Here is a 57,671-nt window from a genome sequence, read left to right as displayed (position 1 = left end):
GACTGTCGGGCTCCGGCGCGGTGCGCGGAATGCCGGCCACTTCCAGGCTGGCGAACATCGGCGGTTCGCCCTTCGGGCTGAAACGCACGCCCTTGGCCAGCGCGGCGTAGTCGAAGCTGCGGCCGAACATGCGGCGCGCGGCAATGGCCTCCACCTCGCCGCCGATGGCCAGCTCGCCGGATACCTGCTTCTGCTGGTTGGCGGCCAGCGCCTTGCCCAGGCGCGCGATGGCGACCTGCTCCTGGGTGCTCAGCCACATCCAGCCGTTGCTGCGCCGGGCATCCAGCGCCCGGCCCAGCTCCACGGCGCGTGCGTCGTAGGCCGGCTTGGACAGCTTGCGCTCGTGCAGCAGCGCGATCATCAGCGCGTCGTCGCGAACCGCGCTGCCGTAATCACCGAAGTACTGAGGACGCTCGCTGCTGGGCTTGGCGAAGCCGGCGGCAATGGCCGCGTCGCCGCGCTTGTGGTCACCCTGCAGTGACAGCGCGATGCCCAGGTGGACCAGCGACAGGCCGGTCAGCGACTTGCTGCGCTCGTTGTCGTACAGCGCACGCAGGGTACCCAGCGGCGCGCGGTTGACGCGTGCCAGCACGTAGCCCGAGTAGGCCTGGTTGGCGAACTTCAGGTTCTCGCGGCGCTCTTCGCCATAGAACTGGTTGCCGCCGGACAGCAGGTCCTCGCTGAGCCGGTTGAGCGCCTTCTGCAGCACACCGTCGGGCACGGCGAAGCCGGCGTCCTTGGCATCGAGCAGGAACTCGGCGACGTACGGGGTCAGCCACGGATTGACGTAACCATCGTCGCCCCACATCGAGAAGTTGCCGTTGGCCACCTGCATCGAGGCCAGCCTGCCGAACGCGCCTTCCATGCGCTCGCGGCGGGCCTTGGCATCCAGGCCATCGGCGCCGAGCATGGCCGAGGTGGCTTCATCCAGCATCAGCGCGGCGTAGCCCTTGCTGGTGGTCTGCTCGGCACAGCCATAGGGATACTTCAGGGCGCCGTCGAGTGCGCTGGCGAACGGGATCGGCGGCAGCGCGCTGACCAGCATGCGCGCGGTGACCGAATCGTCCATCAGGCCATCGGCCAGGCCGGCGCCCAGTTCCACGTCGGCCAGCGGGTCCAGCGTGCGGGTCTGCGCGCGCAGCACCTGTGGCCACGCGGCGCGCACCGGCAGGTCGTAGCGGCGGTCGACCTTGAAGCCGTTGCCGTCCACCCGCACCCGCACCTTGGCCACGGTATAGCCTTCGCGCGCGGTGAGCGGGAAGCTCAGCGTGCTCTTGGCATCGGCGTTGAGCTTGAGCGTGCGGCCGGGTTCGCCCAGGGTCAGCGGCCCGATGCCATCGACCTGCACCTTGAACTCGCCGGGCCTGCCGGTGAAGTTCTGCACGTCCAGGGTGACCGTGCTGCGGTCGCCCGGCGCCAGCACGCGCGGCATGCTGGCTTCGGCCAGGATCGGTGCGCGCACCACGGTTTCGATGTCGCGCTTGCCGTACTGGTCGTCGGAATAGACCAGCGCGGAAACGCGCAGGGTGCCGTTGAAGTCCGGCACCTTCAGCGCGATCCGGGCGATGCCCCTGGCGTCCAGCTTCACCGGGCCGGAGAACAGGTCCACGGTCTGCACCCGCGCGGTGGGGCGCTTGGCCTGCGGCAGCGCCGCCAGGGCCATGTCGCCGCCGAACTTGAGCTTGCCGCTGCTGCCGTCGAAGCTTTCGATCACGCGGCTGTAGATGTCATAGGCATCCACGCCCAGCCGACGCTGGGCGAAGAAATGCCCGGCCGCATCCGGCACCGGGAAGCGGGTGATGTTGAGGATGCCGACGTCCACGGCCGACACCGTCACGTGCGCCAGCTTGCCGGCCAGCTGCGGCGCGCTGACCGTGACCGGCAGCGTCTGCTCCGGTCGCATCTGCTTGGGCGCGGACAGGCCCACGGCAACGTTGCGCGCCTTGCGCTCCATCGGCACATGCACCACGCCGACCGCGCGGGCCGGGGTGATCTTGCTGGGTGCGCTGCCGCCGCGGAACACCAGCGCGGTGATGTAGACGTCGTGGCGTTCCCATTCGGCGGTGACCGGGATGTCGAAGGTGCTGCCGGGCTTGGCGTCGATCTCCTGCACGTACAGCATCTTGTCGCTCTCAACCATCAGCACGCCCTTGCCGGCGTGCGGCGGAGTGACCGTGACCCGCACCTTGTCGCCAGCCTTGTAGCCGGTCTTGTCCAGGGCCAGCTTGATCTTGTCCGGGCGTGCATCCAGGCCGCGGTTCTCGTCGTTCCAGCTCCAGCCGGCGTGGAAGGGGTAGCGGCTGGTCAGCCCGGTGGCCGGATCGAACACATCAAGCCGGTACTCGCCCCACTCCACCGGGAAGTCCACGCCCACTGCGGCGCTGCCGGCGTCGACCGTGCGGGATTCCTTGTTCTCGAAGCGGCGGCTGAAGTCGTAATCCCAGCGGTTGTCGTTGAAGGTCCAGTGGTAGTCGCGCAGTTCGCGCACCAGGGTGACCTTCAGGCCCTTGCCTGGCTGCGGCTTGCCGGCCGCGTCCACGCGCATCACTTCAAAGCGCGCGTTGCTGTTGGCGTCGGCGCCATCTTCCGGGTTGAACAACGGGCGCACGCCGACCAGCACCGGGGCCGGCCACAGCACCCGCTTCAGGGTACGGCTGACCGTGCGGCCGCCGGTTTCATACACGCTGCCCGACAGCACCACGGCCACCGGCGCGCTGGCCTTGACCTCGGCCGGCAGGGCCACGTCCTGCCGAAGCCTGCCGTCGGCCGGGAATTCGGTGTCGATCACGTCGCGCGCTTCGCGCGGCAGTTCGAGCGTCGGGTCGCCGAAGAAATAGCCCGGCAGCGATTCCACCGGAGACTGCTCGGCGGCCACGGCCAGGCGCGCGGTGAAGCGGTTGCCGTCGGCCGGGGCGCCGTACAGGTACGCGGCATCGGCCTGCAGCTTGAGCGGCTCGCCTGGCTTGAGGGTCTTCTGCGGGCTGTCCAGGTCCAGCTTCATGCGCTCGGGCAGGAACTCCTCGATGCGCAGGGTCATGCCCTGGATCGCTTCCTTGCTGGCCGGGTTGGTGCGGAATTCGACCTGCCAGCGACCCGTCGGCGCTTCGACCGGGATGGTCTGCTCGAAGCTCAGGTAGCCCTGGTCGCCGGGCTGCAGGCGGGTTTCGCGGAACGTCTTGCCGTCCGGCTGCTTCAGGCGCAGGAACACCGGTTGTGGCTTGACCGGCTTGCCGTCGTTGTCGCGCAGCAGCGCGGAGATGCGCACGGTTTCACCGGGGCGGTACAGATCGCGCCCCGACCAGGCGAACACATCGAACCAGGCGTTGTCGCGGCCGGCCACGGCGAACTCGCTCAGGTCCAGCGCCGGCTGGTTGAACGGCAGCATCGAGGTATCCGGGCCGCTGCTGGCGATCAGCACGTGGCCCGCATCCAGGGTGTACTTCAGCAGCGCATTGCCATTGCCGTCGGTCGCACCCTTGAGCACCACTTCGCCCTTGGCGTCGAGGATGCGCAGGTCGATCTTCTTCAACGCCGCGCCGCTCTGCAGCGAGGCGGTGTGCACGAACAGGGTGTCCTTGTAGGCGCGGGTGTGCAGGCCGATGTCGCTGACGGTGAAGAAGGCGGTATCGAACTCGCTGTCGAACGAGCCACTGCGCTTCATCACCGCGAAGTACAGGCCCGGTTCCTGCAGTTCCTTGATGTCCTGGGTGGGCAGGTAGGTGAGCACGCGCTCGTTCTGCTTGCCGCCCAGCACGAAGCGGTTGACGTACACCGGCTCGGCCAGCTGCGACATGGGGGTCTTGTCGCCGTATTCGCTGTCCAGCTCCCAGCTGCCACGGCGTCCGCCGCGCTGGTACTGGCTGAAGAAGCTTGGCAGCTGCTTCTCGCGCACGCGCAGGAACTCCACGTCCACTTCGCCCACGTTGACCGACACCACCGGCAGGCCGCGGCTGTCGCGCGCCGGCAGCACGCTGCCCTGCGAGGCAAAGCCGGCCACCGGCTTGAGCTCGCCGCTGAAGACCTTCTGGCGCAGTTCCTTGCCGATCCGGCTGCCGTCAGCGGCGAGCAGGTCCGGCGAGACGATCAGGGTGTACTCCCTGGCCGCCTCGACGAAGGGGTAGCGCAGGGTCCTGCCGTCGTCGGACAGGGTCCAGCTGCTGTCCTCGGTGCCGACCTTCTCACCGAAGCGGACCAGTGTGTCGAAATCCTGGGTGCCGACCAGCGGCCGCGAGAACTCCAGCGCGAGCGACAGGCCGTCGCTCTTCTGGTCGGGGAAGGCCCGGAGCAGGGTGAATCCGGTAACCGCTTCGGCCTTGGCGGTGATCGGCGCGCCCGACGCGGGGGGCAGCTGGCCGCTGTCGTTGCGCTTGCAGCCGCCGATGCCCAGTGCCAGGCCGGCGACGAGCGCCACGCCCAGGATTCCCTTCCAGCTCCACCGCCCGACCGTTGCCATATGTCGCTCCTTGAACAAGGGCTTCATTATGCACCTGGGCGTTACGGGCTGCCGGGACACGCATGGCGTGTCCCTACGGGATCCCGGGCATGCGCGCGGTGGCCGGGGCGCGCCGGTTCGTCAGATCGTCCCGGCCGGGACCCTTACCGCGCCTTCCATCAGCACCCGTGCGCTGCGACTCATCACCGCCTTGGTCACCACCCACTGGCCATCGACCTGCGCCGCCTCCGCACCGACACGCAGGGTTCCGGACGGATGACCGAAGGTCACCGCGCCGCGCTCGCCACCGCCGGCGGCCAGGTTCACCAGCGTGCCGGGAATGGCGGCCGCGGTCCCGATGGCAACCGCGGCAGTCCCCATCATGGCGTGGTGCAGCTTGCCCATCGACAGTGCGCGCGCATGCAGGTCGATCTCGCCCGCCGCGATCTGCCTGCCGCTGGACGACACGTAATCCTGTGCCGGGGCCACGAACGCCACCTTGGGCGTGTGCTGGCGGGTCGCGGCCTGGTCGATGCCGGCGATCAGGCCCATGCGCACCGCGCCATGCGCGCGGATCGCCTCGAAGCGGGCCAGCGCGGCCTTGTCCTCGTTGATCGCCGGCTGCAGTTCGGTGCCGGTGTATCCGAGGTCGGCCGCATTGAGGAAGATGGTCGGAATGCCGGCGGTGATCATCGTGGCCTGGAAGCTGCCGACGCCCGGCACCTCCAGCGTGTCGACCAGGTTGCCGGTGGGGAACATCGAGCCACCCTCGCCTTCATCGTCGGACGGGTCGATGAACTCCAGCGCGATCTCGGCCGCCGGGAACGTGACCCCGTCCAGCTCGAAGTCGCCGATCTCCTGCACCTGCCCCTCCGCCACCGGCACATGGGCCAGGATGGTCTTTCCAATGTTGGCCTGCCAGATCCGCACGATGCAGGTGCCGTTGTGCGGAATGCGGGCCGGGTCGATGAAACCGTTGCTGATCGCGAACGGCCCCACCGCGGTGCTGAGGTTGCCGCAGTTCCCGCTCCAATCCACGAACGCGGTATCGATGGACACCTGCCCGTACAGATAATCCACGTCGTGGTCGGGTACCGACGGTGCCGAGATGATCACGCACTTGCTGGTGCTGGAGGTCGCCCCGCCCATGCCGTCGGTGTGCTTGCCATACGGGTCGGGCGAACCGATCACGCGCATCAGCAGCGCGTCGCGCGCCGCGCCCGGCTCCTGCGCGGCGAGCGGAAGATCCTGCAGGCGGAAGAACACGCCCTTGCTGGTGCCACCGCGCATGTAGGTGGCGGGAATGCGGAGCTGGGGAAGAACGCTCATCCGGGGATCCTGTAATGGCAGTGCGGGGGAATCATGCGACCTGCGACGATTCCAGGAAGTCCTGCGCGAAGCGCTGCAGCACGCCACCGGCTTCGTAGATCGCCACTTCCTCGTCGCTGTCCAGGCGGCAGGTGACCGGCACCTCCACGCGCTCGCCATCGCGGCGATGGATGACCAGGGTCAGCTCGGCGCGCGGGGTGCGCGCGCCGACCACGTCGAAGGTCTCGGTGCCGTCGATGCCGACGCTGAGGCGGGTGGTGCCGGGCTTGAACTCCAGCGGCAGCACGCCCATGCCGATCAGGTTGGTGCGGTGGATGCGCTCGAAGCCTTCGGCGACGATGGCTTCCACGCCGGCCAGGCGCACGCCCTTGGCGGCCCAGTCGCGCGAGCTGCCCTGGCCGTAGTCGGCACCGGCGATGATGATCAGCGGCTGCTTGCGCGCCATGTAGGTTTCAATCGCCTCCCACATGCGCATGACCTTGCCTTCCGGTTCAACCCGGGCCAGCGAGCCCTGCTTCACCGTGCCGTCCTCGTTGCGCACCATTTCATTGAACAGCTTCGGGTTGGCGAAAGTGGCGCGCTGCGCGGTCAGGTGGTCGCCGCGATGGGTCGCATAGGAATTGAAGTCCTCCTCCGGCACGCCCATCCTCGCCAGGTATTCGCCGGCCGCGCTGGAGGCCAGGATCGCGTTGGACGGCGACAGGTGGTCGGTGGTGATGTTGTCGGGCAGCACCGCCAGCGCGCGCATCCCGGCCAGGCCGCGTTCCCCGGCCAGCGCGCCCTCCCAGTACGGGGGACGGCGGATGTAGGTGCTCTGCGGGCGCCAGTCGTACAGCGGGCTGACCTGCGAGCTGTACTCCACGCGCACGTTGAACATGGGGTTGTACACGCTGCGGAACTGCTCGGGCTTGACCGACGCCTTCACCACCGCGTCGATCTCGGCGTCGCTCGGCCAGATGTCCTTCAGCCGCACCTCATTGCCCGCCGCGTCCACGCCCAGCACGTCCTTCTCGATATCGAAGCGCACCGTGCCGGCGATGGCGTAGGCGATCACCAGTGGCGGCGAGGCGAGGAACGCCTGCTTCGCGTACGGGTGGATGCGGCCATCGAAGTTGCGGTTGCCCGACAGCACCGCGGTGGCGTAGAGGTCGCGGTCGATGATTTCCTGCTGGATGGCCGGGTCCAGCGCGCCGCTCATGCCGTTGCAGGTGGTGCAGGCGAACGCGACGATGCCGAAGCCAAGCTTTTCCAGCTCCGGCAGCAGCCCCGCTTCTTCCAGGTACAGCTGCACGGCCTTGGAGCCCGGCGCCAGCGACGACTTCACCCATGGCTTGCGCAGCAGGCCGAGCTCATTGGCCTTGCGCGCCAGCAGGCCGGCGGCGATCACGTTGCGCGGGTTGGACGTGTTGGTGCAGCTGGTGATGGCAGCGATGATCACCGCACCGTCCGGCATCAGCCCCTGTTCCTGCTCCAGCCTGCCGGACGCCAGCTTGGCTTCGTCGGCAATACCGCGCGCGGCCAGCTCGCTGGTGGCAACCCGCTTGTGCGGGTTGGAAGGGCCGGCCATGTTGCGCACCACGCTGGACAGGTCGAACTGCAGTACGCGCGGATACTGCGCGCTGGCCAGGTCGTCGGCCCACAGGCCGGTGGTGCGCGCGTAGGTTTCCACCAGCGCCAGCTGCGCTTCCTCGCGGCCGGTCAGGCGCAGGTAGTCGATGGTCTGCGAATCGATATGGAACATCGCCGCCGTGGCACCGTATTCGGGGCACATGTTGGAGATGGTGGCGCGGTCGCCGATGGTCAGCGCGGCGGCGCCTTCGCCGAAGAACTCCAGCCACGCACCGACCACGCGCTGCGCGCGCAGGAATTCGGTCAGCGCCAGCACCACGTCGGTGGCGGTGATGCCGGGCTGCGGCCGGCCGGTGAGCTCCACGCCCACGATGTCGGGCAGGCGCATCCAGGAGGCGCGTCCAAGCATGACGTTCTCGGCTTCGAGGCCGCCCACGCCGATCGCGATCACGCCCAGCGCGTCCACGTGCGGGGTGTGGCTGTCGGTCCCGACGCAGGTGTCCGGGAAGGCCACGCCGTCCTGCACGTAGATCACCGGCGACATCTTCTCCAGGTTGATCTGGTGCATGATGCCGTTGCCCGGCGGAATAACGTCCACGTTCTGGAACGCCTGCTTGGTCCAGTCGATGAAGTGGAAGCGGTCTTCGTTGCGACGGTCCTCGATGGCGCGGTTCTTCTCGAACGCCTGCGGGTCGTAGCCACCGCATTCCACGGCCAGCGAATGGTCCACGATCAGCTGCACCGGGACCACCGGATTGACCTTGGCCGGGTCGCCGCCGCCATCGGCGATCGCGTCGCGCAGGCCGGCCAGGTCGACCAGCGCGGTCTGGCCGAGGATGTCGTGGCAGACCACGCGCGCCGGGAACCAGGGGAAGTCCAGGTCCTGGCGGCGCTCGATCAGCTGCCGCAGCGAGGCCTGCAGGGTGGCCGGGTCACAGCGGCGCACCAGGTTTTCCGCCAGCACGCGCGACACATACGGCAGCGTGGCGTAGGCGCCGGGCTGGATCGCGTCGATCGCGGCCCGGGCATCGAAATAGTCCAGCGCGGTGCCGGGGAGGTGCTTGCGATACTGCATGTTCATGGTGGTCATTGGCTGGCGTGTGCTGCAGGTTGGCGGGCCGGGGACGGACTGCGTGGCCGGCCAACGGCCGGCGCTGCCGGGGGTGAGCCGTCGAGTCAGGGGGGCGGCACGCGGCCGCCCCCGCCGGGGCTCAGCGGCGTTCGTCGATCGGCACGAAGGCCTGGTCTTCCGGACCGGTGTAGTTGGCGCTGGGGCGGATGATCTTGCCGTCGATGCGCTGTTCGATGACGTGTGCGCTCCAGCCGGAGGTGCGGGCAATGACGAACAGCGGGGTGAACATCGCGGTCGGCACGCCCATCATGTGGTAACTCACCGCGCTGAACCAGTCCAGGTTCGGGAACATCTTCTTGATGTCCCACATCACCGATTCGAGGCGCTCGGCGATGTCGTACATCTTCAGGTTGCCCTGCTCTGCCGACAGCTCGCGGGCCACGTCCTTGATCACGCTGTTGCGCGGGTCGCTCACGGTATACACCGGGTGGCCGAACCCGATCACCACTTCCTTGCGTTCGACCCGGGCCTTGATGTCGGCCTCGGCGTCGTCCGGGGAGTCGTAGCGCTTCTGCACTTCAAACGCCACTTCGTTGGCGCCGCCGTGCTTGGGACCGCGCAGCGCGCCGATGCCACCGGTGATGCAGCTGTACATGTCGCTGCCGGTACCGGCAATCACCCGGCAGGTGAAGGTGGAGGCGTTGAATTCGTGTTCGGCGTACAGGATCAGCGAGGTGTGCATCGCCTTCACCCACGACTGCTGCGGCGGCACGCCGTGCAGCAGGTGCAGGAAGTGGCCGCCGATGGAATCGTCATCGGTTTCCACGTCGATCGCACGGCCGTTGTGGCTCCAGTGGTACCAGTACAGCAGCATCGAGCCCAGGCAGGCCATCAGCTTGTCGGCGATGTCGCGTGCGCCGGGGTGGTTGTGGTCGTCCTTCTCCGGCGACACGCAGCCGAGCACCGACACGCCGGTACGCATCACGTCCATCGGATGCGCCGACGGCGGCAGTTCCTCCAGCGCGGCCTTGACTGCGGCCGGAATGCCACGCAGCGACTTCAGCTTGGCCTTGTACGCGGCCAGTTCGGCGCGGTTGGGCAGCTTGCCGTGCACCAGCAGGTGGGCGATTTCCTCGAACTCGCTGGTGTTGGCCAGGTCCAGGATGTCATAGCCGCGGTAGTGCAGGTCGTTGCCGCTGCGGCCCACGGTGCACAGCGCGGTGTTGCCGGCGGCGGTACCCGACAGGGCGACGGACTTCTTCGGCTTGAAGCCGGGGGCGGTGGTTGCTTCGCTCATGATCCCTCCAGAAAACAATGGTGCGACGTTACTTCTTGGCGGCGAACAGCGCATCGAGCTGCTGCTCGAAGGCGTGGTAGCCGATACGGTCGTACAGTTCCTCGCGCGTCTGCATGGCGTCGACCACGTTCTTCTGGTGGCCATCGCGACGAATGGTCTCATATACGTTCTCGGCGGCCTTGTTGGCCGCGCGGAACGCCGACAGCGGGAACAGCTGGATCGCCACGCCGGCCGAGGCCAGTTCATCGCGGCTGAACAGCGGGGTCTTGCCGAATTCAGTGATGTTGGCCAGCACCGGTACCTTCACCGCATCGACGAAGCGGCGGTAGGTGTCCAGGTCGTAGGCGGCCTCTGCGAAGATGCCGTCCGCGCCGGCCTCGACGCAGGCGATGGCGCGTTCAATCGCCGCATCCACGCCGTCGACCTGGATGGCGTCGGTGCGCGCGATCAGGAAGAAGTCCGGATCGGTCTTCGCATCGGCGGCGGCCTTGACCCGGTCGACCATTTCGCCCTGGGTGACGATTTCCTTGCCGGGACGGTGCCCGCAGCGCTTGGCGCCGACCTGGTCTTCGATGTGGCAGGCGGCGGCGCCGGCCTTGATCAGCGACTTAACGGTGCGCGCGATGTTGAACGCGCTGGGGCCGAAGCCGGTGTCGATGTCGACCATGAGCGGCAGGTCGCACACGTCGGTGATCCGGCGCACGTCGACCAGCACGTCCTCCAGGGTATTGATGCCCAGGTCGGGCAGGCCCAGCGAGCCGGCCGCCACGCCACCGCCGGACAGGTAGATGGCGCGGTAGCCGGCGCGCTTGGCCAACAGCGCGTGATTGGCATTGATCGCGCCGATCACCTGCAGCGGCGACTCGGCGGCCAGCGCGGCGCGGAAGCGGGCGCCGGCGGAGGAAACAGCGGTGCTCATGGGCAGCATTCCATCAGGGTAGACCCTTGGACAGGCGCAATGACCGTGCCAAGCCTCAAGTCTTTGATTTTACTGATACGTCGCGCGCGGCAAAGTGTTTCATGTTGAAACATTGAAACAGATGTAACATGGATGAAACTGAAACACGGTCGCTTCCATGTCCCTGCGCGTACCCCCGTCCCGCCTGCCCGACCCCGACCGTGGCGCCCTGCCGGTGATTTGGACGGTCAGCGTGTCGCGCCTGACCGGCCTGCTGGGCGACGTCATCCCCGAGTTCGACCGCCGCGCCCGCATCGTGCCGATCAACCTGGGCTTTGAAGAAGCGGTGGATGTGATTGGCCAGCGCCTGCGCCGCGAGCACTGCGACGTGGTGATCGCCGGTGGTTCCAATGCCGCCTACCTGCGCAGCCGGCTGGAGGTGCCGCTGGTGCCGATCCAGGCCAACGGGTTCGACCTGATGGAAGCGCTGGCGCGGGCCCGCCGCATCGCGCCGAGGATCGGCCTGGTCACCCATGCCAGCGACGTCCCCAGTTTCAACAGCTTCCAGCACAGCTTCGGGCTGGACATCGAGCACCGCCGTTTCGTCACCCGCGAGGATGCGCGCGACTGCATCGCCGACCTGCGCGCCAACGGGATCGAGGTGATCGTCGGCACCGGCATGGCCATCGACCACGCCGAACGGGTCGGCCTGCCCGGGGTGCTGCTGTATTCGGCCGACTCGGTCCGGCAGGCGTTCGAACACGCGCTGGAACTCACCCAGACCCTGGCCCGGTCCGGCGCGACGCCGCCGCGGCGCCGCGCTGCCGGTGCGCGCCGCGTCCCGGCGCCGGCGCTGCTGGGCAACAGCACGTCCATGCAGCAGGTGCGCGAGCGCATCGGTCTGTACGCCCCGCATGACAGCACCGTGCTGGTCACCGGCGCCACCGGTACCGGCAAGGAGCTGGTCGCGCGCCAGCTGCATGCGGCCAGCGGCCGCGTCGGCCGCTTCGTGGCGCTGAACTGCGGCGCGATCAGCGAGTCGCTGCTGGAAGCGGAACTGTTCGGCTACACCGAAGGCGCCTTCACCGGCGCGCGGCGCGGCGGTCGGGTCGGCCTGGTCGAGGCCGCTGATGGCGGCACGCTGTTCCTGGATGAGATCGGCGAACTGCCATTGCCGCTGCAGACCCGCCTGCTGCGGGTGCTGGAGGAGCGCGAGGTGTTGCGCGTAGGCGCCACCGAACCCACGCCGGTCAACGTGCGCGTGGTCGCGGCCACCCTGCAGGCACTGGAATCGCTGGTGGAGACACAGCGCTTCCGCCGCGACCTCTATTACCGGCTGGCAGCGCTGCGCATCGCCCTGCCGTCCCTGCAGGAGCGGGCGCAGGATGTGCCGATGCTGCTGGAGCACTTCTTCCAGCAGCTCGGCCAGCGCCCATCACCGCTGGATGCGATCGCCACCGATCGCCTGTGCGCGTATGCCTGGCCGGGCAACGTGCGCGAGCTGCGCAACCTGGTCGACCGGCTGCGCATCCATTGGCCGCCGCAGGCCGGTGCATTGGGGCTGACGCAGCTGCAGCAGTGGCTGCCCGAGCTGCACCCCTCCGTACAAGCGGCGGCTGGCACCTCCGGTGTTCCCGCCCCTGTCGCCGCACGGCCTTCACCGGCCACGCTGCAGCAGTGGCTGGACGAACACCAGGGCAACCGCGAGCAGCTGGCGGCGCGGCTCGGCGTGTCGCGGACGACCCTTTGGCGATGGCTGCGCGTTACAGGCTAACGCCAGAACCGCGCGCCCGATATGGCCCCCGCACGCAAACAGGGCGTCATCCGACAGGGCACCGGGAATATTCCGAAAGCAGATCGCACATTTTCCGTTCTGGGACATGTTCATCATCGCGCCTGCTGCAAGCGCTGGAAGCGACAACAGGCGCAAGTGGCCGGAGGCCTTGCACAGGTGACGCCTATCGCGCGGAACGCGACATCACATCGTCCTGGACCGCAGATTTCCCGGCGTTCTGCTTCGCGGCACGCGTTTTCGCCCGCCTGGGTCGATAGACAGGACCGATAGCACCAATCGTGATCGGCCCACCGTAGGCGACGCTACGGGTTCATCAAGAAAAACCCCGAGTGAATTCTTCGTGCGTGCTGGAATGTGCAAGTGCGTACAGCGCCGGTAGGTTCCAGACCACACCGGCCAACGCTCCTGTGCCGGTGGGACGCCCGCTCACTGCCACCAGGAATTCCGCATGCCCCAAGCTATCGCCAGGCTCCTTCCCCGCTTCGTTCCCCGCTTCGTCCTCCGCACTGCCCAGCTGTTGCGCCGACCGCGCGACACTGCCATCCCGGTGAAGTCCCACATCCTGCCGCTGACCGGCATCAGCAACCACGCCACGCGTGCGCTGACCGCACCGGTGCAGGTGACGCGGATGCCGTCGGCCGCTGCCAACGCCGACCCGGCCGATGCCGCGCGTGCGCCCGGGCCCCACCCGGAGGCATTGGAGATCCTGAGCGGACAGGTCCACGCGCTGCTGGACGTGGCCCGCGGGACCTCGCCCACGTTCGACAAGGCGGTGGCTGCGATCACCCCGGAGCCGCGGCAACCGCTGACCGCGAAGCAGTGCACCCTGCTGCTGCGCGCGATCAAGTCCCTGCCCGGCCGCACGCCCGCGGCACTGCCGAAAGGCGAGACCCAGGAGCAGCGCGAGGCGACGCAGCGGGTGGAGCGCCAGCAGCTGCTGCGCAGCGCCCTGTACGACCTGACCCGCGCCACGCGCGCGGAAGCCATGCTGCACGAGCAGATCGCGCGCCACGCCGAGCGCGAACGCGGCAATGCGCTACCCGGATCGGAGCGCAGCAGCGGTACCGGCGGAATGCTGGGTGTGCGCGTCGGCCTGCCCGGCGCAGTCGATGCCGGGGCCGCCGGCGGCGTACGCCACGAAACCAGCACCGGCACCTTCGACGACCTGACCATCGGCACGGTGCGCAGCGCCACGGTGATGGCCGAGGCAAGCACGCAGGCACGCGTGGCGCCCGGCGTCGGCATCGGCGGCACGGTCAGTGGCTATGCCAGCCATGCCGACGCCGACATCTCGATGTCGATGCGCACCCGGGTGCTGCGCCTGGCCCACGCCTCGGTTGCGCGCCGGCTGGGCGGCAACGCGGTGCAGCGTGCGTTCAAGCGTCTCTCACCGACGCGCCGCGACCGCTATGACGAACGCACCAGCCGCGCGCTGGCCTGGCAGTCGTCGCCGGCGCTGTCGCTGCTGCTGGGCGAACGTGCTGCAGGCCGGCCTTTGGAATTCGGCAAGCGGCCGCTGCTGATCCGCGCCGGCATGAGCACGCATGGCGGTGCACTCGCGGGCACTGCCAGCTACGGCGTGGGCCAGCTGGGTGCCAGCGGTGCGCTCAGCCGGACCGAACTGCGCGCCGCGCTGCCGACCCGGCTGACCGAGCTCGACAGCGAGGGCGTAGCGGCCGGCCATGACCCCGAGATCCGCAAGGTGCTTGACGCGCGCGTGGCGCACCTGGTCGCCGGCGTCGACAAGAAGCGCTCCCCGGCGCTGCAGACGGTGCAGGCGCTGCTGCGCCAGCCCCGGCACCCGCAGGCGCTGGCGAAGCGGCTGGAGGCGGCCGCGCACGTCGGCGTGGCCTTCGACCACCTGCAGGCGCTGGCCGACCTGTCCCTGCGCGCGCCCGCCCAGGCCCAGGCGCCGCTGGCCTCGCTGGCACGCGACTGGGGCAGCGACAGCGGCGCGCGCGAGCCGGTGCTGATCAACATGCTCGACACCCTGGCCTGGCTGCAGTCGGCGCCGGAGCCGGACGCCGGGCCCGCGCATGCGCAGTGGGAACAGCTGCAGCGCACGGTCCAGGACCAGGCGCGGCGCATCCAGGACACTCCCCTGCCGCATGATCGCGAACGCGTGCACCATGCCACCCATGCATTCCGCGAACAGATCCAGCGCATCGCCACCACGCGCGGCACGCTGTCGCTGTCGGCCGCGCTGCCGTTGTTCGGTGCCGGCGCCGAGGTCTCGGTGGCCCGCCATGTCCGCCAGGATCCGGACCCGCTGCGCGACGGCACCTACCTGGAGCTGACCCTGTCCGCGCACCTCGGCCCGGCGCTGGGCACCATCCTGGATGAAGTGCAACGCCAGCTTCCCGAATGGGGCACCCTGCCGCTACGCGAGGCGCAGGCATTGATCGACCCACTGGCCGCCAGCGCCGACGTCACCGGCAACGTCCAGTGCCTGGTGCGCTTCTTCCGGCCCAGCTTCCAGACCGATCCGGAGTTCCCCGCGTCGGCGCGGGGCAACCACCTGCATGCGGTGCGCCTGGCCACCGGCGGTACCCGGAGCCTGGGCGTGACCGTACCGCTGCCGGTGCTTCCGGGGGTGGCACCGACGTTCTCGCTGCAGCATGCCCGCAGCACCCAGACCACCCGCTACGACCGCCTGGGGGAAGGAACGCTGACCAGCGCGCTGATGCGCTACCAGGCACTGTGCTCGGCCACCACGCCGCACGAGGAGACCTGGGCCGCGCTGCTGGAAACGCATGCTGCCGACCTGGACCGGCTCGCCGATGCACTGGTGGACGCACGCTCGGTGCCGGCGCTGGAAGCGCGCTACTGGCTGCAGCGCGAGCCGGCCAGCAGCACCGGTGCAGCCCCGACCCGGCGCGCGCAGCCGGACACCCGCACGCTGGATGCCTTCAACCTGGAAGGCGACCGCGCAACCCGGCGCGAGCAGCTGTACGCGCTGTTCGAAGCGGTCGGCGCGATCACCGGCAAGCAGAAGTCGACCTCGCCGCTGATCGGTCCGCTGGTCCTGCCGGTGATCGGTTGAGCGGCGCCGGTCACGGGTACAGCAGGCGCTTGCTCCACTGGCCATCGGCGTCGATCTCATAGCACCAGCGCTCATGCAGGCGGAACTGCGCGCCGTACCAGAACTCGATCCGGCGCGGCACCACGCGCAGCCCGCTCCAGCCCTCCGGCCGCGGCACATCGCGGCCGGCGAAGCTGGCCTCGGCGCTCGCCACGCGGGCGTCGAACGCTTCGCGCGAGGCCAGCGTGCGCGACTGCAGCGAGGCCCACGCGCCGATCTGGCTCAGGCGCGGGCGCGAAGCGAAGTAGGCGTCCGCCTCGGCATCGTCCACCTGCTCCACGCTGCCTTCGATGCGCACCTGGATGCCGGCCTCGCGCAGGCTGCGCCACAGGAACAGCAGCGCCGCATGCGGATTGGCCTTCAGCTCACGCCCCTTGTGGCTGTCCAGGTGGGTGTAGAACACGAAGCCACGCGCGTCGAAGGCCTTCAACAGCACCGTGCGCGCCGAGGGCAGGCCGGTGGCCGTGGCCGTGGCCACGGTCATCGCGTTGGGTTCGATTTCAGCGCTGTTGCGGGCTTCGTCGTACAGCGCGGCGAAGGTCGACAGCGCTTCGGTGTAGAGATCGGTCATGGTCGGTATCTTGCGGCTCGGTTTGGGTTTATTGTCACCGCATGCACGCTGCAGCGCACATGCCCCGGAACAAAGGCTTCCCCGATGCACTGGTCGCGCAGGCGCTGGACGACGCGCTGGCGGTGGGCACGGACGTCCCAGTATTGGCGATCAGCGGCCTGCAGGGCAGCGGCAAATCGACGCTGGCCGCGCAGGTGGTGGCGCTTGCGCAGCAACGCGGACTGCGCGCGGCCACGCTGTCCATCGATGATGTCTACCTGACCCGCGCCGAGCGCCAGCGGCTGGCGCGCCACGTGCACCCGCTGCTGCTGACCCGCGGTCCGCCCGGCACCCATGACCTGGGGCTGGCGCACGCCACGCTGGATGCCATCGCGGCGCGGGCGCCGGTGGCGTTGCCGCGCTTCGACAAGCTGGCCGACGAGCGCATGCCTGCGGCGCAGTGGCCAAGGCTGCAGGAGGGCGTGGACCTGCTGGTGTTCGAAGGCTGGTTCCTGGGCACGCCGGCGCAGGCGGAGGGTGAACTGGACGCACCGCTCAACGCGCTGGAGCGCGAGGCCGACGCCGATGGCCGCTGGCGGCGCTGGTGCAACCAGGCGCTGGCCGAGCATTACCCCGCTCTGTGGGAGCGATGCCACCGGCTGTGGTTCCTGCAGCCACCGGACTTCGCCGTGGTACCGCGCTGGCGCTGGCAGCAGGAGCAGAACCTGCAGGCCGCGCAACCGACCCGCAGCAGCATGAGCCGCGCCCAGCTGGAGCGCTTCGTGCAGTATTACGAACGGGTCAGCCGGCAGGCGCTGCGCACCCTGCCAGAAAGGGCGGACCAGGTCGTGGTGCTGGATGAACAACGGCGGATCGTGTCCGCGCCGGGCCGGGCGCGGCACGAAGTGGCACTCAGCCCACCACGAAGGTGACGCGCATGCTGACCCGCCATTCGGTGATGTTGCCCGACTCGTCAGTGACCACCTTGGTTTCGCTGACCCAGGCGCCCTGGATGCCCTTGACCGTTTCGGCGACCTTCTTCAGTCCGGTACGGACGGCGTCTTCGACGCTGGTCTTGGAGGCGGCGTTGATCTCGATGACTTTTGCCACTGACATGGACGTGCTCCGGTTGCGCGCGGGACATTCCGCGCCGCCCACCATGGGGGGTGGCGCGTAAAGGCCGCGACACGGAGGTGTTAGCATCACCGGCAATGAATCCCGCTCCGAACCTGATCCTGATTGGCCCGATGGGCGCCGGCAAGACCTGCATCGGCCGCCGCCTCGCCGAGCGCTTTACCCTGGACTTCGTCGACGCCGACCAGGCCATCGTGGACGCGGCCGGGGCCAGCATCGCGACCATTTTCGAACACTCCGGCGAAGCCGGCTTCCGCCAGCACGAACGCCAGGTCATCCAGCAGCTGCTGGCCGGCCAGGGCCGGCTGGTCTCTACCGGTGGCGGCGCCGTGCTGGACCCGGACAACCGCGCGGCGATCGCGCAGCGCGGCTTCGTGGTCTACCTGCGGGTCAGCGTGGCCGCGCAGCTGGAGCGGCTGGCCCGCGACCGCACCCGGCCCCTGCTGCAGCGGCCCGACCGCGAGCAGGTGCTGCACGACATGGCCCGCGCGCGCGACCCGCTCTACCAGGAACTGGCCGACCTGACCCTCGACACCGATCTGTACACGCCGGGCGAAGCCACCGCGCAGCTGGTGCTGCGCCTGGCCACGCACTGGCAGCGACTGGAACCCTGCGCATGACCGCTTCTCCCCGCACCGTCGCCGTGGGGGGCGACACCCCCTACACCATCCACATCGGCCCGGGCCTGCTCGACGACGGCGCGCTGCTGGCCCGCCACGTGCGCGGCCGGCACGTGCTGCTGCTCAGCGACAGCGCGGTGGCGCCGCTGTACCTGGACGGGGTCCGGCAGGCACTGCAGGCCGCGCGCCCCGACCTGCTGATCGGCGACCTGGTGCTGCCGGCGGGCGAAGCTTCCAAGACCCTGGCCAATTTCGGCCAGGCGATCAGCGCGCTGGCCGCGCTGGGCGCGACCCGCGACGCCTGCGTGATGGCCTTGGGCGGCGGCGTGGCCGGCGACCTGGCCGGGTTCGCGGCGGCGTGCTGGATGCGCGGGGTGGACTGCGTGCAGCTGCCGACCTCGCTGCTGGCCATGGTCGATTCGTCGGTCGGCGGCAAGACCGCCGTGGACATTCCCGAAGGCAAGAACCTGGTGGGCGCGTTCCACCCGCCGCGCACGGTGATCGCCGATACCGCCGCGCTGCGCACCCTGCCGCCGCGCGAACTGCGCGCCGGCCTGGCCGAAGTGATCAAGTACGGTGCGATCCGCGACCCGCTGTTCTTCCAGTGGCTGCAGGCCGAGCACGCCGCGCTGCTGGCCGGCGACGACACAGCGCTGGCGCAGGCGATCGCGCGCAGCTGCGAGCACAAGGCCGAGATCGTCGCCCGCGATCCGCTCGAACGCGGTGAGCGCGCCCTGTTGAACCTGGGCCACACCTTCGGCCATGCGATCGAGACCGAACAGGGCTACGGCGCCCCGGGCAACGACAACCTCAACCATGGCGAAGCGGTGGCGGTAGGCATGGTGCTGGCCGCGCGGCTGTCGGCGCAGCTGGGCATGAGCCACGCCGACGACACCGCGCGCCTGCGCGAGCTGCTGCTGCGTTACGGGCTGCCGGTCGAGATCCCGGCCGGCCTGGACCCCGAACGCCTGCTGGCGCGGATGCGGCTGGACAAGAAGAACGTGGCCGGCCGCCTGCGCCTGGTGCTGTGGCAGGGCATCGGGCGGGCGCAGGTGGTGGCCGACATCGACGAGGCCGAGGTCCTGCGCGTGCTGCGGGGGCAGTGACGGCCGCGTTGCCGGTTCGCGGCTACAATCGCGGCCATGCGCGTTTTCCTGCTGCACGCCCCGGCCGGTACCGACCCGGCCCACTATCTCCAGCTCACGCTGCAGCCGGACCTGTTCGGCAGCTGGGAGCTGCTGCTCGAGTCCGGCCCGGTCGGCGGCCGCGCGCGGCTGCGCCGCCTGCAGTTCTCCGATGAAGCCGAGGCCCGCGCGGCCTTCGACAAGGCGCGCGACGCCGAGCTGCGGCGCGGCTACCAGATCACCTGAACCCGATTCCAAGGAAGCATCCCGTGACCAACCCCTCCCGCCATGATCGCCTGCTGCGCGCGCTGCGCCGCGAACCGGTGGACTGCACCCCGGTCTGGTTGATGCGCCAGGCCGGCCGCTACCTGCCCGAGTACCGCGCGACCCGCGCCAAGGCCGGCAGCTTCCTGGCCATGGCCAAGAACCCGGAGATCGCCTGCGAGGTCACCCTGCAGCCGCTGCGCCGCTTCGACCTGGATGCGGCGATCCTGTTCTCGGACATCCTGACCATCCCCGACGCGATGGGACTGGAGCTGTACTTCGTCGAAGGCGAAGGCCCCAAGTTCCGCCATCCGGTTCGCGACACCGCGGCGATCGCACGGCTTGGCGTGCCGGACATGGAAACCGAGCTGCGCTACGTGATGGACGCGGTGCGGGTGATCCGCCGCGAACTGGACGGCCGGGTGCCGCTGATCGGCTTCTCCGGCAGTCCGTGGACGCTGGCCTGCTACATGGTCGAAGGCGGTGGCAGCAAGGACTTCGCGCGGATCAAGGCGATGGCGCTGAACGAGCCGGCCGCGCTGCACCAGCTGCTGTCGGTGGTGACCGACGCGGTGGTGGCCTACCTGGCCGCGCAGCGTGCCGCCGGCGCGCAGGTGCTGCAGGTGTTCGACACCTGGGGCGGCGTGCTCAGCCCGTCCATGTACCGCGAGTTCTCGCTGCGCTACCTGACCCGGATCGCGCGCGAGCTGGAGCGCGGCGACGGCGCACAGCGCACTCCGCTGATCCTGTTCGGCAAGGGTACCGGCCTGCACCTGGCCGATCTGGCCGACACCGGCGCCGATGCGCTGGGCGTGGACTGGACCCTGGACCTGGCCGATGCGGTGGCCCGTACCGGCGGTCGCGTCGCACTGCAGGGCAACCTCGACCCGGCCACGCTGTACGGCAACCCGGCGGCGATCGAGCGCGCGGCCGGCGCGGTGCTGGACAGCTACGCGCGCGGCAACGGCGGTTCGCGCGAGGGCCACGTGTTCAACCTGGGCCATGGCATGTCACCGGACATGAATCCCGAGCACGTGCAGGTGCTGGTCGAGGCGGTGCATTCACTCAGCCGACGTTGAGGAGCACACCATGACGACCCCCAGCTACGCCTCGTTCCGGCCCCTGCTGTGGCTGGTGTCGCTGGCGATCTTCATGCAGATGCTGGACTCGACCATCGTCAACACCGCGCTGCCGGCGATGGCGCGCAGCCTGGGCGAAAGCCCGCTGCAGATGCAGTCGGTGGTGTTCAGCTATGCGCTGGCGGTAGCGACGTTCATTCCCGCCTCCGGCTGGATCGCCGACCGCTTCGGCACGCGCCGCACCTTCCTTGCCGCGATCATCCTGTTCACCCTGGGATCGCTGGCCTGCGCACTGGCCCAGACCCTGCACCAGCTGGTGGCCGCGCGCGTGCTGCAGGGCGTCGGCGGCGCCATGCTGCTGCCGGTGGGACGCCTGGCGGTGATGCGCTCGGTGGCGCGCGAACAGTTCCTGCGCGCGATGAGCTTCATCGCCATTCCCGCGCTGGTCGGGCCGCTGATCGGCCCCACCCTGGGTGGCTGGCTGGTGGAAGTGGCGTCGTGGCACTGGGTGTTCCTGATCAACCTGCCGATCGGGGTGATCGGCTACGCAGCCGCGCTCAAGGTCATGCCCGACCACTACGCCGAGCACCGCACCCGTTTCGACCTGGCCGGCTACCTGATGCTCGCCTTCGGCATGGTGGTGCTGTCGCTGGCGCTGGACGGCATTTCCGGCATGGGCACGCCACATGCGCTGGTCATGCTGATGACCGTGGCTGGCCTGGCCGCGCTGGTCGGCTACTGGCTGCACGCGGCCAATTCGACCGCGCCGCTGTTCTCGCTGGCGCTGTTCCACGTGCCCAGCTACCGCATCGGCATCCTCGGCAACCTGTTCTCGCGGATCGGCAGCAGCGCGATGCCGCTGCTGATTCCGCTGCTGCTGCAGGTCGGCATGGGCATGAGCCCGATGAATGCCGGCCTGTTGATGATTCCGGTGGCGGCTGCCGGCATGCTGTCCAAGCGCTATGCGGTCAAGCTGGTCGAACGCTTCGGCTACCGCCGCGTGCTGATGGTCAACACGGTGCTGGTCGGGCTGGCCATGGCCAGTTTCATCTTCATGGTGCCGGGCCAGCCGATGTGGCTGCGGGTGCTGCAGCTGGCCCTGTTCGGGGCGGTCAACTCGCTGCAGTTCACCGTGATGAATACCGTGACCCTGCGCGACCTGGACCGCGATTTCGCCAGTTCCGGCAACAGCCTGCTGTCGATGGTGATGATGCTGGCCACCGGCTTCGGCGCGGCCGCGGCCGGCAGCCTGCTGGCCGCCTTCGGTCAGCTCGACGCAGTGCACGGTGCCACCGCCGCACTGCACGCCACCTTCGTCTGCGTCGGCGCGATCACCCTCACCTCCACCGTGATCTTCTGGCAGCTCCCCGATACCCGCCCCTCCCCCCGCGAGGTGGAGGAGGTCGCCGAATAGGCGACCTCGGTAGCAGCGGACCGTTGGTCCGCTGACATTCCGCAGGCTATTCCGCGACCGCGTAGCAGCGGACCGTTGGTCCGATGACCTTCTGTTTACGCCCCTCCCCGCGACCCCACCACCACCCGCGCGATCGCCTGCTCCAGCAGGTCGCCGGTCACCGGCTTGCGCAGGAAGCCCTGGAACCCGGCCGCGCGCACCTGCTCCTCGATGCCCGGGTCGGTTCGAGCGGTCACCGCCAGCAGCGGCATTGCGTAGCCCTGGTTGCGCAGGTGCCCCGCCAGCTCCATGCCGCCCAGGCCCGGCAGGTCCAGGTCGAGCAGGGCCACGTCGAAAGGCGCATCGCTGACTTCGCGCAGCGCCGCCAGGGCATGCCCGGCATGCACCACCTGGTGCCCGCGCGCAGTGAGCAGGCCGACGATCACGTCCGCCACGGTGGCGTCGTCTTCCACCAGCAGCAGGCGCAGCGGCGGCAGGGGCTGGCCTTCGCTCACGCCGGCGCTGCCCACGGTGGCGTCGGCCATCTGCAGCGGCAACGGCAGGGTCACGCTGAAACGCGTACCAACCCCGAGCTGGCTGTCCACGTCGATCTGGCCCTGCATGGCCAACGCCAGTTCGCGGCAGATCGCCAACCCCAGCCCGCTGCCGCCGTACTGCGCGGCGGTGCGCGCGCCGTCGGCCTGCTCGAAGCGCCGGAACAGGCGCTGCTGCTGGTCGCTGCTGATGCCCGGACCAGTGTCGGACACTTCGAAATACAGGCCACGCGATGGCGCCAGCGCGCGCACTTTCAGCCGCACTTCGCCCTGGCTGGTGAACTTCACCGCGTTGCCCAGCAGGTTGAGCAGGATCTGGCGAACCCGCACCACATCGCCGACGCTGCACAGGCCGGCCGGCAGGTCGTTGTCGACCACGAAGCGCAAGCCCTTCTGTTCGGCCAGCGCCGCCATCAGGGTGCAGGCATCGTCGATCACCCCCTGCAGGGCGAACGGGTGGCGCTGCAACTCCAGCCGCCCCGATTCGATCCGCGCCAGGTCCAGCGCGTCGTTGACCAGGTGCAGCAGGTGTTCGCCGGCATGCCGGATCGACTCGGTATAGCTGCGCTGCTGCGGGCTCAGCGTGGAGCCGAGCAGCAGTTCGCTCATGCCCAGCACGCCGGTCATCGGGGTGCGCACTTCGTGGCCCAGGTTGGCCAGGAAGCGGGTCTTGGCCGCCGACGCCTGCTCTGCCAGTTCCTGTTTGTGCAGGGCCAGCTGGTAGGCGTGCCGGCGCTGCACGCGGCGCCGGTACAGCCAGGCGAGCAGGCTCAGCAGCAACAGCCCGGCCGACGCCATCAACAGCAGGCCGGACGCGCTGCGCCACCAGGGCGGCTGCACGCGGAATTCCAGCACCTGCACCCGCGACCAGACCAGGTCGGCCGAGCGCGCCTGCACTTCCAGCCGGTAGCGTCCCGGTGGCAGCCGCGAGAACACGCGTTCGCCCCCCGGCCCGACCTCCACCCAGTCCGGATCGTAACCGGCCAGGCGATAGCGGTAGTTGTTGGACGTCGCGTCAGCGAACGACAACAGCCGCGCCACGATCCGCAGGTCGCGGTCGGCGTCGGCGATTTCCAGCGGTTCCAGGTGGGTCAGGTCGAGCATCCGATCGCCGCGTCGCACCTCGACCCGCTCGATCACCAGCGGCGCGCGCCGCGTTGCCGGCCGCACCTGGTCGGGGTCGAACAGCACCACCCCGGCCGGCGTACCACCGGCGATATGACCATTGGCAGCGCGCAGCAGCGTGGCGCGGCGGAATTCCTGGCTGGGCAGGCCATCGCGCACCCCGTACTGGCGGACACTGCCCTGCGCCGCGTCGACGCGGATCAGGCCGCGTGCGCTGGCCGCCCAGACGATGCCCTGGTCGTCGACCACCAGGCTGGTTGCCGACAAACGCGGGTAGCCCGAATCGGTGCCGATCCGGGCTTCCTGCTCCAGCCGATCGCTGCTCCAGCGGTAGCGCGACACCTGCCCCTCTTCGGACACCCAGATGCTGCCGTCCTTGCCCTGCGCCAGCGCATGGATGCTCGCCGTCGGCCCTCCCGGCAGCGGCTCGAACCCCGCGCGCGATGGCACCCACTGCAGCAGGCCCTGGCTGGTCGCAAGCCACAGGTGGTCCTGCGGTCCGCACACCAGGTCCTGCACCAGCTGGCCAGCGGCAAGCCCAGCGGTACCTGCCCGCACCTGCTGCAGTACGCTGCCGTCGGCGTCGCGCTGCTGCAGGCCGCCCGACGCGGTGCTCCAGATCCTGCCACCGTCGCACAGCACCAGGGTCTCCACCACCCCCTCCAGCGCGGCATCCGCCGCCGCATCGCGTCCCCAGCGCCGCAGCGCGCCGCTGCGCGGGTCATAGCGCAGCAGCGCGTCATGCGAACCGATCCAGACCTGCCCGCGGCGATCCTCCAGCACCGATTGCAGCCACTGCCCGCCGTCGACCCAGGTGCGATGTTGTTCGACGCGGCCGGAGACCGGGTCGAAGCGGTCCAGTGCACCATGCGTCCCCACCGTCCACACCCCCCCGTTGGCCGACGCGGCCATGCCCAGGACATAGCCGTTGCGCAGCGAGGTGGGATCGTCTTCCAGCCGCGACAGCACCGAGAACTGCCACCAGCGTGGCAGCAGGTGCCACAGCCCGCTGTTGGTGCTGGCCAGCCAGATGCCGCCCTCACGGTCCTCATAGCCGCCGGTCCAGTTCGGTCGGACCTGGCCGCGGGCGACCGCGCTGTACAACGGCACCTGCTGGAACCGTCCCTGGTAGACCCGGCCCAGTCCGGACTGCGTGTCGAGCCAGTAGCCGCCCTGTTCGTCGCGCAGCATCATGCCCAGCACCTGGTCGCTGGCATCGACCTTCCACGGCGCCGGCTCGAAACGGCCATCGGGCCGCCGCACCACGGTGCCGGCATTGGTGCTGATCCACAGGCTGCCATCCAGTTCGGCGGTCAGCCCATTGATCAGCGCGGTGGGCAACCGGGACATCGGCACGCGTTCGAAATCGCGTCCGGTCCAGCGCGCCAGGCCGGCCTTTGTGCCCACCCACAGGCTGCCGTCACGCGTGGTCGCCATGTGCGTCACCGACGCCGCCGGCAGGCTGCGGTTGTTGCCCGGCTCGGGCATGAAGCGGGTGATCGCCCCATCGCGATCGAGCCGATGCAGGCCGCCTTCGTAGGTGCCGAACCACAGCGCACCGTCGCCGGTGGATGCCAGGCTCCAGACCGTGTTGCTGCCGATCACCGGATGGCTGCTGCGGTCGAAGAAGCGCAGCTCGCGTCGATCCGCCGACATCATCGCGAGCCCTGCGTTTTCGGTACCGATCCACAGCTGGTTGCGCGCATCCACGTGCACGCTCCAGATCATGTTGTCGCGCAGGCCATCCTCGGCGCGCCAGGTCCGGTAGTTGCGCCCGTCGAAGCGCGCCAGGCCGTCGTTGGTCGCCAGCCAGAGGTATCCATAACCGTCCTCGGCCATGCGGTTGACGGTATTGGACGGCAGGCCATCGAACACCGTCAGCTGGCGCGGCGTGGGCGGAATCGGCTGCGCGCCGGCCAACAGCGGCCACAGACACAGCATGCCCAGCAGGAGCAGCCAACGCGTAGGCACCACCAATGGATCTCCTGGAACGGACCGGGGACGACCTGACGCAATTGGCCCAAGTCACGGGTGGATGGTAAACGGTTCTGTCCAGCGCAGCGCCTGCCGCAGGGTCATTGCGCAGAGCGGTTTGGGCAGCAGGTCCGCGCCGCCTGCCGCGCGGACCTGCCCGGCCAGCCCGGGCCGCAGCTGGTCGCTCATCGCCACGAGCGGCGTGTCCGGATCCTGCGCGTGCAGGATGCCGAGCAGGCTCAGCCCATCGATGCCGGCCAGCGCGGTGTCGACCACGACCGCGTCGAAGCGCGCGCTGGCCAGCTCGGTCAGTGCCGCCAGCGCGGTGGGGGCGTGCACGGCGTGCACGCCGTGCGTCGCCAGTCGCGCGCCGGCCACCGCGGCCGCGTCGCTGTCGTTGTCCACCAGCAGTACCCGCCCACCGGACCCGTCCGCGCAGGAATCCAGCGCGCCGGGCACGCGTGGCATCGGCAGGCTCACCTGTACGCGCCATTGCCTGCCTCCGGCGGCGTGCACGCACAGTGCACCACCGAGCGCATCGGCCAGCCGTTCGGCGGCGACCAGCGACGCACGCAGCGCTCCGACCGACGGCGTCGGCATGGGCGTGCCGCGCCCCGCCCGCGGCGCAGCGCTGCCGGCCACATCAAAGGCCAGCAGCAGGCCCTCGCGTCCGGGCCGCCAGGCCACCTGCAGCACGACCCGCCCCGCCCCGCTGCGCCGGACCAACGGTCCCGCCACCGCGTCGAGCAGCTGCACCAGGCGGTGCGCGTCGCCGCGCGCGCAGGCGCCGTGCTCCACCTGCAGGCACACCGCCAGCGCCGTGCCGCGCCGGCACGCCGACAGCACCTGCCGCGCCAGCCACCGCCGGTGCAGCGCCACCACGTCGAAATCGACCGGCTGCAGGGGCGCGCAGCCGGCGTCCAGCCGGGCCTCGTCCAACGCCGCGTTGACCCGTTCCAGCAACGCCTGTCCACCCGCGCGGATCCGCTCCACGCGGCGTCGCTGCGCCGCATGCAGCGGCGAGGCCAGCAACAGTTCGCTCATGCCCAGCACGCCGGTCAGCGGGGTGCGCACTTCATGGCCCAGCGTGGCCAGGTAATGCGCCTTGGCCTGCGCCGAGCGCAGGGTCAGCGCCAGCCGCTGCACGGACGCCTCGGCGCGCCGGCCACGCACGATCCGGCGCGTGGCGACCCACACAGCGCCGCCCACCAGCAGCAGTCCGGCACCGATCCGCGTCGCGGCCAGCACCGGATGGTGCCAGCCACTGCGCTCCACCTGCAGCAGCAGGGCCTGGGTGGGGGACCAGCTGCCGTCCGGCAGGCGTGCCTGGAACTCCAGCCGATGGCCGCCTGGTGGCAGCCGTGGAAAGCCGCGGGTACCACTGCGCCCCACGCGTATCCATTCGCGATCCAGTCCAGCCACGCGGAACCGGTACTGCTGGCGTGCCTGCGGCGGCGCCCCGAGCAGGCGCACGCTGACCTGGATGTCGCGATCGTCCGGGTGCAGTTGCAGCACCTGTGCCGGCGGCAGCGTCTGCAACGCACCCTGCCGATACAGCTGGACCCGTTCGACCACCAGCGCGGGCTCGCCCTTGCAGGCGGACAGGCCGACCGGATCGAAACGTACCGCCCGCCCGTGGTCGTCGACGGCCAGCATGTGCGCGCCATCGGACTGCAGCTGTGCCGCAAGCACCGCCTCGGGCACGCCTTCGGCGCGCGTGTACAGCCGCACCTGCCCCTCGCGCGGACGCAGTCGCAGCAGGCCGCGCGCGCTGCTTGCCCACAGCGCGCCGTGCGCATCGGTCGCCAGCGAGGCCAGGCGCACGGCAGGCAGGCCCTGGCGTGCGTCCATCTGCAACCCCGACCGGGCCACGCCGTCCTGGATGCGGTAGCGGCGCACCTTGCCTGGACTGGCCACCCAGAGCGTCGCGGCATCGGGGGCGTGCAGCGCGCTGGCCGGCGCGTCCACGCCGGGCACGAGGTGGAAATGTCCCCTGCGCCACCGGCTCACCCCATGCGGCCCGCCGAGCCACAGGCCATCGCCGTCATCGCAATGCAGCGCCAGCCTGCCGCCGGGCCGAGGCCGGTCGATGGCGTTCCAGCGCCAGCGTTGCGGCATCGCGCCGCCGGCGGGATGGTGTTCGATCGCATCGGCGTCCAGCCGCCAGCGGCTGCCGTCGGCGCAGGCCAGCATCGTGGCCGGCCGGCCCGCTTCCAGCAGCACGTTACCTGCAGCCGCAGTCGCTCCCGGCGCCTGCTCCAGTGGTACGAAGTACTGCCAGTGGGGCGGCAGGCGCCACACCCCGAGGTGCCGGCCGAGCAGCCACACGCTGCCATGCCGCTCTTCCAGCGCGGCCCGGAACTGCGGCCGGTCCGCGCCGCCCGGCGGTGCCACCGCCACGTCCGGCAGCGGCTCGGCACCCCGCTTCCAGACCTGCGCCGCGTCGCCCAGCCAGGGTCCGCCGCGACGGGAGAGCCCCAAGGGGCGGGTGCCGGTGCTGGCATCGACCGGTTCCAGCCTGCCCGCGCCGGTCCAGCGCCACGGGCCCGCCGCGCCGCCTATCCACAGCTCGCCGCCGGCATCGACCAGCAGGGCACTGACCGGTGCATCGGCCAGCATCGACGGCACTGCCACGAAGCGCCCGTCGCGCCATCGGGCCAGGCCGCGCGGGGTCCCGACCCAGAGCGTGCCGTCGGTGGTGAGCGCGAGGTGGTCCACGCGCCGGTCGGGAAGGCCATCGCCACGCGCGCTGGGCAGGAACTGGCGCAGGCGCTGGCCCGGCCCGAGCCGGAACAGGCCGGCGTCCCGGGTGCCGAACCACACCGCCCCGTCAGGCGAGGGCAACACCACGCCGATCGCCGCGTTGGCCAGCAGCGGAAAGCGCGTTGCGCCGAAATGTTCGATGCCGGTGCGGTCGGCCGACATCCGCATCAGGTGCCCCTGCGCCGTACCGATCCACAGGCGGTCCTGCGTGTCGGTCGCGATCGAGAGCAGCTGGTTGTCGGCCAGGCCCTGCTCCACGCGCCAGATCTGGAAGCGATGGCCATCGAAACGGGCCAGCCCATCGTCGGTGGCGAACCACAGGTAGCCGACCCGGTCCTCCACCCCCTGGTGCACCGCATTGGACGGGAGTCCCTCGGCAGTGGTGAAGCGCAGTGCATTCGGCGCCGCGGCCTGCGCGCGCGCGGCCACCACCAGCAGAAGTATCGCGGCCAGGCCGCGCAGGACCGCCAGCAACGTGCCGGTCACCGCGTGTCCAGCGCCGCGGCGAGCCGGTCCGCGGTCAACGGCAGGCGCAGGAACACCTCGAAGCCTCCCGCGCGCGCGTCGCGCTCGGCGCAGGCGTCGGCACGCGCGGTCAACGCCATCCGCCGCACCCCCGGCCACGACCCGCCGAGGCGCGCGCTGAGCCGTCCGCCCGCCACCAGCATGTCCGGATCCGCCGCAATCACGTCCCAGGGCCCCGGGTCGACATCGCGCAGCCAGGCATCGATGTCGCTCACCGCCACGGCGCGGTGGCCCTGCGACCGCAGCAACGCACAGACCACGTGCAGCACGTCGATCGTGCCTGCCGGCAGGATCACCATCACCCGCAGCGGTGCGGTCGGCGCGGACGCCCGCAGCGGCCGCGCAGGCGCACTCGATCCCGCCGGGAGCGGGCGCCAGGGCAACGCCAGCCGGAACTCGGTACCGCGTCCCGGTTCGCTGTCCACGACCAGCGTGCCGCCCATCGCCTCGGCCAGCTCGCGGCTGATCGCCAATCCCAACCCGCTGCCGCCCTGGCGCGCGCAGGTGGCCGGGGCATCGACCTGGCTGAAGCGTCGGAACAGACGCTGCAGCTGCGCCGGGGACATGCCCGGTCCGGTGTCGGCCACCGACAGCCACAGGCCGTCGCCGTCGGGCGCGGTGCGTGCGGACAGGCTCACCTGCCCGTGCGCGGTGAACTTCAATGCATTGCCCAGCAGGTTCAGCAGGATCTGGCGGAGCCGCTGCGCGTCGCCGTTGAAGCAGGTCCCGGGGGCGAGCGTGCTGTTCCAGTGCAGGGCCAGCGCCTTGCCACGCGCGACCGGCAGCAGCAGGGCATGCAGTTCGAGGACCAGCGCATCGAGCGCGAACGGCACCGCCTGCAGCTGGAGGCGACCGGACTCGATGCCGGCCAGGTCGAGCGCGTCGTCCATCAGCTGCAGCAGGTGATGCCCGGCCTGGCGCAGGCTGCCCACCTGCCCGCGCTGCAGCGGCGACAGCGGCGACTGCAGCAGCAGTTCGCTCCACCCCAGCACGGGGGTCAACGGCGCCCGCACCTGGCTGCCGAGGTCGGCGAGGAACCGGCTGCGCTGCAGCGAATCATGCTCGGCGCGCTGGCGCCGCGCGCGCGCCTGGCGTCGCTGCACCCGACGCCGCCGACGCCGTTGATACAGCCGCGACATCCCCACCGCGGCGATGCAGATCGCCACGCCCGAGGCGGTGCGTCCAGCTGTGGTTTCCCACCAGCGCGGCACCACCCGCAGGTCGAGCTGGCGCACGCTCGACCACGGCCCTCCCGCATGCCGTCCCTGCACCAGCAGGACGTGGTCGCCAGCGGGGAGGCGGGTGAACAGTCGCTGTGCCACCGGCCCGGTATCCACCCATTCGGGGTCCTTGCCGAGCAGGCGGAAGCGGTAGTGGATGCGGTCCGGATCGCCGCGCCCGAGCAGGCCGACGGCGACCCGCAGGTTGCGGTCGGCAGTGCCCAGGAGCACCGGCTGCATCGCGACCGGCACCTGCAGGACGCGCCCGTGGCGGCGCCGCGTCATGCCATCGATCACCAGCACCGGCGCCGCCGCCGGGGGGCGCAGCGCGCGCGGATCGAAGGCCAGCAGCCCGCCTTCGCGCATGGCCGCCACCACCGCACCCGACCCTGCGCGAAGCAGGCGCTGCGACAGCACGTCCTGCACCGGCAGTCCCTGCGCCGTGCCCAGCACATCGACCTCGCCCGAGCGCGGATCGACCCGTACCAGGCCGCGCGCCGCGCCTGCCCAGGCCACGCCGTCGCGCCCCACCACCAGCGCGTCGGCACGCAGCTGCGGGTACCCTTCGGCGGTGCCGACCCGGCGCAGCCGTTGCAGCCGCCCCGGCGTGCGGCGGTAGTGCTCCAGCGCGGCGGCGCGACTGACCCACAGCGTGCCGTCATCGGCTTCGGCAAGGGCGGACACGCTGCCGTCGCCGTCGCCCGGAACCCGTTCAAAACGTTCGCGCAGCCGCGACCAGCGCAACGCGCCGGACGGATCGGTCGCCCACAATTCACCATCGCGGGTGCACAGCAGCTGGCGCGTCGGTACCTCCGCGGCAAGGCCGAGCGCCTGCGGACGGGCCGTGCGCAGCAGCTCGCCGGCCGCCGACCACTGCTGCACCGCCTGCGGGTGGGCCAGCCACACCTGCTGCGCGCAGACCTGCAGCGACAGCGCCGCGTGCGGCGCGTGCAGCCCAAGTGGCCAGACGCGACGTTCGCCCCGCTGCGGGTCGTAGCGCAGCAGGCTGTCGGCGCTGGCCAGCCAGACCCGGCCACGCGCGTCTTCGCCCAACCCTACCGGGAGCGCGGTCACCCCGGCATGCGGATACGCGGTGATGTCGCGTCCCTGGCCGGTGCGCAGGTCGAGCCGTTGCAGCCGTCCCCCGCTGCCCGCCACCCACGCATGGTGTTGCCCGGATGCCGCCAGCGCCAGGGCGTAGTGGCTGCCGATGCCCGGCGTGGCGTCCGCCGTGGCCGGCAACGCGGTGAACTGCCGCCAACGCCCCGACAGCCACCACACACCGTGGTGTTCGCTGACCCACCACAGGTCGCCGCTGCGATCCTGGAGGGCCTGCCGGACCACCACCGGCCCCGGCACGGCGCCCGGCGGCAATGGCAGCGCGACCTGCACCAGCTGCGCCGCCTCGCGTCGTTGCAGCCCCATGCGACCATGCTGCCAGAGCGTGCCGTCGGCACTGCGCAGCACGCTGCGGGCGTCGCTCGCCACGGCGGACGCAGGTGCAGTCGTGGCGATCGTCCAGCTGCCGCGCGCCGCGGTGATTTCCACGCCGCCGCGTGGATCGGCCCACAGCGACCGGATCGGTGCGGCAGCCGGCGACGGCAGCGGGACGCGCGTGAGACGCGTGCCATCCCGGCGCCACAGGCCCGTTGCCTGGGCCACCCACAGCGCGCCGCCGCGGTCGCGCGCCAACGCCACCACCGTGGCCCCCGGCAGCGGGTGCGGTCGCCAGTGCGCTTCGCGTGGCGACAGCCCGTACAACTGCTGGTCGCTGCCGATCGCCCATACCCAGCCATCCCCACTGCTGCCAACCTGACGCACGTGGCCGCTGCGCAGGGCGAGCGGTGCCGATGCCGGCAAGCGCTGGAAACCGCGGCGGTCGGTGTCCATCAAGACCAGACCCTCCTCCGCGGTGCCCAGCCATACGCGGTCGCGCGCGTCGACATGCACCGCCCGCAGGTCCAGATCGGGCAGCCCCTCTTCGCGTCGCCATTGCCGGAAGCGCTGTCCATCGAACCGCAGCAGGCCGTCGCTGCCCGCCAACCACAGGTAGCCGGCGGCATCTTCGGCGATGCCGCGCACCTGCGGGTCGTACAGGCCATCGGCCATGCCCAGCAGGCGCGGCGTTGGAATCTGCACCACCGTCGCCGCGTGGCCCTGCAGCCAGGCGAACAGGCACGCCAGCAGCACCATGACGGCCCGCCCAGTCAGGGCTGCTCGCGGAAACGTCACCTTTCAGCGCAGGGTCATCGGTCTCATCGCGGTAACGGTAGAACCTTCAATCGCAGCGCGCAGCGTCGAATCCGTGACAGCGTCACAGTCGCGCGAGTCAAGTTTTGGATTGATTTGAAGTTTTCATGAAGCACAGCCTATGGCGACGTCATCGTTTCCGACACGCCCCGCCGCTTCACGCAGGCCTGCGCAATCGCCGACACCAGCATGTCGCCGGTAACCGGCTTGCGCAGGAAGCCATCAAAGCCGGCCGCCAGCACCTGCTGCTCGGCATATGCGTCCGAGCGCGCAGTCACCGCGATCAGTGGCAATGCGTAGCCCATCGCCCGCAGCTGCCCGGCGATGGCGATGCCATCCAGCGCCGGCAGGTCGAGATCGAGCAGGCCGACATCGAACGCGCCGGCAGCCACTTCCGACAACGCCGCCAGTCCGTGCAATGCATGCACTACCGCGTGGCCACGGGCACGCAGCAGGCCGGCGATCACCTCGGCCACGGTGGCATCGTCTTCCACCAGCAGCACCCGCATCGGCGGCAGTGCGATGGGGCCGGCCTCGGTCGTGGCATATGGTCCCGGGCCGGGACGCCGGCACCAGGGCAACGGCAGGTGCACGGTGAAGCGCGCCCCCTGCCCCGGCTGGCTGTCGATCTCGATACGCCCGCCCATCGCCACCGCCAGTTCCTGGCAGATCGCCAGACCCAGGCCGCTGCCGCCGTAGCGGGACGCGGTCCGCGGACCATCGGCCTGTTCGAAGCGGTGGAACAGGCGCTCCTGCTGGTCGCGGTTGATGCCCGGGCCGGTATCGCTGACCTCGAACACCACCCCGGTGCCGTGTTCGACCAGTTCGATGCCCAGCCCGACATGACCGTGCTCGGTGAACTTGATCGCATTGCCCAGCAGGTTCATCAGGATCTGGCGGACCCGCATTTCATCGCCGCTGACCTGGACCGGTCCCGGCAGGGTGTAGCTGCGTTCGTAGGCCAGCCCGCGGTGGTGTGCCATCGGTTCCATCAGGGCGTCGACCTGGTCCAGCATCGCGGTCAGGTCGAACGGGCGGATATCCAGCTCGAGGCGGCCGGCCTCGATCCGTGCCAGGTCCAGGGCGTCGTTGACCAGCCGCAGCAGGTGCGCGCCGGCGTGCTGGATGGACGCGGCGTACCCCCGCTGCATCTCGTCCAGCGGCGTGGCCAGCAGCAGTTCGCTCATGCCCAGCACGCCGGTCATCGGGGTGCGCACCTCATGCCCCAGCGTGGCCAGGAAGCGGCTCTTGGCCTGCGAGGCCTGTTCGGCGATCTGCTGCTTGTGCACGGTGAGCTGCCACTGCTGGCGGCGGCGCAGACGCGCGCGCGCGAACGCGGCCAGCGCCGCCACCAGCAGCAGCCCCAAAATCACATAGCCCAGGATCGCCCAGCCGCTGCGCCACCAGGGCGGCTGCACGCGCACGCTGATGGTGCGCGACGGGGTCCACTCGCCATGCGGCGTGGCCGCCTGCACGTCGATGGCGTACTCGCCCGCTGGCAGGCGCGACAACAGGCGTTCGCCGTCGGCGTTCTGCATCACCCAGTTCTGGTCGTAACCGGACACCCGGTAGCGGTAACGGTTGCCCATCGGGCTGGCGTAGGACAGCAGTCGCGCGGAAATGATCAGGTCGCGGTCGTCCGGTCCCAGCAACAGCGGCGCGTTGACCGGCAGCGACTGCTGGCCTTCGGCATCGTCGCGGCGCACCTGGATGTTGTCGATGACCAGCTGCGACGGGGGCAGCACCAGGTCCGGCGCGTTCGGGTCGAACGCCACCAGGCCGGTCGCGGTGACCGCCAGCACGCGTCCGTCCGCGCCGGTGACCGGCGGGCGCCCGCTGAATTCCATGTCAGGCAGTCCGTCGCGTTCGCCGTAGACACGCAGCCGGCGATCGAGTGGGTGCCAGCTGACCAGGCCGCGCGGCGTGGTCGCCCACACCTGCCCATCGGCCCCACGGGCAAGGCCGCCGATCGACACCGGCGGCATGCCCTGCGCGGCGCCCACGCGTTCGCGCAGGGTCATGCTCAGGCCGTCCCAGCGGTATCGCTCCAGGCTGCCCCTGCGCGCCAGCCAGGCTTCCTCCGGACTGATCCAGAGCATGTCGTACAGGCTGCCCGGGGCGATCCCCGGCACGCGTTCGAAGCGATCCTCCTGCCAGCGCAGCAATCCCATCTCGCCGAAGTCGCCCATGACCCACAGCTGCCCGCGCGGATCGAACACCATCTGTTCCACCGGCATGTCGACCAGGCCGCGGCCGGCGTCGATGCGGATCTCGTCGAGCAGGTTGCCCTGCGCGTCCCGATGCTGCACGCCGAGGTTGGTGATCGACAGCCACAGATCGCCGTCGGGCGCCTGGCGGATCAGCTCGATGCGCTGCCGCACATCCGTGCCGCTGCCGATCTTCCATTCGCGCAGGCGTCCGCTGTCCGGGTGATACAGGCCCAGCCTTCCGGCGCGCCCCAGCCACAGGGCGCCGTCGGCGCGTGGCAGCACCGAACGGACCGCGCCGACGCCCAGCTGCTTCTCGTTCGCCACCTGGCGCAGGCGGCCGCCCGCATCCAGCGCGTAGACTCCGTGCGCCGCCGCGATGTAATAGTCATTGCCTGCGGCCGCAGCACTGAGCAGGTAGGCACTGTCCAGGGGTTTGCCATCGAGCTGGTACCAGGTGGAAAAGCGCTTCCAGTCCGGCGGCAGGTAGGCCAGCCCTTGGGTCAGCATGGCGAACCACAGGCCACCTTCGTGGTCCTGCAGCATGTCCAGCACGCCGCTGCGTTCGGTGAGGAAGCCGCTGCCGGCATCGCCGGCCAGCAGGCGCATGCTGCGGTCGTCGCCGCGGTACAGGCCGTCGGCCGTGCCCAGCCAGTAACCACCATTGCGGTCGTGGACCACCGACGCAGCGCGCACGTCGGCGCTGGGCGTCCACGGCGCCGGGCGCACGCTGTCATCGCTGTCGATGCGGAACAGTCCGCCCTGGGTGCCGGCCCACACCGTGCCGTCGCGGTCGCGGGTCAGGCGGAACACGCTCTTGTCGCCCAGCAGCGCGGGCGCGATACGGGTGAAGGTCCTGCCGTCCCAGCGGGCGACGCCGCTGCCGGTGCCGATCCAGACCCGCCCCTGCGCATCGGACAGCATCGTGTAGATGGTGTCGCTGGGCAGGCTGGCCGGATCGGCGGGGTCGGCGCGGTAGCGCACCAGGCTGCCGTCTTCGTCGCGGCGACAGATGCCATGGGCATTGGTGCCGATCCACAGCGATTTGCCGGCGTAAGCCAGCGACCAGAACTGCCCCTCGCAGCGCACGCTGATGTCGGGGAACTGCTGGAAGCGCTCGCGGTCGGGACCGAGCATGCTCAAGCCACCGCCATTGCTGCCCACCCAGACCCGGTCAAGTGGATCCACCAGCAGCGTTTCGATCTCATTGCTGGGCAGCGAACCCGGATCGTCCGGCTCGTTGCGCCATACGCGCAGGCCAACCCCGTCCACGCGCGCAAGACCATCGTCGGTGGCCGCCCAGACATATCCCTGGCGATCCTGCGCCAGCGCCAGCACCATGCGCGAGGGCATGCCTTCGGCTGCACCGAAGCGGCGCATGCGCGGTGTTTCTGCCGATGTCCCTGCGGCCCACAGCGCCGACGGCACGGCACACGCAGCCAGTACCAGCAGCACGATGCCTGCCCGCCAACCGCGCGCGCTCAACGCCATCGAGTTCTCCCTGTTGGCGGCGATTGTCACACAGCGGGCCACGCTGCGCGCCCGGCACCACCACGAACTGTTGCAGCCATGGTGCTGCCGGGGATCACGGCCCAGCGCGTATGATCGGCCCAGCCTCGAATGGAGCCGGCCGTGAGCCAACGCCTGACCCTTGCCCTGCTGCTGTGCGCGACCCCGTGCATGGCGGCGGCCGCCCCGGACACCTACCGGCTCGACCCGGTCCATACGCGGGTGCTGTTCGCCGTGGAACACGCCGGGTTCTCGCAGGCGCTGGGCACGGTGTCGGGCAGCGAGGGCCGCCTGGCGTTCGACCCGGACGACTGGCACAGCGCCACGTTGTCGGTCAGCGTGCCGCTGCAGCGCCTGGACCTGGGCGACGACGCGTGGAACAAGGCAACCCTGGCCCGCAACCTGCTTGACGCCGAACGCCATCCCGAAGCGCGCTTCGTCTCCACCCGGATCGAACCGATCGACCCCACCCACGCCAGGGTGATCGGTGAGCTGACCCTGCGCGGGGTCACCCGCGAGGTGGCGCTGGAGGTGACCCTCAACGCGGTCAAGCGCCACCCGATGCCGCCGTTCCGGCGCACCGCCGGGTTTTCCGCCACCGCCACGCTCAGCCGCAATGCCTTCGGCATCTACGCCTGGCCCTCGATGATCGGCGACACGGTGCAGCTGCGCATCGAAGCCGAAGCGGTGCGCGACCGTACTGCCGCCGATCCGCAGGACACGCCGTCGGTCGACGCGCCGGGAACTCCGGCGCCGTCCGACGACTCCGACCCCTCACCTTCGCCCGCCCGGAAGCGCTCGCCATGACCACCCGGAACACTCCCCACCGCTGGGGCAGCATCAGCCAGGGCCTGCATTGGCTGATCGCGCTGCTGATCCTGCTGCTTGGCATCGTCGGCCTGACCATGGGCGAACTGCCACGCACGCCGAAGTATTTCTGGGTGTATACCGCGCACAAGTCGCTCGGCATCACCGTGCTGGCGCTGGTGGCGCTGCGGCTCGGCTGGCGCCTGTACGCAGGTGCCCCCGAACCGGTCCCGGGCACGCCCGGCTGGCAGGAGCGCATCGCTTCGGCCACCCACTGGCTGCTGTACGTGCTGATGTTCGCGCTGCCGCTGTCCGGCTGGATCTACGACTCGGCCAGCGGGCTGCGCCCGTTCCGCTGGTTCGGCCTGGTCGACGTGCCCAAGCTGGTCGCGCCCAACCCGGCGGCACGCGATGTGTCCCATGCCATCCACGAGTGGGGCTTCTGGCTGCTGATCGCCGTGGTGGTCGCCCATGCCGGCGCCGCGCTCTACCACCATCTCTTCCAACGCGATGCCACGCTTGCGCGCATGCTGCCGCAGGGTTGGCTCGCCTCCCCCCAGAAGGATTGACGATGAACATCAAGCTCACTTCCCCGGCTGCCGTGGCCGCTGCGCTGGCCGGCCTGATCGCCACCGCCCCGGCGATGGCCGCCGACTACGTGCAGGCCCCCGGCGCCGGCTCGACGCTGGCCTTTGCGACCAAGTACGACGGCGAAGTGTTCACCGGCAGCTTCCCCGGTTTTTCCACCCGGATCAGCTTCGATCCGGCCAACCCGGCCGCCGGTACGCTGGACGTGACCATTCCGCTGGCCGGCGCCAAGACCGGCAACGGCGACCGTGACTCGACGCTGCAGACCGCGGACTTCTTCGATGTGGCCAAGTTCGCCACCGCCCGCTACACCGCCAAGGGCTTCACCCGGAGCGGCGACAAGTACGTGGCCAATGGCACGCTGGAACTGCGCGGGGTGAGCAAGCCGGTCACCCTCACCTTCGAATGGAAGCCCGGTCCGAATCCGGTGCTCGTCGGCAAGGCCACGGTCAAGCGCCTGGACTTCGGCGTGGGCCAGGGCGACTGGAAGGACACCAAGAGCATTCCGGACGAAACCGCGATCAGCACGCACGTGAAGCTCCAGGCGAAATAACGCCCGCCCGGGGAGCCCGTGGAGCGGGGCAGAGCCCCGCTCTACGTGGTGAAGCGGCTTACCGCGGCCACGTCGAACGGCCAGTCCAGCTCCCGGCCCTGGGCGTCGCGCAGGACCGGCACGCGCGCGCCATAGCGCGCCTCCAGGCCTGCGTCATCGTCGATGAACACGCTGTCCAGCCCGGCCACCCGGGCCTGGGCCAGTACGGCCAGGGCCTGGTCGCACAGGTGGCAGTCATCGCGCTGGTAAAGAATGAACATCGGGCTCCCGTCGCTCGAATTTGCTGCGCCGCAGCCAGGCCGGCCCGCGCGGACAGCATAGAATAGCGCTCCATCCGATACCCGCAGTTTGGCAATCATGGCTGTCAGCACGTTCGACGTTTTCAAGATCGGCATTGGCCCGAGTTCCTCGCACACCGTAGGACCCATGAAGGCCGCCGAACGCTTCGTGCACCGCTGGCTGCTCGATCCCGGCTGCCTGCAGGACGTGGTGCGCATCCGCGCCGACGTCTACGGCTCGCTGGCCTTGACCGGGCGCGGGCATGGCACCGACAAGGCGGTGCTGCTGGGCCTGGAAGGCCAGCGCCCGAACCTGATCGACCCGGACATCATTCCCGAGGCGCTGGAGCGGATCCGCAGCACGAAGCGGATCCGGCTGATGGGCACCCACGAGATCGCCTTCGACGAGAAGCGCGACCTGGGCCTGAACAAGCGCCAGAAGCTGCCCTACCACACCAACGGCATGCGCTTCACCGCCTATGACGCCCAGGAACAGGTCATCGCCACCCGCGACTACTACTCGGTGGGCGGCGGGTTCGTGGTCAACCAGGACGACGCCGCCGACGACCGCATCGTGCCCGATGAAACCCCGTTGCCCTATCCGTTCAAGAGCGGCGACGAACTGCTGGCGCAGACCGCGCGCAGCGGCCTGAGCATCGCCCAGCTGATGTTCGAGAACGAGAAGTGCTGGCGCAGCGAGGACGAGATCCGCGACCAGCTGCGCGAGATCTGGAGCGCGATGCAGGCCTGCGTCGCCCGCGGCATCCGCCAGGAGGGCACCCTGCCCGGCGGCCTGCACGTCTCCCGGCGTGCGCCCGCGCTGTACCGCGAACTGTCGTCGAAGCCGGAAGCGGCGATGCGCGACCCGCTCACCACGCTGGACTGGGTGAACCTGTATGCGCTGGCGGTGAACGAGGAAAACGCCGCCGGCGGTCGCGTGGTCACCGCCCCGACCAATGGCGCGGCCGGCGTACTGCCGGCGGTGCTGCATTACTTCGACCGCTTCTGCCCCGGCGCCAACGAACAGCGCGTGTTCGATTTCCTGCTGACCTCGGCGGCGATCGGCATCCTGTACAAGGAAAACGCCTCCATCTCCGGCGCCGAAGTGGGCTGCCAGGGCGAAGTCGGCGTGGCCTGCTCGATGGCCGCCGGCGGCCTGGTCGCGGCGCTGGGCGGCAACCCCAGCCAGATCGAGAACGCAGCCGAGATCGGCATGGAACACAACCTGGGCCTGACCTGCGATCCGATCGGCGGGCTGGTGCAGATTCCCTGCATCGAGCGCAACGCGATGGGTGCGGTCAAGGCAATCAACGCCTCGCGCATGGCGATGCGCGGCGACGGCAAGCACAAGGTGTCGCTGGACAAGGTCATCAAGACCATGCGCGATACCGGCCGTGACATGCAGGACAAGTACAAGGAAACCAGCCGCGGCGGGTTGGCGGTGAACGTCATCGAATGCTGATGGGGTGACGGCTGGCAGGTGCAGGCGGTTATCCTCGGGGTTCCCCCACTGGAGACCGCCATGCGCATCCTGGCCGCCGCCCTGCTTGCCTGCCTGCCCCTGACCTCGTTCGCCGCCGATACCTACGACGCCCGCCTGCAGGCCTTCGATTACGGCTGGCCGGTCAAGATCTTCAGCATCGAGTCCCAGCGCCAGCCGCTGGAAATGGCCTATCTGGACGTTCCACCCGCGGGCAAGGCCGCGCTTGGCACCGTGGTGCTGCTGCACGGCAAGAACTTCTGCGCGGGCACCTGGCGCGACGCGATCAAGGCGTTGAGCAGCGCCGGTTACCGGGTGATCGCGCCCGACCAGATCGGCTTCTGCAAATCCAGCAAGCCGCTGCGTTACCAGTACTCGTTCGGCCAGCTGGCCGCCAACACCGAAGCGCTGCTGGCCCATCTCAAGCTGGACACCACCAAGGTGGACCTGGTCGGCCATTCGATGGGCGGCATGCTGGCTGCGCGCTTTGCACTGATGTACCCGCAGCAGCTGCGCCAGCTGGCACTGGTCAACCCGATCGGGCTGGAGGACTGGAAGGCCAGGGGCGTGCCGTGGCGCAGCGTGGATGCGTGGTATGCCAACGAGCTGAAGACCAGTTTCGACAGCATCAGGAAGTACCAGCTGGACGTGTACTACAGCGGCCAGTGGACGCCGGAGTATGAGCACTGGGCGCGGATGCAGGCCGGCATGTATGCCGGCCCCGGCAAGCAGGCCGTGGCCTGGAGCCAGGCGCTGACCTCGGACATGGTGTTCAACCAGCCGGTGGTCTACGAACTGCCCAACGTGCGGGTTCCCACCACGTTGTTCATCGGCCAGAAGGACCGCACTGCGATCGGTCGCGACCTGGCCCCGCCCGCTTTGAAGGCTACGCTGGGCGATTATCCAGCGCTGGGCAAGGCCGCTGCCGCGGCGATTCCCGGCGCCACGCTGGTGAGCTTCGACGACCTCGGGCATTCGCCGCAGGTGCAGGACCCGGAGCGGTTCAATGCCGCTTTGTTGAAGGCGTTGCGCGAGCGCTGATGTCGTAGAGCCACGCCCTGCGTGGCTGCTCTTCGTTCAGGACCGCGAAGCCACGCAGTGCGTGGCTCTACGCGCGGGTGATGGACAGCACGTCGTCGAGCAACGCTGCGGCGGTGATGTCGGCGCCCGCTCCCGGGCCCTGGATCAGCAAGGGCTGGGCGCTGTAGCGGTCGCTGTGGATCGCCACGCGGTTGTCGGTCTGCGCGCCGCCGGCCAACGGGTGGTCCAGGGGCACGATGCGCAGGCCAACGGTGGCGCCTTGATGGTCGAAACCACCGATGAAGCGCAGGCAGCCGTTCTGCGCGCGCGCCTGCTCCCAGTGCCGTTGCAGCGGCGCGTCCAGCAACGACAACTGCGCAATGGCTGCGCTCACCGGCAGCGGTACCAACGCGTCGGGGACCAGCGAGGCCACCTGGACCTGGTCGGCGCGCAGTGCGATGCCGCTGGCGCGCGCCAGGATCAGCAGCTTGCGGCGCACGTCCTCGCCGGACAGGTCCACGCGCGGGTCCGGCTCGGTGAAGCCGGCGCCCGCCGCGTCGCGCACCCAGGCCGAAAACGGACGCTGGCCGTCGTAATGATGGAACAGCCAGGCCAGCGATCCCGACAGCACGCCTTCCACCCGATGGATGCGGTCGCCGCCGGCGACCAGACCGCGCAGGCTGCTCAGCAGCGGCAACCCTGCGCCGACGGTGGCGCTGTCGCCGTAGCGTGCGCCGCCGTCCAGTCCGCTGCCGGCGATGGCCTGCGCGCGGGCGAGCTGCGCGCCCTGCCCCAGCTTGTTGGCGGTCACCACGTGCACGCCGCGCGCCAGCCATTGCTCGTGCCAGTTGGCCACGTCATCGCTGGCGGTGGCGTCCACCACCACGTCGCCGCGCTGCAGGCCTTCGGCTTCGGCCCACGGCTGCAGCGCCGGCACCGTGCGCGCGGCATCGTTGGCGTGTTCCAGCGCCTGCGCCGGATGCTGTTCGCAGGCCCGTGCCGTGCGCGAATTGGCCAGCCACGTGAACTGCGGGAGCGCAATGCCACGCGACTGCAACGACTGGTAACGCTGCACGAACGCGGTACCGACCGTACCCGTCCCCAGCAACGCCAGCCGCCGTGGTGCTGGCGGCGCGAACGGAAGCACCGCGCTCATGCATCCACCCGTTTGCGTTCGGCAAGCTGCACCTGGCGGTCGATCACCGCCTGCGCGCGTTCCAGCCCGGCCTGCAGGTCCGCGACCAGGTCGTCGGAGGACTCGATGCCCACCGACAGGCGCAGCAGCCCTTCGCTGATGCCGGCAAGCGCACGCGCTTCGACGGTCATCGCCGCATGGGTCATGGTGGCCGGATGCGCAACCAGGCTTTCCACGCCGCCCAGCGATTCGGCCAGAGTGAAACAGCGCAGGCCGTCGACGAAGGCGCGCACCGCCGCGTGCGGGTCATCGCCCGGGCACGAGGCCAGTTCGAACGACAGCATCGCACCGAAGCCGCTCTGCTGGCGGGCAGCGATGGCATGCCCCGGATGCTCGGGCAGGCCCGGGTAGTACACCTGGGCCACCGCGTCGCTGGCCGCCAGCAGCTGCACGATGTCGGCGGTGTTTTCCTGGTGCGCACGCAGCCGCGCGCCGAGCGTGCGCAGGCCGCGCAGGGTCAGGAAGGCATCGAACGGCGACCCGGTCAGGCCCAGCGCGTTGGCCCACCAGACCAGCTGTTCATGCAACGCCGGGTCGCGTGCCACCACCGCGCCGCCGACCACGTCACTGTGCCCGTTGATGTACTTGGTGGTCGAATGCAGCACCAGGTCGGCACCGAAGGCGATCGGCTGCTGCAGCGCCGGCGACAGGAAGGTGTTGTCGACCACCACCTTCGCACCGGCCCGGTGCGCCGCATCGATGACGAAGCGCAGGTCGGTGATGCGCAGCAGCGGATTGGACGGGGTTTCGATCAGCACCAGCGTGGGCGACTGCGCCAGCGCGTCGGCCAGCGAACGCGGATCGGTCAGATCGGCGGTGACCAGCTGGAAATGGCCCTTCTTCGCCAGCGCGTTGAACAGGCGCCAACTGCCGCCGTAGGCATCGTGCGGTACCACCAGGGTATCGCCCGGCTGCAGCAGCGCGTTGAGCACCAGGTTGATCGCGCCCATGCCGGTGGAGGTGATCACGCCACCGGCGCCGCCCTCCAGCTCGGCCAGCGCTTCGCCGAGCAGGTCGCGGGTGGGGTTGCCGCTGCGCGTGTAGTCGTACTGGCGCTTGTTGCCGAAGCCATCGAAGCTGAAGTTCGATGACAGCACGATCGGCGGGGTCACCGCACCGTACGCGGTATCGCGATCGATCCCGGCGCGCACGGCGGCGGTGACACGGCTACAGGACGGTTCGGAACCGGCGGACTGGCTCATGCGTTTTCTCCCGGGGTACGAAATGCGGTGGCGAGGATCGCGTCGATGCGATCGGTTTCTTTCAGGAAGGCGTCGTGGCCATACGGCGAGCGCAGCACGCGCAGGCTGCCGCGCGGGCCCAGTCCCTCGACCAGCCCGACCAGGTCGGCCAGCGGCACCAGGCGGTCGCCTTCGACCGCGACCACGACGGTCGGCACGCCGATCGCGGCGGGGTCGACACGGTGCAGGTCGATCGATTCGGACAGGCGCAGGTAGGCTTCGACCGGCGTGCGCGCGACGTACTGCGCACCGGCGGCGTCCAGGTAGTCCTCGGCGGCCACGCGGACCCGGCCATTGACCACTTCCGGCGGCGCGTCGAAGCGCTCGCCGAATTCTTCCGGGGTGCGGTAGCTGAGCATGGCGAACTGCCGCGCCAGCGCCAGCCCATGGTGCTCGGCGCATTGCAGCTGGCCCAGGGCGACGGCGCGTCGCTGCAGCGCGCGCCAGGCGGCGGCATAGGGGTGCGGGCGGTGTGCGCCACTGACCGCGACCAGCCGCGCCAGGCGCTGCGGATGGCGCACCGCGAACTGCTGGCCCACCAGCGCGCCGTACGAATATCCGACGAAGCACTGCAGCTGGCCAATGCCAAGGTGGTCCAGCAGCAGCGCCAGTGCGTCGGCCTGGTCGGCGGTGTCGATCGGCAGGTCGAGCGCGCCATCGGCACCGATGAAATCGAACGCCAGGATCCTGCGCCCGGCAGGATCCAGCGTGCGCCCTGGCGCGACCAGGCCCTCGGCCCAGCCTTTCTCGGGGAAGTCGGCGTTGGCGGCGACATGGCGGTGCGCGGAAATGCCCCCGGCCAGCACCACCACCGGCGCCGCCGACCGCCCGACCAGTTCATAGCGCAGCCGTATCGGCCGCGGGCCACCATGCCGCATCGACAGCACCGCGGCGATCTCGCCGCGCACGGCGGTGCAGCCGGCATCGACCGGCACGCTCAAGGGGGCGAAGGAAACAGTGGCGACAGCAGCGGTGGCAAAACCCATGGCGGTATCCCGAAGAGGAAAACGGCCATCGAGCTTTCGCGGAGCTCGCGTTCGAAGCGCACCTGGTGTGCACGGTTCGAACCATCTTTCGGTAGACGCCACGGTCCCCGCAGGATTTGGCACCTACGCAGGTCGCTTGCGCGCCTGCGGGCTGCCCCGGCTTCAAAGGGCCTGTCCCTCTGCCGGTCTCGATGGTGGAACCACGATGCCAGCACTTTTCGAGCATGTCAATCCTTTCATCTGGATGAAGCGATATAGTTTTTCGTCATCAGTGGCCGCGCGCGCCCCTTTCCCGGATGAATGCGCTTGCGTAGAGTCCGCGCACCGCCCTCCCGAAGTTCGCCAATGCGCCGGATCCTGCTGCCTGCCCTGCTGTTGTGCCCCCTGCTCGCGTTCGCTGATCCGCTCGGCGCGACCGACTGGCGCGGCGGCTGGGGGCTGGTACGTCCGGTCGGCGACACTGCGCAGGGCCCGGCGACTGCGTCGCTGGCCTCGGTGAAGCTGGAACGCGCCGGCGGCCAGTGGCGCGCGCGGGTCGACAACCACCTCGCCGGCCCGGTGCAGATCGTGCTGCGGCAGCCGGCCGGTGCCGCACTGGCGCCGGGCCTGCCACTGCAGACCGTGCTGCAGGGCTCTGCCAGCGTGGTGTTGGCCGGCCTGCAGCTGCCGGCGGACAGCGGGCGCCTGGACCTGCTGCTGGACTCCGTCCCCGGCGACCCGGGCGCCCGTCCGCAGGACGTGGCCTACGCACTGCCGTTCGACGCCAGGCGCTTCCAGGTCACCCAGGCGCCGCAGGGTCGGTTCAGCCACGACGACGCCGAAAACCGCGACGCGGTGGACTTCGCCCTGCCCGAAGGCACCCCCGTGCTGGCCGCCCGCGCCGGCAAGGTCATGCAGGTGCAGGGCAACTTCAGCGGCAATGGCCGCGACCCGGCCCGCGACCGCGAGCGCGCCAACTTCATCCGCGTGCTGCACGAGGACGGCAGCATGGCCGTGTACGCGCACCTGCGCGAAAACGGGGTCCTGGTGCGCAGCGGGCAGCGGGTCGAGGCCGGGCAGCGCATCGGCGTATCCGGCAATACCGGCTTCAGCACCGCCCCGCACCTGCACTTCGTGGTGCAGGCCAATGCCGGCATGCAACTGCGCTCGATCCCGGCGCGCATCGTGGCGCCTCAGGGCGAGCTGCATTTCGCCCGGGAACAGGCCGAGGGCGGCGACGCGGCCAGCCACTGACCCGCCCCGGCGGGCGGCCCGGTATACTGATGGGCTTATCTCTTTGAAAAGCGCCCCGGTCGGGCGCCTGCCGCCATGTCCGAAGTCGCTACCGAAGCTGCGCGCCGCCGCACCTTCGCCATCATTTCCCATCCTGACGCCGGCAAGACCACGCTGACCGAAAAGCTGCTGCTGTTCGGCGGTGCGATCCAGATGGCCGGCTCGGTCAAGGGCCGCAAGGCCGCCCGCCACGCCACCTCGGACTGGATGGCGCTGGAAAAGGAGCGCGGCATCTCGGTCACCTCGTCGGTGATGCAGTTCCCTTACGAGGGCAAGATCGTCAACCTGCTCGACACGCCGGGCCACGCCGACTTCGGCGAAGACACCTACCGCGTGCTGACCGCGGTCGACTCGGCGCTGATGGTCATCGACGTGGCCAAGGGCGTGGAAGAGCGCACCATCAAGTTGATGGAAGTGTGCCGCCTGCGCGACACCCCGATCATGACCTTCATCAACAAGCTCGACCGCGAAGGCAAAGAGCCGATCGACCTGCTCGATGAAGTGGAGAGCGTGCTCGGCATCCAGTGCGCCCCGGTGACCTGGCCGATCGGCATGGGCCAGCGCCTGAAGGGCGTGGTCCACCTGATTTCGGGCGAAGTGCACCTGTACGAGCAGGGCCGCAACTTCACCCGCCAGGATTCCACCATCTTCCCGTCCATCGACGCGCCCGGGCTGGCCGAGAAGATCGGCGAGCGCATGCTGGCCGACCTGCGCGACGAACTGGAACTGGTGCAGGGCGCCAGCCATGCCTTCGACGTGGACGCCTACCTGGCCGGCAAGCAGACCCCGGTGTTCTTCGGCTCCGGCGTGAACAACTTCGGCGTGCAGCCGCTGCTGGACTTCTTCGTCGAGCATGCGCCCTCGCCGCAGCCGCGCGCGACCACCGGCCGGGTGATCGCCCCGCAGGAGAACAAGCTGACCGGCTTCGTCTTCAAGATCCAGGCCAACATGGACCCGCAGCACCGCGACCGGGTCGCGTTCATGCGGGTCTGCTCGGGCCGCTTCGCTGCGGGCATGAAGACTTTCCACGTCCGCACCGGCAAGGAAATGAAGCTGGCCAACGCGCTGACCTTCATGGCCAGCGATCGTGAAATCGCCGCCGAAGCGTGGCCGGGCGATGTGATCGGCATCCACAACCACGGCACCATTTCCATCGGCGACACCTTCACCGAAGGCGAAGCGGTGAGCTTCACCGGCATTCCCAACTTCGCCCCGGAACTGTTCCGTCGCGCCCGCCTGCGCGACCCGCTCAAGCTGAAGCAGCTGCAGAAGGGCCTGGCCCAGTTGTCCGAGGAAGGCGCGACCCAGTTCTTCCGCCCGCTGATGAGCAATGACCTGATCCTGGGCGCGGTCGGCGTGCTGCAGTTCGACGTCGCCGCGTACCGGCTGAAGGACGAATACGGCGTGGAAGCGGTGTTCGAGCCGGTCAGCGTCAGTACCGCCCGCTGGGTGACCTGCAGCGACGAAAAGAAGCTGGAGGAGTTCCGCGAAAAGAACGCCAACAACCTCAGCATCGATGCCGCCGGCCACCTGGTGTACCTGGCCCCGACCCGGGTCAACCTGCAGCTGGCCCAGGAACGTGCACCGGACGTCCGCTTCGCCGCCACCCGCGAAGCGGCGCACAGCATTTCGGTCGGCTGACCGGCGCAATCGCGATGGCGCGTGCACGCGCGCGCCATCGCGGCGATGATAGGGCGCAAGCGGGTCCCCCTCCCCGTGCCTCGATCATCGCCATGACCTCTGTTGCGTCCGTACGTGAAGAAATCGCCAGCGCCCTCACCCACGGCCTCGGCGCGGTGGCTGCGCTGGCCGGCAGCGCGGTACTGATCACCCTCGCCGCCATCTACGGCGATGCCTGGCAGCTGGCCAGCGCCATCGTGTTCGGCGTCGCCCTGCTGCTGCTCTACACCGCCTCCACCCTGTACCACGCCATCCAGCACCCGATCGCCAAGGGTCGCCTGAAGGTCTTCGACCACTGCGCGATCTACCTGCTGATCGCCGGCACCTACACCCCGTTCACCCTGATCGGCCTGCGCGGCCCGTGGGGCTGGGGCATGTTCATCGCGATCTGGACCCTGGCCCTGGCCGGAGTCATCTTCAAACTGTTCTTCACCGGCCGCTTCAAGCTGCTCTCCACCGCGATCTACATCGCCATGGGCTGGATGGTGCTGGTGGCGATCAAGCCGATGTGGTCCTCCATCGACGGCTGGACCCTGGGCTGGCTGTTCGCGGGCGGCCTGTCGTACACGCTGGGCACCTACTTCTACCACCGCGAATCGATCCGGTACTCCCACGCCATCTGGCACCTGTTCGTGATCGGCGGCAGTGTCTGTCACTTCGTAGCAGTCACATCACAGGTGCTGTGACTGCTACGAAGTGACTGCCCAATCCTGCTGCGCAGGATCGGGCCCCCGGGCATGCCTCGCGCCCCTTAACAAGAGGGGGCTTGCACGTGCTGGATTACCTCCTCGCTGACGCGACTGTTACGTCTGCTTCGCGTTACCTGCACGATGGACGGGCAAGGATGGTGGAGTGAATACCTTTACCGATCCTGCGCCCACCGCCCCATCCTCCCGCCCGCGCTGGCGCATGCGCCGGCCTGGCAAGCGCGGGCAGCGCTGGCTGGCGGTGCTGGTGTTCCTGGTTGCCCTGATCCTGCTGGTGATCGCACTGTGGGACTGGAACTGGTTCAAAGGCCCCGTCGAACGCGCCGTCCAGGCCAAGACCGGGCGTGAATTCCATATCGGCGGCAACCTTGATGTCGACCTCGGCCGCACTCTTACCGTGCGTGCCGATCGCCTCACCTTCGCCAACGCCGAATGGTCCAGGACCCCGCGCATGGCCAGCGCCGACCGCGCCGAAATCGACCTGCGCGCGTGGCCCCTCCTGCGCGGCCAGATCCGCATTCCCGAGATACGCCTCACCCGTCCCGACCTCCTGCTCGAAACCGCCCCCGGCAAGGACCAGCCTGGCAACTGGGACTTCCTCGGCCCCAGCGATGGCGATCCACCGGTCCTGCAACGCCTGCTGGTCGACGACGGTCGGCTCAAATTCCTCGATGCCGCCGGCAGGACCGACATCCTCGTATCGCTCAACAGCGGCAAGCCGCGCAGTGCCGACAGCGCCCCGCCGCTGCTGGTCAGCGGCAAAGGGCGTTGGCAGGGCAACCCCTTCACCCTCGACGGCAACACCGAATCGCCGCTGGAACTGACCAACAGCGACCACCCGTTCCGCATCCACCTCGACGGCCGCGCCGGCGCCACCCGCGCCATCGCCAGCGGCACCCTCACCAACCCGTTCGCCCTGCGCACCTTCGACCTGGATTTCGCCCTCAGCGGCCAGGACATGGAAGACCTCTATCCCCTGATCGGCCTGGCCATTCCATCCACGCCCCCGTACCGACTCAAGGGCCGGCTCAAGCGCAACAACGATACCTGGCGCTACGAGAATTTCACCGGCGTGGCCGGCGACAGCGATCTGGGCGGTACCGCGCAGATCGAAACAGGCCGCGACCGCCCCTTCCTGAAAGCCGACCTCGTTTCCAAGCGCCTGGACTTCGACGACCTGGCCGGCTTCATCGGCGCCCCGCCCAAGACCGGTGCAGGCGAAACCGCCAACGCCGAACAGAAGGCCGAAGCCGCAGCCCTGGCCGCCAAAGCCCGGATCCTCCCCGACACCCCCTACAACCTGACCAAACTGCGCGCCATGGACGCCGACGTGAAGTGGAAGGCACAACGCATCAACGCGCCTTCCCTGCCATTGGACGACATGGACGCCCACCTCAAGCTCGATGACGGCCTGCTGCGCCTGGAGCCGCTCAACTTCGGCGTCGCCGGCGGCGATATCCGCAGCACCATCCGCATGGACGCACGCAAACCGACCATCGCCACCCAGCTCAAGGCGAGCATCCGCAAAGTGCAGCTGGGCGGCCTGTTCCCCGACGCCAAGCTGGCCGAACAGGCATCCGGCGGCATCAGCGGCGAAATCGACCTGAGCGGCACCGGCAACTCCATCGCCGCCATGCTCGGCAGCTCCGACGGCAACGTCGCCATCGGCATGGGCCGTGGCCACATCGGCAACCTGATCATGGAACTGGCCGGCCTCGACGTCGCCGAATCGCTGAAGTTCCTGTTCACCGGCGACAGACAGATCCCCCTGCGCTGCGCCTGGGGCGACTTCGGCGTGCAGCGCGGCCTGATGACCTCCCAGCAGCTCGCCTTCGACACCACCGACACCCTGCTGCTGGGCGAAGGCACCATCGACCTCAAACAGGAACAACTCGACCTGCTGCTGCGCCCGCGCCCCAAGGACATCAGCATCCTCGCCCTGCGCTCCCCGCTGCGCATCGGCGGCACCTTCAAGGACCCCTCGTTCCGCCCCGATTTCAAAGCCCTGGGCATCCGCGGCGCAATTGCAGTGGCGTTGGGCACGATCACCCCGCCAGCCGCGTTGCTGGCCACCATCGAGACCGGTCCAGGCGAAGATTCCAATTGCGGCGGACGCTACGCGAAGTAGCGGGTGCCGCGCACAGACAAAGGTCAACGGCCGCGCCGGCAAAGGTCATGCGTTACCGTGCCGACCAAGTCGGTCGGCGGTCGTCTGGCGACCGACCCTACCGCGGCAACCGCACACGACAATCTAGGGGGGGGCGGCCGCCGGGTAGCCCCCGTAGGGACTGTCAAAAACATGGATGTTTTTGACAAGCCCCCATGGATGGGTTCACGGCGTGTCCCGGAGGGGGCTGCCCGGCGGCCGCCCCAGCACGTAGCAATGAACAGCTGCTTTTCAGCTGTAGGCAAGAAAGCAGCAAACAGCAAGCAGCGAACTCAACCCGCCACGATGTACTGCTGCAACTGATCCAGCTTCTGCGCCTGCTCGTCGATCACCGACTTGACCAGATCGCCGATGGAGATCACACCGATCACGCCGCTGCCGTCCACCACGGGCAAGTGGCGGATGCGGTAATCAGTCACCAGTTGCAGGCAATGTTCAACCTGTTCGGACGGCGCTACCGTCACCACCTTCGCCGTCATGATCTCGCTCACTCGCGTGGTCCGCGAAGAGCGCTCGTGCAACACGATCTTGCGCGCGTAATCGCGCTCGGACAGGATCCCGACCAGATCGCCGCCCTCCATCACCACGACCGCACCGATGCTCTTCTCGGCCATCAGCCGGATCGCATCGATCACCGCCGATTCCGGACCTACCGCGAATACCTCAGGGGACTTGCCTTCCAACAGCTGTCGTACCGTGGTCATCTCGCTGCCCTCCACCGATGGGATGCACCGCCGAGTCTGCCACGAACGGTGCATGCCAGGTGTCAACCAGGTACAACGGCCGCTGCTTCGACTCCTCGTACAATCGGCCCAGGTATTCACCGATCAGCCCCAGCGCGATCAACTGCACCCCGCCCAGGAACAGGATCACCGCCATCATCGTCGGATAACCCGCCACCCGGTCCCCGTACAGCGCCGCCTTCACCACCACCCACGCCCCGAACACGAACGCAACGCTGGCCGTCAACAGCCCCAGGTAAGTCGCCGCCCGCAGCGGTACCGTCGAAAAACTCGTGATGCCCTCCAGCGCGAAGTTCCACAACCTCCAGAACCCGAACTTCGTATCGCCCACCATCCGCGCATGCCGGTGGTACGGCAACGCCTTGCGCCGAAACCCCACCCAGCCGAACAACCCCTTCATGAACCGGTGCCGCTCACGCAGCTGGCCCAGCGCCTCCAGCGCACGCGGCGACAGCAGACGGAAATCGCCCGTATCGGCCGGAATCGGCGTTTTCGACAGGCGACCGATCACCCGGTAGAACGCCGACGACGTACTCCGCTTCAGCCACGTCTCCCCGTCGCGCTCCTGCCGCGTCCCATAGATGTTGTCGTATCCCTGCCGCCACAGCGCCACGAACTCGGGAATCAGCTCCGGCGGATCCTGCCCATCCGCATCCAGGATCATCGCCGCCCCGCCCTCGACCCGGTCCAGCCCCGCCGTCAGCGCCGCCTCCTTGCCGAAATTGCGCGACAGCCGCAACACCCCCACGCTGTCGTCGTCCGCCGCCAGTGCCTGCATCACCTGCCACGTCGCATCCGTGCTGCCGTCGTCCACGTACACGATCCGGCCCTCGATGCCCTCCAGCCCGTCCAGCACCGCGCGCAGCCGCGGATGCAGCAGCGGCAGCGCCAGCGCCTCGTTGTGCGCCGCGATGACCAGGGTAAGGCGTTCATTGCGCATGGCTGCTCAATCCTCCTGCAGGTAGGCATCGCCTCCCAGCTGCCGGGCCTGGCGCTGGATCCAGTTTGCCCGACGCTGCACGTAGGGCCCCGGTCGCGCCGCATTGTAGCGGCGCGGCGCCGGCAGCACCGCCGCCAGTTTCGCGCTCTCCGCCGGCGTCAGGCGCGCCGCGTCCTTGTTCCAGAACCCGCGCGACGCCGCCTGCGCACCGTAGATCCCATCGCCGAATTCCGCGATGTTCGCGTACATCTCCAGGATCCTCGACTTCGGCCACAGCGCCTCGATCAACACCGTGTACCAGACCTCCAGCCCCTTGCGAACCCAACTGCGGCCCTGCCAGAGGAACAGGTTCTTCGCCACCTGCTGGCTGATCGTACTGGCCCCGCGCAGCCGCCCGCCGCGCGCATTGTGGTCGCGCGCCTTTTCAATCGCCTTCAGATCGAAGCCGTTGTGCTGCGGGAAGCGCTGGTCCTCCGCCGCCACCAGCGAAATCGGCAGGCTCGGCGCCATCTGGTCCAGGTCGCGCCACTGGTAGTGCAGCCGGAACCCCCAGTCGCCCTGGCCCAGCGACTCGCCGTACCGCCACAGCATCACCGTCGACAACGGCGGATCGACGAAGCGCAGTATCCCCACCTGCAGCACGCTCCCGGCCACGAACAGCACCGGCAGCCACAGCAGGTACTTCCAGCGCCAGCGGCGCCGACGCGATGGTTCCCGGCCCGGTCCGGCCTTGTTGTTGCTGCGCTCTGCCCCCATTACTGGTGCATCCTCTGCTTGCACGGTGGTCGGCGCATTATCCGGCAACCGGCCCCCATTACTTAAGCGCAGCCCCTTACCCGATGACCGCCCATACCGATTCCCTCGTCCGCTTCCTGCTTCCCGACGCCGGCGTGCGCGGCGTGCACGTCCACCTCGACGCCGCCTGGCAGGAAATCCTCTCCCACGGCCCCTATCCGCCCGCCGCCGCCGAACTGCTCGGCGAAGCCTGCGTCGCCTCGGCCCTGTTCACCGGCCACACCAAGGTCGACGGCCGGCTTTCGGTCCAGCTGCGCAGCGGCACCGCCCTGCGTACCCTGTTCGCCGAATGCACCGCCGCCGGCACCCTGCGCGGCATCGTCCAGCTGTCCGGCGAGGGCGACGCCCCGCGCGACCTGACCCGCCTCGGCGACGACGCCCTGCTGGCCATCACCGTCGAAAACCCCGGGCTGGACCCGCGCGAACCGCAGCGTTACCAGAGCCTGGTCGGCCTGGATGCCGCCGCCCTGGACGAAGCGTTCGAAGACTACTTCCGCCAGTCCGAGCAGCTGCCGACCCGCCTTCTGCTGGCCTGCGACGGCACCCGTGCCGCCGGCCTGCTGCTGCAGAAGCTGCCCGGCGACGAGGGCGACACCGACGGCTGGACCCGCGCCAGCGCCCTGTTCGACACCCTCGGCAAGCAGGAACTGCTGGACGTCGCCGCCGACACCCTGCTGTACCGCCTGTTCCATGAAGAGCAGCCGGAGCTGCTGGGCGGGCACCCGCTGCGCTTCGCCTGCTCCTGCTCGCGCGAGCGGGTCGAGGCCATGCTGCAGTCGCTGGGCGAGGACGAAGCCCGCGCCGCCGCCGAACCCACTGGCGCCGTTGAGATCCGTTGCGAATTCTGCGGACGGGAGTATCACTTTCCGTTGACGGAATTCGACATACTGTTCCACGACGCCGCCGCTTCGGTACCGGCGCCTGAACGGCTTCAGTAACTGCCTGGATGAGCAAGGTGCCGGTGGCACCACCGCACGAGTTTTGTTCTGGGGAGAACCAAGACTTGTTAAGAAATCATAAACACCCTAGGATCAGTGTCCCGCTTCGGCGGGAACTTGTGCTCAACGCTGCTGTCTGAGAGTTCCCATGCGCTCCCTTCTGCGTCTACCGCTGGCCCTGATGATCGCCCTCGCCGCGATCCCGGGCGCGCATGCGCAGTCCAAGGCACGCCAGGACAGCACCGTCATCCCGGTGTGGAACAAAGGCAGTGGCAAGGTCGAAGCCCTGCTGTACCTGGAACCCACCGGCGAACAGGCCGCGGGCGCACGCTGGCATTTCGGGCGCAGCTCGCTGGACGCCGCGTTCGGCTTGTCCTCGGGCGACTCGCTGGGCCTGCTCTGCAACAGCAGCCGGGGCACCAGCATCAGCGGCCTGGCCAGTCATTGCATGCTGGCCAGCCTGGGCGACGATGACGACAACGGCCTGAGCCGTCGGGTGACCGGTACCGCCGCCTTCAACCGCCCCGGCGGTCGGCTGGGGATTACCGCCGGCACCGGCAAGGACACCCTGCCGGCCTGGCTGGCCGGCCCGAACAAGTCGCCGGCACTGCGCGCCGAACAGAACGACCTGACCGTGTTCGGCCAGAAGAACATCGGCCGCGAAGGCTTCGTGTCCATTGGTGGCACCTATGCCAAGGCCCGGCTGGTGCCGCTGTCCGACGTCTCCCCGGCGCTGGTGGACCGGTGGGACAGCAAGAGCCTCACCCTGGGTGCGGGCTACGGCAATTTCAGCGGCAACATCATCGGCCGCGTGGTCGATGTGCCCGGCCAGCCCGGCAAATGGGAAGGCCTGGGCGTCGGCCTGACCTGGCGCACCCCGTGGAGCGGCCAGCTCACGGTTGGCGCCGAAAACGTGGTCACCCGGGGCAAGAACCCGTTCGCCCCGCGCAACGAGAGCACCGACGAAGGCACCGTGCCCTACGTCCGCTACGAACAGGACCTGTAACCGCCCGCGCCTTGTCGCAGGCCGGACCCGAAAAGGCGCGCCCATGGCGCGCCTTTGTCGTTCCTGCGTCCCTGAAACACATCCACCTGATACAGAACGTGACAAATCAACTGCAACTATTTTGCTAACATTTTTTTAACAATTGACCATCCAGCTGTTTGCGACAGCGCCAGACGCTTGATCCACAAGGACTTTGCCGAATTTCACACAGATCACAGACTTCATTAACGCTACTTTAATTCTTGCGGACTGGCAGTTACTATCGAGTCAGCCTTCTGGTCTTTGGTGCTCTTGTTGGCACCGCCTGAGGCAAACACCCCAGTGAATACCCAAGATTCCCTTGGAGAGAGAGAGCAATGAACTTTAAGTCCAACAAGCTGCGTGACGCAGTGGTCGTTGCGCTGGTCGTAGCGGCCAGCAGCGCCACCGCCCAGGCTCAGGAAGAGACCAACACGACCAACCTGGACCGCATCTCGGTCACCGGTTCGCGCATCCGCCAGGTCGACACCGAAACCGCACAGCCGGTGCTCAGCATCAGCCGCGCCTCGATCGAAAAGAGTGGCTTCAAGACCGTTGCCGACGTGCTGCAGAACATCTCTGCCGCCGGCTCCCCGGCCATCAGCCGTTCCGAACCGCTGTCCTCCGGCGAAAACGTCGGCGGCTTCTACATCGACCTGCGCAACCTGGGCGCCCAGCGCACCCTGATCCTGGTCGACGGCAAGCGCCTCGGCGGCAGCACCAGCGGCTACCAGGACGTCTCGCAGATCCCGTCGGTCGTCGTCGAGCGCATCGACGTCCTGAAGGACGGCGCGTCCTCGATCTACGGCTCCGACGCGATGGCCGGCGTGGTGAACATCATCACCCGCAAGAACTTCGAAGGCATGGAAGCCAACGTCTACAGCGGCCAGTACAGCGAAGGCGACGGCAAGAAGCAGAGCTTCGACTTCGTCGCTGGCTTCACCGGCGAGCGTGGCTCGATCACCGTCGGTGCCGAGTACTCCGATGAAGAAGCCGTGTGGGCCAAGGACCGCTGGTTCTCCGAGTCCTCGCTGACCAACCGCCACCCGCTCAACGGCTGGACCACGGTCAGCCAGTGGGGCTCGGCACGTCGCGTCTCGGGTGGCCCGCAGCTGGTGCTGAACCGCGGCGCCGATCCGACCAACCCGGCCAACTACCACACGCTGGATGCCACCCCGATCACCGGTGACGTGAGCAACTCCAACCAGCAGATGCAGCTGATCACGCCGACCGAGCGTCGCAGCATCTTCAGCAACGTCCAGTACGACATCACCGACAACGTGCGTTTCAGCGGCGACCTGCTGTACACCCGTCGTGAGTCGCAGGCCCAGGTGGCCGGCTACCCGTTCCAGTCCACCGCTTACTCGGACCTGGGCAGCATCTGGTCGGAAGACAGCTACTACAACCCGTTCGGCGAAGACATGACCTTCGTCCGTCGTGGCTGGGAAGTGCCGCGCGTCTCGACCAACCAGCTGACCACCTTCCGCTTCGGTGGCTCGCTGCAGGGTTCGTTCCAGTTCAATGACAAGTACTTCGACTGGGAAGTCGGCTACCTGTACCAGAACTCCGAGAACCTGCAGAAGCAGACCGGCAACTACAACGTCCTGTCGGTCAACGCCGCCACCGGCGAATCGTTCTACAACGCCGCTACCGGCCGCGTGGAATGCGGCTCGGCCGATGGCCTGACCGCCGGCACCAACCCGACCTACGGTCCGGGTCCGGGCGGCTGCGTGCCGTGGAACCCGCTCATTCCGTTCGGCCGTACCGGCGACGGCGGCCTGACCGGCAACAGCGACCTGCAGCAGTTCCTGTTCCCGACCACCCACGCCACCGGCGAAACCACGATGACCTCCTACTACGCGAACCTCGCGGGTAGCATCGTGACCCTGCCTGCCGGCGACCTGGGCTTCGCGTTGGGCTACGAGTACCGCGAAGAAAAGGGTGAATTCAACCCGGACGCACTGTCGCAGACCGGCTACTCCACCGACCTGGCCGCAGGCCCGACCGGCGGCACCTACGACGTCAACGAGTTCTACCTGGAACTCAACCTGCCGATCCTGGCTGACCTGCCGGGTGCCAAGGAACTGAGCCTGAGCGCGGCGACCCGCTATTCCGACTTCAGCACCTTCGGCGACACCGTCAACAGCAAGTTCGGCCTGAAGTGGCGTCCGATCGACCAGCTGCTGGTCCGTGCCACCTACGCTGAAGGCTTCCGCGCGCCGACCATCGCCGACCTGTACGGCGGCAGCTCGCAGACCTTCGCGTACTTCACCGATCCGTGCGACTCGGTCTACGGCCAGGCTGCGATCGATCCGGCCACCGCCGGTCGCTGCGCCGCTGCCGGCCTGGCCCCGAACTACCGCCAGCTGGAACAGGGCTTCGTTCCGGTCGACGGTCGCAACCAGCAGAGCCCGGTTCCGTTCACCTCTGGTTCGAACCCGAACCTGACCCCGGAAACCTCCAAGTCCAAGACCGTGGGCCTGGTGTGGAGCCCGACCTTCGCCCAGGGCCTGAACCTGAGCCTGGACTGGTTCAACATCAAGATCGAGAACACGATCGTCGATGACACCCCGGCCGACCAGCTGAACGACTGCTACGTGCTGGGCGTGGCCGAGCGCTGCACCACCTTCACCCGTGACCCGGCCCTGGGCTATGTCAACTCGATGACGTTCGGCAGCCGCAACGCCGGCTTCATCGAAACCGAAGGCTTCGATTTCGACGCAAGCTACCGCTACGAAACCGACACCTACGGTGCCTTCAACTTCAGCCTGCAGAACACCTACGTCACCAAGAACGTCCTGAAGACGGCAAACGATGACTCCCCGGTGCAGATCTACAACGGGTTCGGCAGCAACTTCCGTCTGCGTTCGAACCTGAGCGTGGGCTGGGAACTGGGCGACTTCGGCATCACCTGGGGTACCCGTTACTTCTCCGGCGTGAAGGAAGACTGCTACTTCGACGACGAATGCACCCTGCCGGACTTCCAGTCGCCGGATCCGGTCCGCAACTCGCCGCAGAACGAGCGTGGCGCCACCACCTTCCACGACGTCCAGTTCTCCTGGAACGCCCCGTGGAACTCCACCATCGCCATCGGTGCCCGCAACGTGTTCGACCACTACGGCCCGGCGATGTACTCGGCGCCGAACTCGCAGTACGCCTACTACGGCGGCTACGACATCGGTCGCTTCATCTACATGCAGTACAAGCAGAAGTTCTGATCGATCCACTGATCCGTACCTGATGCAGCAACGGCCCCGAAAGGGGCCGTTGTCTTTTGCGCGATCCGCACCCGCTGCCTGGATGCGGACACAAAAAAGGTTCTTCTCCCGTCGGAGTGAAGCGTCGCTTTCCGCGGGGCTTGGAAGCCTGGTGCGGGTTCTTCGATCAGGCTCATCGCGAGCGTGGGGGGCCCCGCCGCGGCCGGCAGGTCCCTATGCAAATGTCCCCCGGCGTCGGCCTGCGGCCGCCCCCTCCTCCTTTACTTTGCCAGGG

Annotated in this window: 38 protein-coding genes and 1 riboswitch (1 of these 39 running past the window's edge); of the genes, 20 read left to right on the top strand and 18 right to left on the bottom strand. The window is 69.1% G+C overall.

The features are described 5' to 3' along the window. The 5 genes from FSZ13_RS10830 to prpB form a co-directional block, all read right to left on the bottom strand. Nucleotides 1-4,453, bottom strand: the 5' portion of a protein-coding gene (locus FSZ13_RS10830; protein ID WP_145479571.1) for an alpha-2-macroglobulin family protein. Its footprint begins 458 nt before the window's first position; 4,453 of the gene's 4,911 nt are visible here — the first part of the coding sequence; it begins with the start codon at nucleotides 4,451-4,453; its stop codon lies off the left edge, out of view. Between the two features lie 120 nt (nucleotides 4,454-4,573). Beyond that, a complete protein-coding gene (prpF, locus tag FSZ13_RS10825) occupies nucleotides 4,574-5,761 on the bottom strand; it encodes a 2-methylaconitate cis-trans isomerase PrpF (protein WP_145479570.1) in 1,188 nt (395 codons plus the stop codon). 31 nt (nucleotides 5,762-5,792) lie between these two features. After that, nucleotides 5,793-8,411, bottom strand: a complete 2,619-nt coding sequence (gene acnD, locus FSZ13_RS10820) for a Fe/S-dependent 2-methylisocitrate dehydratase AcnD (protein ID WP_145480323.1) — start codon at nucleotides 8,409-8,411, stop codon at nucleotides 5,793-5,795. Between the two features lie 130 nt (nucleotides 8,412-8,541). Next, nucleotides 8,542-9,699 carry a bifunctional 2-methylcitrate synthase/citrate synthase gene (gene prpC / locus FSZ13_RS10815; RefSeq protein WP_145479569.1) on the bottom strand — a complete coding sequence of 386 codons (1,158 nt, stop codon included), beginning with the start codon at nucleotides 9,697-9,699 and terminating at the stop codon, nucleotides 8,542-8,544. A 28-nt stretch (nucleotides 9,700-9,727) separates the two neighbouring features. Further along, entirely contained in the window at nucleotides 9,728-10,627 is a 900-nt protein-coding gene (gene prpB, locus FSZ13_RS10810) for a methylisocitrate lyase (RefSeq protein ID WP_222116614.1), read from the bottom strand. 148 nt (nucleotides 10,628-10,775) lie between these two features. Here prpB and prpR point away from each other — a divergent pair, with 148 nt between their 5' ends. Together prpR and FSZ13_RS18390 are read left to right on the top strand one after the other, a co-directional pair. Next, nucleotides 10,776-12,371 carry a propionate catabolism operon regulatory protein PrpR gene (gene prpR, locus FSZ13_RS10805; RefSeq protein WP_145479567.1) on the top strand — a complete coding sequence of 532 codons (1,596 nt, stop codon included), beginning with the start codon at nucleotides 10,776-10,778 and terminating at the stop codon, nucleotides 12,369-12,371. Nucleotides 12,372-12,840: 469 nt separating this feature from the next. Next, nucleotides 12,841-15,435, top strand: coding sequence for a hypothetical protein (locus tag FSZ13_RS18390; RefSeq protein ID WP_186308902.1), 2,595 nt, complete (start codon nucleotides 12,841-12,843; stop codon nucleotides 15,433-15,435). 10 nt (nucleotides 15,436-15,445) lie between these two features. Here FSZ13_RS18390 and pdxH read toward each other — a convergent pair whose 3' ends face one another. Continuing rightward, the gene (gene pdxH / locus FSZ13_RS10795; RefSeq protein WP_145479566.1) at nucleotides 15,446-16,045 is read right to left on the bottom strand and encodes a pyridoxamine 5'-phosphate oxidase; all 600 of its coding nucleotides are present in this window, start codon (nucleotides 16,043-16,045) and stop codon (nucleotides 15,446-15,448) included. Nucleotides 16,046-16,086: 41 nt separating this feature from the next. Between pdxH and FSZ13_RS10790 the strand changes: the two genes are divergently transcribed. After that, nucleotides 16,087-16,956: a kinase gene (locus FSZ13_RS10790; protein WP_145479565.1), complete on the top strand. Its 870-nt coding sequence runs from the start codon at nucleotides 16,087-16,089 to the stop codon at nucleotides 16,954-16,956. Here FSZ13_RS10790 and FSZ13_RS10785 read toward each other — a convergent pair. Beyond that, a complete protein-coding gene (locus FSZ13_RS10785) occupies nucleotides 16,937-17,140 on the bottom strand; it encodes a dodecin family protein (RefSeq protein WP_145479564.1) in 204 nt (67 codons plus the stop codon). The genes FSZ13_RS10790 and FSZ13_RS10785 overlap by 20 nt on opposite strands. A gap of 95 nt (nucleotides 17,141-17,235) precedes the next feature. Between FSZ13_RS10785 and FSZ13_RS10780 the strand changes: the two genes are divergently transcribed. Genes FSZ13_RS10780 through mdtD form a run of 5 tightly spaced genes read left to right on the top strand, consistent with a single transcriptional unit; the run spans nucleotide 17,236 to nucleotide 21,659 of the window. Beyond that, complete coding sequence (locus FSZ13_RS10780; RefSeq protein ID WP_145479563.1) at nucleotides 17,236-17,778, top strand: shikimate kinase; 543 nt, start codon at nucleotides 17,236-17,238, stop codon at nucleotides 17,776-17,778. After that, on the top strand, nucleotides 17,775-18,884 hold the full coding sequence (gene aroB / locus FSZ13_RS10775) for a 3-dehydroquinate synthase (protein ID WP_145479562.1): 1,110 nt from the start codon (nucleotides 17,775-17,777) through the stop codon (nucleotides 18,882-18,884). Before FSZ13_RS10780 ends, aroB begins: the two co-directional genes overlap by 4 nt. A 36-nt stretch (nucleotides 18,885-18,920) precedes the next feature. Beyond that, on the top strand, nucleotides 18,921-19,148 hold the full coding sequence (locus tag FSZ13_RS10770; protein ID WP_145479561.1) for a WGR domain-containing protein: 228 nt from the start codon (nucleotides 18,921-18,923) through the stop codon (nucleotides 19,146-19,148). Nucleotides 19,149-19,171: 23 nt separating this feature from the next. Further along, nucleotides 19,172-20,245, top strand: coding sequence for a uroporphyrinogen decarboxylase (hemE, locus tag FSZ13_RS10765; protein ID WP_145479560.1), 1,074 nt, complete (start codon nucleotides 19,172-19,174; stop codon nucleotides 20,243-20,245). A gap of 10 nt (nucleotides 20,246-20,255) precedes the next feature. Continuing rightward, nucleotides 20,256-21,659 (top strand): multidrug transporter subunit MdtD, encoded by a 1,404-nt coding sequence (mdtD, locus tag FSZ13_RS10760; RefSeq protein ID WP_145479559.1) that lies wholly within the window; start codon nucleotides 20,256-20,258, stop codon nucleotides 21,657-21,659. Between the two features lie 95 nt (nucleotides 21,660-21,754). Here the strand turns inward: mdtD and FSZ13_RS10755 are convergent, their stop codons facing one another. From FSZ13_RS10755 to FSZ13_RS10740, 4 genes are all read right to left on the bottom strand, one after another. Beyond that, on the bottom strand, nucleotides 21,755-25,258 hold the full coding sequence (locus tag FSZ13_RS10755; RefSeq protein ID WP_145480320.1) for a hybrid sensor histidine kinase/response regulator: 3,504 nt from the start codon (nucleotides 25,256-25,258) through the stop codon (nucleotides 21,755-21,757). A gap of 84 nt (nucleotides 25,259-25,342) precedes the next feature. Then, entirely contained in the window at nucleotides 25,343-28,540 is a 3,198-nt protein-coding gene (locus tag FSZ13_RS10750; protein ID WP_145479558.1) for a response regulator, read from the bottom strand. After that, entirely contained in the window at nucleotides 28,537-31,992 is a 3,456-nt protein-coding gene (locus FSZ13_RS10745) for an ATP-binding protein (RefSeq protein WP_145479557.1), read from the bottom strand. The genes FSZ13_RS10750 and FSZ13_RS10745 overlap by 4 nt, the downstream gene beginning before the upstream one ends. 176 nt (nucleotides 31,993-32,168) lie before the next feature. Further along, nucleotides 32,169-35,747 (bottom strand): hybrid sensor histidine kinase/response regulator, encoded by a 3,579-nt coding sequence (locus FSZ13_RS10740; RefSeq protein ID WP_145479556.1) that lies wholly within the window; start codon nucleotides 35,745-35,747, stop codon nucleotides 32,169-32,171. 189 nt (nucleotides 35,748-35,936) lie between these two features. Here FSZ13_RS10740 and FSZ13_RS10735 point away from each other — a divergent pair, with 189 nt between their 5' ends. The 3 genes from FSZ13_RS10735 to FSZ13_RS10725 are packed head-to-tail and all read left to right on the top strand — an operon-like array spanning nucleotide 35,937 to nucleotide 37,713. Next, the gene (locus FSZ13_RS10735) at nucleotides 35,937-36,572 is read left to right on the top strand and encodes a YceI family protein (RefSeq protein ID WP_428999998.1); all 636 of its coding nucleotides are present in this window, start codon (nucleotides 35,937-35,939) and stop codon (nucleotides 36,570-36,572) included. After that, complete coding sequence (locus FSZ13_RS10730) at nucleotides 36,569-37,141, top strand: cytochrome b (RefSeq protein ID WP_145479554.1); 573 nt, start codon at nucleotides 36,569-36,571, stop codon at nucleotides 37,139-37,141. Before FSZ13_RS10735 ends, FSZ13_RS10730 begins: the two co-directional genes overlap by 4 nt. 2 nt (nucleotides 37,142-37,143) lie before the next feature. Then, nucleotides 37,144-37,713 carry a YceI family protein gene (locus tag FSZ13_RS10725; RefSeq protein ID WP_145479553.1) on the top strand — a complete coding sequence of 190 codons (570 nt, stop codon included), beginning with the start codon at nucleotides 37,144-37,146 and terminating at the stop codon, nucleotides 37,711-37,713. A gap of 41 nt (nucleotides 37,714-37,754) precedes the next feature. On the opposite strand, the gene FSZ13_RS10720 is transcribed toward FSZ13_RS10725, so the two are convergent. Further along, nucleotides 37,755-37,973, bottom strand: a complete 219-nt coding sequence (locus tag FSZ13_RS10720) for a glutaredoxin family protein (RefSeq protein WP_145479552.1) — start codon at nucleotides 37,971-37,973, stop codon at nucleotides 37,755-37,757. Nucleotides 37,974-38,070: 97 nt separating this feature from the next. Between FSZ13_RS10720 and FSZ13_RS10715 the strand changes: the two genes are divergently transcribed. Continuing rightward, nucleotides 38,071-39,453, top strand: a complete 1,383-nt coding sequence (locus FSZ13_RS10715) for an L-serine ammonia-lyase (RefSeq protein WP_145479551.1) — start codon at nucleotides 38,071-38,073, stop codon at nucleotides 39,451-39,453. 60 nt (nucleotides 39,454-39,513) lie between these two features. After that, complete coding sequence (locus tag FSZ13_RS10710) at nucleotides 39,514-40,512, top strand: alpha/beta fold hydrolase (RefSeq protein ID WP_145479550.1); 999 nt, start codon at nucleotides 39,514-39,516, stop codon at nucleotides 40,510-40,512. A gap of 67 nt (nucleotides 40,513-40,579) precedes the next feature. Here the strand turns inward: FSZ13_RS10710 and FSZ13_RS10705 are convergent, their stop codons facing one another. The 3 genes from FSZ13_RS10705 to metX are packed head-to-tail and all read right to left on the bottom strand — an operon-like array spanning nucleotide 40,580 to nucleotide 43,913. Beyond that, nucleotides 40,580-41,647, bottom strand: coding sequence for a homoserine dehydrogenase (locus tag FSZ13_RS10705; protein ID WP_145479549.1), 1,068 nt, complete (start codon nucleotides 41,645-41,647; stop codon nucleotides 40,580-40,582). Then, nucleotides 41,644-42,888 (bottom strand): O-succinylhomoserine (thiol)-lyase, encoded by a 1,245-nt coding sequence (locus tag FSZ13_RS10700; RefSeq protein ID WP_145479548.1) that lies wholly within the window; start codon nucleotides 42,886-42,888, stop codon nucleotides 41,644-41,646. Before FSZ13_RS10700 ends, FSZ13_RS10705 begins: the two co-directional genes overlap by 4 nt. Further along, entirely contained in the window at nucleotides 42,885-43,913 is a 1,029-nt protein-coding gene (gene metX / locus FSZ13_RS10695) for a homoserine O-succinyltransferase MetX (protein ID WP_145479547.1), read from the bottom strand. The genes FSZ13_RS10700 and metX overlap by 4 nt, the downstream gene beginning before the upstream one ends. Before the next feature lie 78 nt (nucleotides 43,914-43,991). Beyond that, nucleotides 43,992-44,111: riboswitch (SAM riboswitch) on the bottom strand. Between the two features lie 147 nt (nucleotides 44,112-44,258). Here metX and FSZ13_RS10690 point away from each other — a divergent pair. The 4 genes from FSZ13_RS10690 to FSZ13_RS10675 all read left to right on the top strand — a co-directional run bounded on the left by FSZ13_RS10690 (nucleotide 44,259) and on the right by FSZ13_RS10675 (nucleotide 49,700). Beyond that, the gene (locus FSZ13_RS10690; protein ID WP_145479546.1) at nucleotides 44,259-45,146 is read left to right on the top strand and encodes a M23 family metallopeptidase; all 888 of its coding nucleotides are present in this window, start codon (nucleotides 44,259-44,261) and stop codon (nucleotides 45,144-45,146) included. A gap of 75 nt (nucleotides 45,147-45,221) precedes the next feature. After that, the gene (locus tag FSZ13_RS10685; RefSeq protein WP_145479545.1) at nucleotides 45,222-46,826 is read left to right on the top strand and encodes a peptide chain release factor 3; all 1,605 of its coding nucleotides are present in this window, start codon (nucleotides 45,222-45,224) and stop codon (nucleotides 46,824-46,826) included. A gap of 92 nt (nucleotides 46,827-46,918) precedes the next feature. Continuing rightward, complete coding sequence (gene trhA / locus FSZ13_RS10680) at nucleotides 46,919-47,551, top strand: PAQR family membrane homeostasis protein TrhA (protein ID WP_145479544.1); 633 nt, start codon at nucleotides 46,919-46,921, stop codon at nucleotides 47,549-47,551. Nucleotides 47,552-47,774: 223 nt separating this feature from the next. Continuing rightward, nucleotides 47,775-49,700 carry an AsmA family protein gene (locus FSZ13_RS10675; RefSeq protein WP_145480318.1) on the top strand — a complete coding sequence of 642 codons (1,926 nt, stop codon included), beginning with the start codon at nucleotides 47,775-47,777 and terminating at the stop codon, nucleotides 49,698-49,700. 311 nt (nucleotides 49,701-50,011) lie between these two features. Here the strand turns inward: FSZ13_RS10675 and FSZ13_RS10670 are convergent, their stop codons facing one another. The 3 genes from FSZ13_RS10670 to mtgA are packed head-to-tail and all read right to left on the bottom strand — an operon-like array spanning nucleotide 50,012 to nucleotide 52,178. Next, a complete protein-coding gene (locus tag FSZ13_RS10670) occupies nucleotides 50,012-50,443 on the bottom strand; it encodes a CBS domain-containing protein (RefSeq protein WP_145479543.1) in 432 nt (143 codons plus the stop codon). Next, nucleotides 50,403-51,422 (bottom strand): glycosyltransferase family 2 protein, encoded by a 1,020-nt coding sequence (locus tag FSZ13_RS10665; protein ID WP_145479542.1) that lies wholly within the window; start codon nucleotides 51,420-51,422, stop codon nucleotides 50,403-50,405. Before FSZ13_RS10665 ends, FSZ13_RS10670 begins: the two co-directional genes overlap by 41 nt. A gap of 6 nt (nucleotides 51,423-51,428) precedes the next feature. Beyond that, the gene (gene mtgA / locus FSZ13_RS10660; RefSeq protein WP_145479541.1) at nucleotides 51,429-52,178 is read right to left on the bottom strand and encodes a monofunctional biosynthetic peptidoglycan transglycosylase; all 750 of its coding nucleotides are present in this window, start codon (nucleotides 52,176-52,178) and stop codon (nucleotides 51,429-51,431) included. An 83-nt stretch (nucleotides 52,179-52,261) separates the two neighbouring features. Between mtgA and FSZ13_RS10655 the strand changes: the two genes are divergently transcribed. The 3 genes from FSZ13_RS10655 to FSZ13_RS10645 all read left to right on the top strand — a co-directional run bounded on the left by FSZ13_RS10655 (nucleotide 52,262) and on the right by FSZ13_RS10645 (nucleotide 57,397). Next, nucleotides 52,262-53,155 carry an Hsp33 family molecular chaperone HslO gene (locus FSZ13_RS10655; RefSeq protein ID WP_145479540.1) on the top strand — a complete coding sequence of 298 codons (894 nt, stop codon included), beginning with the start codon at nucleotides 52,262-52,264 and terminating at the stop codon, nucleotides 53,153-53,155. Nucleotides 53,156-53,336: 181 nt separating this feature from the next. Then, the gene (locus tag FSZ13_RS10650; RefSeq protein WP_186308931.1) at nucleotides 53,337-54,161 is read left to right on the top strand and encodes a hypothetical protein; all 825 of its coding nucleotides are present in this window, start codon (nucleotides 53,337-53,339) and stop codon (nucleotides 54,159-54,161) included. A 356-nt stretch (nucleotides 54,162-54,517) separates the two neighbouring features. After that, nucleotides 54,518-57,397, top strand: a complete 2,880-nt coding sequence (locus FSZ13_RS10645; RefSeq protein WP_145479538.1) for a TonB-dependent receptor plug domain-containing protein — start codon at nucleotides 54,518-54,520, stop codon at nucleotides 57,395-57,397. Nucleotides 57,398-57,671 lie beyond the last annotated feature (274 nt).

The organism is Stenotrophomonas rhizophila, assembly GCF_007667275.1.
Classification (GTDB): Bacteria; Pseudomonadota; Gammaproteobacteria; order Xanthomonadales; family Xanthomonadaceae; genus Stenotrophomonas; species Stenotrophomonas maltophilia_AE.
Note: the sequence above shows the minus strand (reverse complement) of the source record. Positions and strands in the feature narration are given on the sequence as shown.

Coding starts and splice junctions, on each gene's coding strand:
- prpF (WP_145479570.1), bottom strand. CDS start 5,761: ATGAGCGTTCTTCCCCAGCTCCGCATTCCCGCCACCTACATGCGCGGT.
- acnD (WP_145480323.1), bottom strand. CDS start 8,411: ATGAACATGCAGTATCGCAAGCACCTCCCCGGCACCGCGCTGGACTAT.
- prpC (WP_145479569.1), bottom strand. CDS start 9,699: ATGAGCGAAGCAACCACCGCCCCCGGCTTCAAGCCGAAGAAGTCCGTC.
- prpB (WP_222116614.1), bottom strand. CDS start 10,627: ATGCTGCCCATGAGCACCGCTGTTTCCTCCGCCGGCGCCCGCTTCCGC.
- prpR (WP_145479567.1), top strand. CDS start 10,776: ATGTCCCTGCGCGTACCCCCGTCCCGCCTGCCCGACCCCGACCGTGGC.
- FSZ13_RS18390 (WP_186308902.1), top strand. CDS start 12,841: ATGCCCCAAGCTATCGCCAGGCTCCTTCCCCGCTTCGTTCCCCGCTTC.
- pdxH (WP_145479566.1), bottom strand. CDS start 16,045: ATGACCGATCTCTACACCGAAGCGCTGTCGACCTTCGCCGCGCTGTAC.
- FSZ13_RS10790 (WP_145479565.1), top strand. CDS start 16,087: ATGCACGCTGCAGCGCACATGCCCCGGAACAAAGGCTTCCCCGATGCA.
- FSZ13_RS10785 (WP_145479564.1), bottom strand. CDS start 17,140: ATGTCAGTGGCAAAAGTCATCGAGATCAACGCCGCCTCCAAGACCAGC.
- FSZ13_RS10780 (WP_145479563.1), top strand. CDS start 17,236: ATGAATCCCGCTCCGAACCTGATCCTGATTGGCCCGATGGGCGCCGGC.
- aroB (WP_145479562.1), top strand. CDS start 17,775: ATGACCGCTTCTCCCCGCACCGTCGCCGTGGGGGGCGACACCCCCTAC.
- FSZ13_RS10770 (WP_145479561.1), top strand. CDS start 18,921: ATGCGCGTTTTCCTGCTGCACGCCCCGGCCGGTACCGACCCGGCCCAC.
- mdtD (WP_145479559.1), top strand. CDS start 20,256: ATGACGACCCCCAGCTACGCCTCGTTCCGGCCCCTGCTGTGGCTGGTG.
- FSZ13_RS10755 (WP_145480320.1), bottom strand. CDS start 25,258: ATGCTGTGTCTGTGGCCGCTGTTGGCCGGCGCGCAGCCGATTCCGCCC.
- FSZ13_RS10745 (WP_145479557.1), bottom strand. CDS start 31,992: ATGGTGCTGCTGGCGTGCCTGTTCGCCTGGCTGCAGGGCCACGCGGCG.
- FSZ13_RS10740 (WP_145479556.1), bottom strand. CDS start 35,747: ATGGCGTTGAGCGCGCGCGGTTGGCGGGCAGGCATCGTGCTGCTGGTA.
- FSZ13_RS10735 (WP_428999998.1), top strand. CDS start 35,937: ATGGCGGCGGCCGCCCCGGACACCTACCGGCTCGACCCGGTCCATACG.
- FSZ13_RS10730 (WP_145479554.1), top strand. CDS start 36,569: ATGACCACCCGGAACACTCCCCACCGCTGGGGCAGCATCAGCCAGGGC.
- FSZ13_RS10725 (WP_145479553.1), top strand. CDS start 37,144: ATGAACATCAAGCTCACTTCCCCGGCTGCCGTGGCCGCTGCGCTGGCC.
- FSZ13_RS10720 (WP_145479552.1), bottom strand. CDS start 37,973: ATGTTCATTCTTTACCAGCGCGATGACTGCCACCTGTGCGACCAGGCC.
- FSZ13_RS10715 (WP_145479551.1), top strand. CDS start 38,071: ATGGCTGTCAGCACGTTCGACGTTTTCAAGATCGGCATTGGCCCGAGT.
- FSZ13_RS10710 (WP_145479550.1), top strand. CDS start 39,514: ATGCGCATCCTGGCCGCCGCCCTGCTTGCCTGCCTGCCCCTGACCTCG.
- FSZ13_RS10705 (WP_145479549.1), bottom strand. CDS start 41,647: ATGAGCGCGGTGCTTCCGTTCGCGCCGCCAGCACCACGGCGGCTGGCG.
- FSZ13_RS10700 (WP_145479548.1), bottom strand. CDS start 42,888: ATGAGCCAGTCCGCCGGTTCCGAACCGTCCTGTAGCCGTGTCACCGCC.
- metX (WP_145479547.1), bottom strand. CDS start 43,913: ATGGGTTTTGCCACCGCTGCTGTCGCCACTGTTTCCTTCGCCCCCTTG.
- FSZ13_RS10690 (WP_145479546.1), top strand. CDS start 44,259: ATGCGCCGGATCCTGCTGCCTGCCCTGCTGTTGTGCCCCCTGCTCGCG.
- FSZ13_RS10685 (WP_145479545.1), top strand. CDS start 45,222: ATGTCCGAAGTCGCTACCGAAGCTGCGCGCCGCCGCACCTTCGCCATC.
- trhA (WP_145479544.1), top strand. CDS start 46,919: ATGACCTCTGTTGCGTCCGTACGTGAAGAAATCGCCAGCGCCCTCACC.
- FSZ13_RS10675 (WP_145480318.1), top strand. CDS start 47,775: ATGCGCCGGCCTGGCAAGCGCGGGCAGCGCTGGCTGGCGGTGCTGGTG.
- FSZ13_RS10670 (WP_145479543.1), bottom strand. CDS start 50,443: ATGACCACGGTACGACAGCTGTTGGAAGGCAAGTCCCCTGAGGTATTC.
- FSZ13_RS10665 (WP_145479542.1), bottom strand. CDS start 51,422: ATGCGCAATGAACGCCTTACCCTGGTCATCGCGGCGCACAACGAGGCG.
- mtgA (WP_145479541.1), bottom strand. CDS start 52,178: ATGGGGGCAGAGCGCAGCAACAACAAGGCCGGACCGGGCCGGGAACCA.
- FSZ13_RS10655 (WP_145479540.1), top strand. CDS start 52,262: ATGACCGCCCATACCGATTCCCTCGTCCGCTTCCTGCTTCCCGACGCC.
- FSZ13_RS10650 (WP_186308931.1), top strand. CDS start 53,337: ATGATCGCCCTCGCCGCGATCCCGGGCGCGCATGCGCAGTCCAAGGCA.
- FSZ13_RS10645 (WP_145479538.1), top strand. CDS start 54,518: ATGAACTTTAAGTCCAACAAGCTGCGTGACGCAGTGGTCGTTGCGCTG.